Annotated in this window: 45 protein-coding genes and 2 pseudogenes; 24 read left to right on the top strand and 23 right to left on the bottom strand. The window is 72.3% G+C overall.

All coding sequences use genetic code 11. The features are described from left to right. The 10 genes from ACWCWD_RS35330 to ACWCWD_RS35285 form a co-directional block, all read right to left on the bottom strand. Positions 1 to 497: ABC transporter ATP-binding protein (locus tag ACWCWD_RS35330; protein WP_450779475.1), on the bottom strand; the 497-nt coding region annotated here is incomplete at its 3' end. A 112-nt stretch (positions 498 to 609) separates the two neighbouring features. Continuing rightward, a complete protein-coding gene (locus tag ACWCWD_RS35325) occupies positions 610 to 1,452 on the bottom strand; it encodes a DUF4097 family beta strand repeat-containing protein (protein ID WP_450779473.1) in 843 nt (280 codons plus the stop codon). Between the two features lie 112 nt (positions 1,453 to 1,564). Further along, positions 1,565 to 2,077: a hypothetical protein gene (locus ACWCWD_RS35320; RefSeq protein ID WP_450779471.1), complete on the bottom strand. Its 513-nt coding sequence runs from the start codon at positions 2,075 to 2,077 to the stop codon at positions 1,565 to 1,567. 217 nt (positions 2,078 to 2,294) lie between these two features. Further along, on the bottom strand, positions 2,295 to 3,386 hold the full coding sequence (locus ACWCWD_RS35315) for an ABC transporter ATP-binding protein (RefSeq protein ID WP_450779469.1): 1,092 nt from the start codon (positions 3,384 to 3,386) through the stop codon (positions 2,295 to 2,297). Beyond that, complete coding sequence (modB, locus tag ACWCWD_RS35310; RefSeq protein WP_450779467.1) at positions 3,383 to 4,270, bottom strand: molybdate ABC transporter permease subunit; 888 nt, start codon at positions 4,268 to 4,270, stop codon at positions 3,383 to 3,385. Before modB ends, ACWCWD_RS35315 begins: the two co-directional genes overlap by 4 nt. After that, positions 4,267 to 5,103 (bottom strand): molybdate ABC transporter substrate-binding protein, encoded by an 837-nt coding sequence (modA, locus tag ACWCWD_RS35305; RefSeq protein WP_450779465.1) that lies wholly within the window; start codon positions 5,101 to 5,103, stop codon positions 4,267 to 4,269. The genes modB and modA overlap by 4 nt, the downstream gene beginning before the upstream one ends. A gap of 313 nt (positions 5,104 to 5,416) precedes the next feature. Further along, complete coding sequence (locus ACWCWD_RS35300; RefSeq protein ID WP_386893488.1) at positions 5,417 to 5,815, bottom strand: TOBE domain-containing protein; 399 nt, start codon at positions 5,813 to 5,815, stop codon at positions 5,417 to 5,419. A 132-nt stretch (positions 5,816 to 5,947) separates the two neighbouring features. Beyond that, positions 5,948 to 7,012 (bottom strand): lipoate--protein ligase family protein, encoded by a 1,065-nt coding sequence (locus tag ACWCWD_RS35295; protein ID WP_450779463.1) that lies wholly within the window; start codon positions 7,010 to 7,012, stop codon positions 5,948 to 5,950. Between the two features lie 368 nt (positions 7,013 to 7,380). Further along, on the bottom strand, positions 7,381 to 8,433 hold the full coding sequence (locus ACWCWD_RS35290) for a YncE family protein (protein ID WP_450779461.1): 1,053 nt from the start codon (positions 8,431 to 8,433) through the stop codon (positions 7,381 to 7,383). A 270-nt stretch (positions 8,434 to 8,703) separates the two neighbouring features. Further along, complete coding sequence (locus tag ACWCWD_RS35285; RefSeq protein ID WP_450779459.1) at positions 8,704 to 10,536, bottom strand: hypothetical protein; 1,833 nt, start codon at positions 10,534 to 10,536, stop codon at positions 8,704 to 8,706. Between the two features lie 260 nt (positions 10,537 to 10,796). Here ACWCWD_RS35285 and fes point away from each other — a divergent pair, with 260 nt between their 5' ends. Beyond that, positions 10,797 to 12,065, top strand: coding sequence for an enterochelin esterase (gene fes, locus ACWCWD_RS35280; protein WP_450779457.1), 1,269 nt, complete (start codon positions 10,797 to 10,799; stop codon positions 12,063 to 12,065). An 84-nt stretch (positions 12,066 to 12,149) separates the two neighbouring features. On the opposite strand, the gene ACWCWD_RS35275 is transcribed toward fes, so the two are convergent. The 8 genes and pseudogenes from ACWCWD_RS35275 to ACWCWD_RS35240 all read right to left on the bottom strand — a co-directional run bounded on the left by ACWCWD_RS35275 (position 12,150) and on the right by ACWCWD_RS35240 (position 22,691). Then, positions 12,150 to 12,770, bottom strand: a complete 621-nt coding sequence (locus ACWCWD_RS35275) for a 4'-phosphopantetheinyl transferase family protein (RefSeq protein WP_450779455.1) — start codon at positions 12,768 to 12,770, stop codon at positions 12,150 to 12,152. A 139-nt stretch (positions 12,771 to 12,909) separates the two neighbouring features. Next, positions 12,910 to 16,848 (bottom strand): amino acid adenylation domain-containing protein, encoded by a 3,939-nt coding sequence (locus ACWCWD_RS35270; RefSeq protein WP_450779453.1) that lies wholly within the window; start codon positions 16,846 to 16,848, stop codon positions 12,910 to 12,912. Further along, positions 16,845 to 17,072, bottom strand: a complete 228-nt coding sequence (locus tag ACWCWD_RS35265; RefSeq protein WP_390966394.1) for a phosphopantetheine-binding protein — start codon at positions 17,070 to 17,072, stop codon at positions 16,845 to 16,847. Before ACWCWD_RS35265 ends, ACWCWD_RS35270 begins: the two co-directional genes overlap by 4 nt. A gap of 4 nt (positions 17,073 to 17,076) precedes the next feature. Further along, complete coding sequence (locus ACWCWD_RS35260; RefSeq protein WP_450779477.1) at positions 17,077 to 17,709, bottom strand: isochorismatase family protein; 633 nt, start codon at positions 17,707 to 17,709, stop codon at positions 17,077 to 17,079. A 21-nt stretch (positions 17,710 to 17,730) separates the two neighbouring features. Further along, positions 17,731 to 19,470: pseudogene (locus tag ACWCWD_RS35255) on the bottom strand ((2,3-dihydroxybenzoyl)adenylate synthase); the annotation flags it as partial. Beyond that, on the bottom strand, positions 19,467 to 20,684 hold the full coding sequence (locus ACWCWD_RS35250; RefSeq protein WP_450779451.1) for an isochorismate synthase: 1,218 nt from the start codon (positions 20,682 to 20,684) through the stop codon (positions 19,467 to 19,469). The pseudogene ACWCWD_RS35255 and the gene ACWCWD_RS35250, both read right to left, overlap by 4 nt. A 235-nt stretch (positions 20,685 to 20,919) precedes the next feature. Further along, positions 20,920 to 21,711 (bottom strand): 2,3-dihydro-2,3-dihydroxybenzoate dehydrogenase, encoded by a 792-nt coding sequence (locus ACWCWD_RS35245; RefSeq protein ID WP_450779449.1) that lies wholly within the window; start codon positions 21,709 to 21,711, stop codon positions 20,920 to 20,922. Then, a complete protein-coding gene (locus ACWCWD_RS35240) occupies positions 21,708 to 22,691 on the bottom strand; it encodes an ABC transporter substrate-binding protein (RefSeq protein WP_450779447.1) in 984 nt (327 codons plus the stop codon). Before ACWCWD_RS35240 ends, ACWCWD_RS35245 begins: the two co-directional genes overlap by 4 nt. Positions 22,692 to 23,082: 391 nt before the next feature. Here ACWCWD_RS35240 and ACWCWD_RS35235 point away from each other — a divergent pair, with 391 nt between their 5' ends. From ACWCWD_RS35235 to ACWCWD_RS35220, 4 genes are all read left to right on the top strand, one after another. After that, entirely contained in the window at positions 23,083 to 24,072 is a 990-nt protein-coding gene (locus ACWCWD_RS35235) for a FecCD family ABC transporter permease (RefSeq protein WP_450779445.1), read from the top strand. After that, entirely contained in the window at positions 24,069 to 25,142 is a 1,074-nt protein-coding gene (locus ACWCWD_RS35230; protein ID WP_450779443.1) for a FecCD family ABC transporter permease, read from the top strand. Before ACWCWD_RS35235 ends, ACWCWD_RS35230 begins: the two co-directional genes overlap by 4 nt. Then, on the top strand, positions 25,139 to 26,029 hold the full coding sequence (locus tag ACWCWD_RS35225) for an ABC transporter ATP-binding protein (RefSeq protein WP_450779441.1): 891 nt from the start codon (positions 25,139 to 25,141) through the stop codon (positions 26,027 to 26,029). Before ACWCWD_RS35230 ends, ACWCWD_RS35225 begins: the two co-directional genes overlap by 4 nt. Positions 26,030 to 26,152: 123 nt before the next feature. Continuing rightward, a complete protein-coding gene (locus tag ACWCWD_RS35220) occupies positions 26,153 to 26,689 on the top strand; it encodes a hypothetical protein (RefSeq protein ID WP_450779439.1) in 537 nt (178 codons plus the stop codon). Between the two features lie 70 nt (positions 26,690 to 26,759). Here ACWCWD_RS35220 and ACWCWD_RS35215 read toward each other — a convergent pair whose 3' ends face one another. Beyond that, positions 26,760 to 27,167 (bottom strand): cupin domain-containing protein, encoded by a 408-nt coding sequence (locus tag ACWCWD_RS35215; RefSeq protein WP_386893468.1) that lies wholly within the window; start codon positions 27,165 to 27,167, stop codon positions 26,760 to 26,762. Positions 27,168 to 27,353: 186 nt separating this feature from the next. On the opposite strand from ACWCWD_RS35215, the gene ACWCWD_RS35210 reads away from it, so the two are divergent. From ACWCWD_RS35210 to ACWCWD_RS35155, 12 genes are all read left to right on the top strand, one after another. Continuing rightward, positions 27,354 to 27,947 (top strand): carboxymuconolactone decarboxylase family protein, encoded by a 594-nt coding sequence (locus tag ACWCWD_RS35210; protein WP_450779436.1) that lies wholly within the window; start codon positions 27,354 to 27,356, stop codon positions 27,945 to 27,947. A 38-nt stretch (positions 27,948 to 27,985) separates the two neighbouring features. Next, the gene (locus ACWCWD_RS35205) at positions 27,986 to 29,524 is read left to right on the top strand and encodes a sugar ABC transporter ATP-binding protein (protein WP_450779435.1); all 1,539 of its coding nucleotides are present in this window, start codon (positions 27,986 to 27,988) and stop codon (positions 29,522 to 29,524) included. Beyond that, on the top strand, positions 29,521 to 30,534 hold the full coding sequence (locus ACWCWD_RS35200) for an ABC transporter permease (protein ID WP_450779433.1): 1,014 nt from the start codon (positions 29,521 to 29,523) through the stop codon (positions 30,532 to 30,534). The genes ACWCWD_RS35205 and ACWCWD_RS35200 overlap by 4 nt, the downstream gene beginning before the upstream one ends. Before the next feature lie 95 nt (positions 30,535 to 30,629). Beyond that, entirely contained in the window at positions 30,630 to 31,571 is a 942-nt protein-coding gene (locus ACWCWD_RS35195) for a sugar ABC transporter substrate-binding protein (protein ID WP_450779431.1), read from the top strand. 239 nt (positions 31,572 to 31,810) lie between these two features. Continuing rightward, the gene (locus ACWCWD_RS35190; RefSeq protein ID WP_450779429.1) at positions 31,811 to 32,716 is read left to right on the top strand and encodes a LysR family transcriptional regulator; all 906 of its coding nucleotides are present in this window, start codon (positions 31,811 to 31,813) and stop codon (positions 32,714 to 32,716) included. Positions 32,717 to 32,878: 162 nt separating this feature from the next. Then, positions 32,879 to 33,805, top strand: a complete 927-nt coding sequence (locus tag ACWCWD_RS35185) for a VOC family protein (protein WP_450779427.1) — start codon at positions 32,879 to 32,881, stop codon at positions 33,803 to 33,805. Positions 33,806 to 33,942: 137 nt separating this feature from the next. Continuing rightward, a complete protein-coding gene (locus ACWCWD_RS35180) occupies positions 33,943 to 35,391 on the top strand; it encodes an NAD-dependent succinate-semialdehyde dehydrogenase (protein ID WP_450779425.1) in 1,449 nt (482 codons plus the stop codon). Positions 35,392 to 35,397: 6 nt separating this feature from the next. Next, positions 35,398 to 36,234 carry a fumarylacetoacetate hydrolase family protein gene (locus ACWCWD_RS35175; protein WP_450779423.1) on the top strand — a complete coding sequence of 279 codons (837 nt, stop codon included), beginning with the start codon at positions 35,398 to 35,400 and terminating at the stop codon, positions 36,232 to 36,234. Next, complete coding sequence (locus ACWCWD_RS35170; RefSeq protein ID WP_327178965.1) at positions 36,231 to 36,602, top strand: VOC family protein; 372 nt, start codon at positions 36,231 to 36,233, stop codon at positions 36,600 to 36,602. The genes ACWCWD_RS35175 and ACWCWD_RS35170 overlap by 4 nt, the downstream gene beginning before the upstream one ends. A gap of 25 nt (positions 36,603 to 36,627) precedes the next feature. Further along, a complete protein-coding gene (locus ACWCWD_RS35165; protein WP_450779421.1) occupies positions 36,628 to 37,419 on the top strand; it encodes an alpha/beta fold hydrolase in 792 nt (263 codons plus the stop codon). Next, on the top strand, positions 37,416 to 37,895 hold the full coding sequence (locus ACWCWD_RS35160; RefSeq protein ID WP_450779419.1) for a GlcG/HbpS family heme-binding protein: 480 nt from the start codon (positions 37,416 to 37,418) through the stop codon (positions 37,893 to 37,895). Before ACWCWD_RS35165 ends, ACWCWD_RS35160 begins: the two co-directional genes overlap by 4 nt. A 3-nt stretch (positions 37,896 to 37,898) precedes the next feature. Beyond that, complete coding sequence (locus tag ACWCWD_RS35155; protein WP_450779417.1) at positions 37,899 to 38,936, top strand: methionine synthase II (cobalamin-independent)-like protein; 1,038 nt, start codon at positions 37,899 to 37,901, stop codon at positions 38,934 to 38,936. 199 nt (positions 38,937 to 39,135) lie between these two features. Here the strand turns inward: ACWCWD_RS35155 and ACWCWD_RS35150 are convergent, their stop codons facing one another. Further along, entirely contained in the window at positions 39,136 to 39,423 is a 288-nt protein-coding gene (locus tag ACWCWD_RS35150) for a putative quinol monooxygenase (protein WP_450779415.1), read from the bottom strand. 238 nt (positions 39,424 to 39,661) lie between these two features. On the opposite strand from ACWCWD_RS35150, the gene ACWCWD_RS35145 reads away from it, so the two are divergent. The 6 genes from ACWCWD_RS35145 to ACWCWD_RS35120 all read left to right on the top strand — a co-directional run bounded on the left by ACWCWD_RS35145 (position 39,662) and on the right by ACWCWD_RS35120 (position 47,036). Further along, entirely contained in the window at positions 39,662 to 41,101 is a 1,440-nt protein-coding gene (locus tag ACWCWD_RS35145) for an aldehyde dehydrogenase family protein (protein ID WP_450779413.1), read from the top strand. Between the two features lie 73 nt (positions 41,102 to 41,174). Then, entirely contained in the window at positions 41,175 to 42,374 is a 1,200-nt protein-coding gene (lhgO, locus tag ACWCWD_RS35140) for an L-2-hydroxyglutarate oxidase (RefSeq protein WP_450779411.1), read from the top strand. A gap of 110 nt (positions 42,375 to 42,484) precedes the next feature. Then, entirely contained in the window at positions 42,485 to 43,345 is an 861-nt protein-coding gene (locus tag ACWCWD_RS35135; protein WP_450779409.1) for an amidohydrolase family protein, read from the top strand. Between the two features lie 13 nt (positions 43,346 to 43,358). After that, positions 43,359 to 45,077: a thiamine pyrophosphate-dependent enzyme gene (locus ACWCWD_RS35130; protein WP_450779407.1), complete on the top strand. Its 1,719-nt coding sequence runs from the start codon at positions 43,359 to 43,361 to the stop codon at positions 45,075 to 45,077. 19 nt (positions 45,078 to 45,096) lie between these two features. Then, a complete protein-coding gene (locus tag ACWCWD_RS35125; protein WP_450779405.1) occupies positions 45,097 to 46,194 on the top strand; it encodes an Ldh family oxidoreductase in 1,098 nt (365 codons plus the stop codon). Between the two features lie 257 nt (positions 46,195 to 46,451). Continuing rightward, positions 46,452 to 47,036, top strand: coding sequence for a hypothetical protein (locus ACWCWD_RS35120; protein ID WP_450779403.1), 585 nt, complete (start codon positions 46,452 to 46,454; stop codon positions 47,034 to 47,036). 60 nt (positions 47,037 to 47,096) lie between these two features. On the opposite strand, the gene ACWCWD_RS35115 is transcribed toward ACWCWD_RS35120, so the two are convergent. Next, the gene (locus tag ACWCWD_RS35115) at positions 47,097 to 47,231 is read right to left on the bottom strand and encodes a hypothetical protein (RefSeq protein WP_450779401.1); all 135 of its coding nucleotides are present in this window, start codon (positions 47,229 to 47,231) and stop codon (positions 47,097 to 47,099) included. Then, positions 47,228 to 47,791 carry a TetR/AcrR family transcriptional regulator gene (locus tag ACWCWD_RS35110; protein ID WP_450779399.1) on the bottom strand — a complete coding sequence of 188 codons (564 nt, stop codon included), beginning with the start codon at positions 47,789 to 47,791 and terminating at the stop codon, positions 47,228 to 47,230. Before ACWCWD_RS35110 ends, ACWCWD_RS35115 begins: the two co-directional genes overlap by 4 nt. Before the next feature lie 125 nt (positions 47,792 to 47,916). On the opposite strand from ACWCWD_RS35110, the gene ACWCWD_RS35105 reads away from it, so the two are divergent. After that, positions 47,917 to 48,849 (top strand): SDR family oxidoreductase, encoded by a 933-nt coding sequence (locus ACWCWD_RS35105; protein ID WP_450779397.1) that lies wholly within the window; start codon positions 47,917 to 47,919, stop codon positions 48,847 to 48,849. Positions 48,850 to 48,981: 132 nt separating this feature from the next. Here the strand turns inward: ACWCWD_RS35105 and ACWCWD_RS35100 are convergent. Further along, positions 48,982 to 49,137, bottom strand: a pseudogene (locus ACWCWD_RS35100) (electron transfer flavoprotein subunit alpha/FixB family protein); the annotation flags it as partial.

Raw genomic sequence — 49,137 nt, 5'->3', positions numbered from 1 at the left:
GTCATGGCGATGTCGAGGCGGCGCTTCATGCCGCCGGAGTAGGTGGAGGCGGGCTTCTTCGCCGCTTCGGTGAGGTCGAACCGTTCCAGCAGTTCGGCGGCGACCCGCTTGCCCTCCGCCTTGGGCAGGTGGTGGAGGTCGGCGATGAGGAGCATGTTCTCCTCGCCGGTGATCAGTCCGTCGACCGCGGAGAACTGGCCGGTGACGCCGATCGCTGCCCGTACCTTCTGGGGGGCGGCGGCCAGGTCGTGGCCCGCGACCTGGACCTGTCCGGCCTCGGCGGTGATGAGGGTGGACAGGATCTTGACGACGGTGGTCTTGCCGGCACCGTTCGGGCCGAGGAGCGCGAAGACGGACCCGGCCGGAATGCGCAGGTCGATGCCGTCGAGGACGGTCTTGTCGCCGTAGGACTTGCGCAGACCGACGGCGGTCACGGCGATCGGCGGCGGGGTGCCGTCGCCGGCGCCATTAGTCGTGGGCATGACAGAAAATGGCATGGAGCTCTCCCCTGTGAGGGCTGACGCGGTGGAGGGGCGGGCGGTGCGGCGTTCGGGTACTCGGGTGTCCAGGTGCTGCGGGTACTCGGGCCGTTCCGGGCGGTGCGGTGGTTCAGGCCCGGGCGCGGCGGATGTCGATGTTGCCCCAGTTGGTGCGGGCACGGACGCTGACGGTCTCCTCGGTCTGCTCCGGCGCCTCGGACGCGGTGAGGGTATTGCGCACGTGGCCCCGGTTGGAGCTGACGTCGAGCCAGGCGGCGGTGCCCTCACGGATGCCGATCTCGATGAGGCCGTTGGAGGTCTCCACTTGCACGGTGCCGCGTGCGACATCGGCGATACGGAGATTGCCGTGGGTGGCGGTGCCCGTCACGGACGCCTCGGCGTGCGCGATGTCGATGGTGCCGTGAGCGCCGCTCACCCGCAGTTCGCCGGTCACGGTGCCGACGTTCGTGGAACCGTGCGAGTTCTTCAGTACGGCGGGGCCCTCGATGATCCCGACACGCATGTTGCCGGTGCTGGTGGTGATCTCGGCCTGGCCCTCGACCCGCTCCACGGTGATCGCACCGTGCGAGGCGGTCAGCCGGAGCGGACCGGTCGTGTCGAGACGGACATCGCCGGCGGAGGTCTTCACCCGCACCTCGCCGAGCCGGCCCTCGCCGAGCACCTGCGTTCCGGTGCCCGTCACGTCGAGGCGCGAGCCCGTGGGCAGTTCCACCGTCACGTCGACGGTGCCGGAGCGCCCGACCAGGTTCGCCTTGGGCGTCCGGACGGTCAGGGTGCCGCTCGCGAACGTGACCTGGGTCTGGTCGGCCGCCCGCACGTCCATGTCGCGCTTCGGGTCGCGGGGGCGTACCTCGACGACGGTGTCCGTGCGGTCGCCCGCCGTGAACCGGATGGAGCCGGTGTACACCTGGGCGATGGCCGAGATCGGTTCGTGGGTGTCGAACGTAGGCATGGCTGTCCCGTCCTCATGGGTCGTCAGGTCGTCCCCGCTGGTGGGGCGCGGTGTGGGTGGGTGCGTGCGTGTACGTGTACGGGCGCGGGGCGCCCGGGTGTCGCGGGCGTCGCTAGCGGACCCAGCCCGTGAAGCTCTGGCCGAGGACCTGGGTCTTCTCGGTCGTGCGCGGCCGGCCTCCGCCGTCGACCGCGGCCGACACGGCTCGTACCAGCCACGCGTTGACCGACAGGCCCTCGCGGTTCGCGGCCTCCTCGGCGCGCGTCTTGAGGTGGGCCGGCAGGCGAAGGTTGACCCGGGCGGTGCCGCCGTCGTCCGCGTCCGAGGGTGCCTGCGGTGCGGGCGGCTCGACGGGTGCGGCCGGCTCCGGTGGAGTGACGGCGGGCGGCCGGGTGACCACGAAGTCGGGGTCGATTCCCCGCAGCCGTACGTCGACCGAGCCCGGAGCGAGCTCGTGGGTGACCTCGTCCATCGCGGCGGAGAGCGCGTTGAGCAGGGTCAGGCGGGTCGCCGACTCCAGGGGAGCGGTGAGCCTCTCGGCCAGCTCGCGGGCTTCGTCGCCGCCGGCCTCGGCGGCGACCGCGAGCTCACGGCGGAGGTTGTCGACATACGGAGTGAGGTCCATGACGCCATGATGGCACCACCATGGCGCCATGTGCAAGCGGCATGGCGCCAGGAGGGTGGTGTTCTCCGGGGCTACTGCTCTGGCCTGCGTGAACGGATCGCTGTAGGTCCTGGATCGGAGGGGTATCGGGTGGGCGTGTGGTGGGGGTTGGTGCCTGGTGGTGCCACATGGCGCCATCTGGTGCCAGATGGCGCCACGTGATGCCATGCGGCGAACCTCAGGCCGGATACGCGTGGGTCTGCGCGGCCTTGACCGTGGCCCAGACGGTGGCGCCCGGGTGCAGGTCGAGTTCGGCGGCGGCGACCGTGGTGAGGTCTGCGGCGAGGGGGAGCTCGCCCGCGAGGTCCGCGCGGATCTGGTCGCCGTGCGTCTCCAGCCCGTCGACCTCGCACCGCCACAGGTTGCGGGCGCTGGAGCCGGTGGGGCGATCCCGGTACAGGGTGACCGCGTTCGGGGGGAAGGCGACGAACACCGGTCCGCTGAGGTCCTCGGTGGTGGTGATCGCCGGCCCGGTGCCGAGCCGGACGGTGTGCCCCTCGGCCTGCCCCCGGTAGAGGTTGAGCCCGACGAGCTGCGCGATGTAGTCGGTACGAGGGCGGCGGGCGATGTCCGACGGTGCGCCCTCCTGCACGACCCGGCCGTGCTCGATCACGACCAGCCGGTCGGCGAGGACCATCGCGTCCAGCGGATCATGCGTGACCAGCACCGCGACCGCCTCGAACTCGGCCAGATGGCGCCGGAGCTGGGACCGTACGTCGAGACGGGTACGGGCGTCGAGCGCGGCCAGCGGCTCGTCGAGCAGCAACAGCCGGGGGCGGGTGGCGAGGGCGCGGGCGAGCGCGACGCGCTGCGCCTGGCCGCCGGAGAGCCGACGCGGCTTCGCTCCGGCCCGGTCGGTCAGCCCCATGCGGTCCAGCCACTCGGCGGCCTGGGCCCGCGCCTCGGACTTGGCGACGCCACGGCAGCGCGGCCCGAAGGCCACGTTGTCCAGGGCCGACAGATGAGGGAAGAGCAGATAGTCCTGGAAGACGACTCCGACCGGACGGGACTCCGGCGGTGTGCCGGTCAACGCGGCCCCGTCCAGCCGCAGATGGCCCTCGGAGAGCGGGGTGAGGCCCGCGAGCGCGCGCAGCGCCGTGGTCTTCCCGGCGCCGTTCGGCCCCAGCAGGGCGACGACCTCGCCGGGGCGGGCGCTCAGCTCCACGTCCAGGCGGAAGGCGCCCCGGTCCACGACGAGCCGGGCGTCGAGCCCCTCGGCCGGCGCAGGGGAGTCCGGAGCGTCGGAAGCGGAGGCGGGCGTAGCCGTCATGACGCCGTCATCCAGCGGTCGCGCAGCCCCGCCAGCACGGCGATCGACACCGCCAGCAGCACCAGGCTCAACGCGATGGCGGCCTCCGGGTCGTCCTGCAGGGCGAGGTAGACGGCCAGCGGCATGGTCTGCGTACGGCCGGGGAAGTTGCCCGCGAAGGTGATCGTCGCCCCGAACTCGCCCAGCGCGCGGGCCCAGGCCAGTACGGCACCCGCCGCGATGCCCGGCGCGATCAGCGGCAGGGTGACCCGCCGGAACGCCGTGAAGCGCGAGGCACCCAAGGTGGTGGCCGCCTCCTCGTACCGCGGGTCGGCGGCCCGCAACGTGCCCTCCACGCTGATGACGAGGAACGGCATGGCCACGAACGCCTCGGCCACGATCACCCCCGCCGTGGTGAACGGCAGCGTGATGCCGAACCAGGAGTCCAGCCACCGCCCCACCACACCGTTGCGGCCGAGCGCCAGCAGCAGCGCCACACCGCCCACCACCGGCGGCAGCACCAACGGCAGCGTCACCAGGGCCCGTACGAACCCGCGCCCGGGGAAGTCGGTGCGTGCCAGCACCCAGGCGAGGGGCACGCCCAGCACCAGACTCACCGCGGTGGCGGCGGTGGCCGAGACGAGCGACAGCTGGAGCGCCTGCCAGACCTCCGTACTCGACAGCTGCTCCGGCATGCTCCGCCAGGGGGCCCGCACGAGCAGGGCGACCATCGGCAGCAGCAGGAACACCAGGCCGAGCAGGGCGGGCAACAGCAGCGGCAGCGGAACCCGGCTGCGCCGACCCGTACCACCGCGTCGGCCCGTGTCGCGGTCCCGGACGCGGCGAAGCCGTGACCGGCCCACCGAAGGGCCCGTCACGGCGTCGGACGCGGTGCGCCGCTTCACGGCTTGATGAACCCCGCCCCGGTCAGCACCTGCTGGCCCTCGGCGGACCGCACCAACTCGATGAACGCCTTCGCCGCTTCGGCGTTGGGGGCGTTCTTCAGCAGCGTGATCGGGTAGTCGTTGATGGCGTCGGCGGACTCGGGGAACTCCACGCCCTCCACCTTGTCACCCGCGGCCTTCACGTCGGTCTTGTAGACCACGGCCGCGTCGGCTTCCTTGAGCTCCACCTTGGTGAGCGCGCTCTTCACGTCCTGCTCGTAACTGACGGGGGTGAGCTTGAGCCCGGCGGCGTCCAGCGCCTTCTGCGCGGCGGCACCGCAGGGCACCGTCTTGTCGCAGAGCACGACCTTCAGACCGGAGTCCGTGAGGTCCTTGAGGGTGGCGACCTTGTCCGGGTTGCCGGGCAGGGTCGCGATCTCCAGCTGGTTGCGCACGAACGTGGCGGGCGTGCCCACCGCGTCCTTCGCGTCGGTGACGATGGCCATCGTCTTGGCGCTGGCGGCGGCGAAGACGTCGGCCGGAGCGCCACCGGTGATCCCGGCGGCCAGGCTGTCGCTGCCCCCGAAGTTGAAGGTGACCTTCGTCCCCGGATGGGCCTTCTCGAACGTGGCGCCCAGGGCCGTGAAGCTCTCCTTGAGCGACGCGGCGGCGAACACGGTCACCGTGCCGGAGAGCTTCGGCGTGGCGGCGTCGGCCGACGCGGAAGCCGAGGCGGTGGCGGTGTCGGACGACGAGTCGTCGGAGGAGGAGCAGGCGCTCAGCGCCAGCAGCGCGGCGACTCCCACACCCGTCCACTGCAGGGTCCTACGGGTCCGGCGCGCGGAACGGGTCATCACGGGGTCTGCTCCTCTGGTCCTCCGGAGGAGCCGGACGACTCCTCCGCGGTGGTCTTTCGGTGACCGCCGTCGGTCGGGCACGGTCGGCCGGAGCACACCGGCGGCCGGTGCGGCTCCGGTGCCGGGACCGATCATACTGGCGCAGATGCCAGGGGGAAGACCCCAATTACCTGGCAATAGCCGTGATGCGGATGCTTCGGGTGGGGCATATGCGGTTCCGGCCTGTCCCGCGCGCAGGCCTGTTTTCGGACATGCTTCAGCCCCCGGGAGACCACGTGGTCCCGGGGCGGATGTGCGGGGGCTACTCGGATCAGACGCGGTCGATGTGCACGTTGGTCGACTTCACGCGGGCGGTGGCCTCCATGCCGACCTCCAGGCCCAGCTCCTCCACCGCCTCGCGCGTCAGCAGGGAGACCAGCCGGTGCGGCCCGGCCTGGATCTCGACCTGCGCGGCGACATCACCGAGCTTCACCGCCGTGACGATGCCCGCGAAGGCGTTGCGGACGGAGGTGTACGGAACCTCGTCCTCGCCCCCGCCCGCGCTCCCGGCGACCTCGACGGAGAAGGCCGCCAGATCCCCGCCGTCGATGAGCCGGCGCCCACTCTTGTCACGGTGCGTGGCCACCCGGCCGGCGTCGGCCCACCGTCGTGCGGTGTCCGGGCTCACGCCCAGAAGGCGGGCCGCCTGGCCGATCGTGTAGGACTGCATGGGCGTCACCGTAGGTTCCCGTTCCCCGTGGACGCAAGCGCGGACGTCGTCGCCGGATACCGCGCGGCGCCGCAGGTCGGGCGGGCCGCGGCGGCGCCGGGCGGCATCGGGCGGGACTCCGGGAGCCCGCGACTACGGCACGCGGGCGGTCCACTCGTCGCCGCTGTACTTGGTGGCGGCCAGCTCCTCCGCGCGCGCGAGTTCGTCCGCCGTGACGCGGCCGTCGGTGAGCCCGTAACGGTTACGGAATGAGTCGACCATGCGTTCGATGACCGTCTCGCGCGGCAGCCCGGTCTGACGCCGGAGCGGATCGACCCGCTTCTTGGCCGACTTCGTGCCCTTGTCGGACATCTTCTCCTTGCCGATGCGGAGCACTTCGAGCATCTTGTCCGCGTCGATGTCGTAGCTCATGGTGACGTGGTGCAGCACCGCTCCGGGACCGCCCTTCGGCCCGGTCACCCGCTTCTGGGCGGCGCCCGCGATCTTCCCGACCTCGGTCGCGATGTCGTTGAGCGGCTGGTACCAGGCCTTGATGCCCATGTCGCCGAGGGCCGCCAGGACCCAGTCGTCGAGATACGCGTACGAGTCCGCGAACGAGAGTCCCGAGACGAGCGAGGCAGGCACGGACAAGGAGTACGTGATGGTGTTCCCCGCCTCCACGAACATGGCCCCGCCCCCGGAGATCCGGCGCACCACCCGTACGCCGTGGCGGGCCGCGCCCTCCGGGTCGACCTCGTTCCGCAGCGACTGGAAGCTGCCGATGATCACCGCCGGGGCGCCCCACTCCCAGACGCGGAGCGTCGGGGCACGGCGCCCGGCGGCCACCTCCTCCGTGAGTACCTCGTCGAGCGCCATGTGGAGTTCGGGGGACTGGGGACCCTCGTGGATGAACTGCCAGTCGTAGTCGGTCCAGTCCGTGGCGTGGGCGAGCGCACGCCGCACCGCCACCGCGATGCCCTCGGTGGTGATCCCGTACATCACCGTGCCCTCGGGCAGAGCCGCCTCCACGCGGGCGGCCAGTCCGGCAGCCTCGGTGTCGGCGGGCGCTCCTTCCAGCGCGGCATCCACGGCGGTGATGGCCTCGTCGGGCTCCAGGAAGAAGTCCCCGGCGACCCGTACGTCGCGCAGGGCACCCGCTTCGACCTCCAGGTCCACGACGACCAGCTTGCCGCCGGGCACCTTGTACTCACCATGCACGGCTTCGCTCCCCTCGGTGCGCGACGTGGTCCGTGAGCCCGTTGCTCCGAAGTCCCCCGAAAGCGCGCACATGTTCCGTATCGCACCTTAATGCTCGCTCGCGGCGGGCGGCCTCGCGGCTTCGCGGGGGCGGGCCCTGTCCGGTGTGTGAGGGGCGGCCGGCCTGCTCGCGGCCGGCGGTCGTCGACGCCCACGCGTGAGTGCCGCCCCGTGCATGTCGGCCGTGCGTGTCGGCCGACGACGGCCGACGGCCCGCTCCCTCCGCCGGAGCGGTAGGGCGCGGGCCGTCGGCCGTTCGGTCGTCGGTCGTCGTCGGCCGTCGCGGGTCCCGGCCTTGCGGCGTACGTGGCCGGTGCCGGGACCGGGGGTCAGTGGCCCAGGACGATGCGGTGGATCAGGTCCTTGCCGTCGGTGCCCGAGCCGGACTTGTCCACGACGTACGCGACACCGTCCGCGACCGTGACGTGGTTCGGGTTGGCGCCCGTGGCGAGGGTCTCGACGACGGCGCCCTTCTTCGGGTCGACGACCGTCACGTTCGCGTCGGTGCGGTTGACGACCAGCATGCGGCCCGACTTCTTGTCGGTGGCGACGGCCAGCGGGCCGTTGCCGGTGGTGACGGTCGACGTGACGGCGCCCTTCTTCAGGTCGATGACCGAGAGAGTGCCGGCGGTCTGGTTCGCGGTGTACGCGGTCTTGCCGCTGGCCGACAGGGCGACCGAGATCGCGCCGTCGCCCGCCGGGATGAAGCGCGGCGCCTTGTGCGGGGCGACCTCGATGAGGCGGTCGTTGTTCATGTCGGCCGTGTAGACGGTGCCGGTCTTCTCGTTCAGGGTGAGGCCGGTCGGGCTCGAACCCTCGATGGTGACCCGGCCCTTCTCCTTGAGGGTCTTGGAGTCGAACGCGACGAGGCTCGCGCCGGCGAAGCTGCTCGCCCACACCGTGTTGTGCTTCTCGTCCACGACGATGTCGCGGCCGTGCGCGACGTCCGGCAGGGTGGCGAGGTGCGCGCCGGTCTTCTGGCTGTAGACCGAGACCGTGTTGCTGCGGGTGTTGGTCGTCCACACGGTGTTGTGCTCGTCGTCCACCGCGACACCGTAGACGGCCTCGACCGCGCCGGTCGCCGCGTCCGTGACCGGCGGCACGATGGTCTTCTCGACCTTCAGGGTGCGCGGGTCCACCTTCAGCAGGCTGGAGTTGGTGACCGGCGGGCGGCCCACGGCGGTGGTCGTCCACAGCACGTGGTTCCGCTCGGAGTACGAGGACTGGTACAGGCCCGTCGCCAGCGAGGCGGACGTGACGGTGGAGGCGGATCCGCCCTTGTGGCCCGTGGCACTGGCGGTCGCCGTGCCGGCCAGAGCCAGCGAACCGCCGACGGCGAGAACGATGGCGGTGCTGATGGAGCGGCGGGTAACAGACGTCATGCTGCGTCAATCTCCTTGACTGGTGCACCTCTTGTGGCGAGGTGTTGTTCATGAGGTTAGCTTAGCCTTACCTAAGTTAGGCGCGTTTCGGGGTGTGGTGCATCACAGTTCTCGACGGTGATGAACCTCTGGGGCGTGAAATGCGTCGCGGGGCGCCGCGCGCGGTGAGGCGCACAACGCCCCGCTGGGGCACAGGGGTTGTTCAGGTTCGTTGCCATGCCCCTGTGGGGCCGCACTCCTGTGAGGCCGGTGGTCCTGTGTGACGAACCGTCAGGCGGCGTCGGGCTGCTGTGGCTTGCGACGGCGCAGGATGAAGGTCGTGGCCCCCGCTGCTCCGGCGGCACCGCCGACGGCCGCTGCTCCGGCCGCCCAGGCGATCGTCGCGTACGAGACCCCGGTGCCGACGCTCTGGACCGAGGCGGCGTTGACCGTCGCGTCGGTGGTGGACGCCGTTTCAGGGGAAGAGGGAGAGGACGACGAGGCGGCCGCGGTGGCATCGGCGGCCAGCACGGTGAAGTCGACCTTGAGTGTCGTGGAGGGGTTCGGGGCGAGGAAGCGCAGCCAGTGCGCACCGGGCGTCACCTCGGCCGGGATCTCCACGTCTCCTTCGAACGATCCCCCGGCGTCGACGTCCCACTGGCCGAGGATGGCGTCGTCGTCGAGCTTGATGGTGACGACCTGCGAGGCCGGGAAGTTCACGACCTTGAAGTGCAGTTTCCCGCCCGGCTGGACCTCGCTGGCGGTGATCTCCGCCTTCGCCCCGCTCGCGTTGACGGCGCTGGCGGGTGCCCCCGTGGCGGCGGGGATCGCCGCGGCCGAGCCGCCCGCGGCGGTGGTGCCGGTGCCCGACGTCGCGCTCGTCCCGCCCGTACCGCCGGCGGCGGCCGAGGCGTCCGAGCCGGAAGTGACGGTGAAGCCGGCCTTCGTGCTGGTGGACGGGTTGGGGGCGAGGAAGCGCAGCCAGTGCGCGCCCTTGGTCGCGGTCGCGGGGACGGTGACCGTACCCGAGAACGTGCCGTCCGCCGCGATGCCGTCGGGCCACTGCCCGATGATCTCGTCGTCGTCGAATTTCACGGTGATCTGCTGCCCGGCGGGGTAACCCGTCAGCCGGAAGGACACCTTGCCGCCCGCGGCGACGCTCGAACCGGCGGTGATGGTGGCGGACGTGGCGGACGTGGTGGTACCTCCGGTGGATGAGCCGCTGGTGGACGTACCTCCGGAGCTGCCGCCGGTGCTGCTCCCGGAACTTCCGCCGGTGCTGGTGCCGCCGGTGCTCGTGCCGCCGGTCGAGCCGCCTCCGGTGCTGCCGCTGCTGGAACCGCCGGTGCTGGAACCGCCGCTGCTCGAACCGCCCGTGGAGGACGAGGAAGTGACGGTGAAGTCGGCCTTCAAGCTGGTGGAGGGCCCCGGGGCGAGGATGCGCAGCCAGTGCGCGCCCTTGGTCGCGGTCGCGGGGACGGTGACCGTACCCGAGAACGTGCCGTCCGCCTTCACCGCGCCGGTCCACTGCTTGAGGATCGTCTGGTCGTCGAGCTTGACCGTGATGTCCTGGCCCTGGACGAAGCCGGACAGCGCGAAGGAGACAGTGCCGCCCGCAGCGACCTTGGTGGTGCCGAGCTGGATCTTCGGGGTGGCCGGCTCGGGCGTGGCAGTGGCCGCGGTGACGGTGAGTCCGGCGCTCTTGACGCTGGTCTGGGGGGCGAGGAGGCGGAGCCAGTGGCTGGTGCCGGGGGCGGTGTCGGCGGGGATGGTGACGGTGCCGGAGACGCTGCCGTCGGAGCCGCTGGTGAACTGGGCGAGGAGTGCGGCGTCGTCGAGCTTGACGCTGACCTTGCTGTCCGCCGGGAAGCCCGTCGCGGTGAACGACACCTCTCCACCCGGCTTTGCCGAAGTCGATCCGAGGGTGACGGCGGGGGCCGACGCTTCGTCAGGCGCCGATGCCACCGTTCCGGTCGCCCCCGAGTCGCTCGCCTCGGCGAGCGGCATCGACAGCACGCCGAGGCCCAGGGTTGCCCCGGCGGTGAGCGCGGCCACCCGCGCCACCCGGCCCCGGGGGCCGCGCAACGGCGATATGGAGGTACGGAGAGGTCTGTCTGCGCTCATGGCGTGCTCCTGGCAGGCAAGGAAAGGCAGGAAAAAGTGCATGGGGGAGATGTGGCGTCCACGGGCCGGTACGGCAGGGTGTCGCCAACGTGTAGTTAGGTTAGCCTAACCAATCCTGGAGGTTTGTGGAGGCCTCCGGTGGGTGGGGGTGGACCTGCAATGGAAGAGGTGGGCTCGCGGCGGAAGGGGTGGCCCGCGGCGGTCGGGGGTAGCGAGATAAGGTCAGCCTTACTTGTTGTCGTTCTTCGGAGTTCGCCCGCATGTTCGCGTCCGCACCGCCCGAAGGGGCTCCCCTCCATCCGCCCAGGACGGCCCGCCCCGACGCGGTTCCGACGCTCGCGGCGCCCGGCGCCGAACTGCCGGGGCCAGAAGGGGTCGAGGAGTTCTGGGAGCGGGTGCGCGAGCGAGGGACGCCGCTGATCGCCCCCGATCCGCAGGGCAGCCCCGAACACGCGGCCGTCACCTTCCTCTGGCGCGGCACGGAAGCGACCCGGGCGGTCCAGGTGATGCCCAACAAGCTCGGCGACCCGCGCGCCCCCGAGGGCAACCTGATGGAGCGCCACCCCGGCACGGACATCTGGCACTGGACGCTCCGGCTGCGCCGCGACTGGCGCGGCACCTACGACTTCCACGTGGACGAGGGCGAGGGCCCCGGGCCCGAAGGCCCCGGCTACTGGCAGTGGCTGCGGACACGACGCCACTTCGATCCCTTCAACTCCCGTCGCCTGCCCCGTCGCTGGGGTGGCGAAGCGGTGTCCTGGGCGGAGATCGGCGAACTCCGGTCCGCCTCGGACTGGGAGCCTCGCCCAGGTACGCCCCGGGGCACGGTGACCGAGCACAGCGTGCCCAGCGAGCACCTGGGGGAGGAGCGCCGGGTCTGGCTGTACGAACCGCCCGCCCCGGCCGACGGCTCGACTCCGCCGGCCGGACTCCCCGTACTGGTCGTGCTGGACGGCGAGCACTGGCAGCCGGAGCTGGGGCTGGCGAACCTGCTCGACAACCTCCTCGCGGACGGCCGGATACCGCCGATGGCCGCGATCCTGGTGGACTCCGTCGACTCGGGTTCCCGTTGGCGGGACCTCGCCTGCCGGCCCGCACACGCGGCCTTCCTAGCCGATGAGTTGCTCCCGTGGGCCGCGCGGAGGCTGCCGCTCACGGACGACCCGGCGCGCACCGTGATCGCCGGGCAGAGCCTGGGCGGCCTGTCCGCGACCTACACCGCGCTGACGGCCCCGCACCGCTTCGGCAACGCCCTGGTCCAGTCGGCCTCCTACTGGTGGCCGAACGGGCCGGAACCGGAGTGGCTCACCGGCCGGATCGCCGCCGCCCCGCGCCGCCCGGTGCGGTTCCGGCTCTCCTTCGGTGAGCAGGAGTGGGTGGCGCTGCCCGCCGCACGGCGGCTGCGTGACACCCTCGAAGAGGCCGGATACGACTACCACTACCGCGAGTTCAACGGCGGCCACGACTACCTGTGGTGGCGTACGGAGATGGCGGACGGGCTGACCGGGCTGCTGGGACCCGGAGCCTGACCCGTACGGCCGGCCCGGCCGCCGGGCCCCGGCCCGTGGTCACCGGCCCGTGGTCACCGGCGGCCGGAGCGTGGTGCGTACCGCTTACTCCGCCACCGCGCACGCCGCGAAGAATCCGGCCGGTGCCCCGACGTCGGCGAGGGCCCAGCCGGCCGGAGGCGCGGCCGGGGAGAGTCCCGTACCCAGATAAGCGCCCCCCAGCGCCTCGCCGGAGAGCCCCTCGCCGGTGCCCTTGAGGTACGCCTCCTTGCGGGTCCAGCACCGGGCGAAGGCGGCCGGCCGCTCCGCCGCCGCCATGCCCGCCAACTCCGCCTGCTCGGCGGGGTGCAGGGACCTCGCGACCTCCGCGGCCGTCCGCGCCGACGGCGGCCGCTCGACGTCCACCCCGACCGGCCGGGCGGCCAGCGCCACCACCGCCAGGCCGTCCGTGTGCGACAGCGAGAAGTGCACCCGCTCACCGGCGGGCCCCTCGACCGCCGGCCTGCCGTGGAGGGCGCCGCACCCCGGGCACGCCAGCCGGACCAACGTCACCCGGGCGGGCGGGAGTTCCAGCACTCCGCCCAGCAGCACGCGCAACGCCGTGTGCGAGGCCGTGTACATGGCCCGGTCCTCCGGGCGCCGGAACGCCGCGGCCCGCCGCCGCTCCTCCTCGTCGAGAACGACCGGAAGGGAGGAGACCGAGGCGTCCGGGCCCCAGGGGCGCACGGACCACAGCAACGGGCCCCCGCCGTCCAGCGCCGACGGCCCCGGAGGCCGGTCTCCCGGCGTCCAGGGCCGCGCCGTTGCCGGCGTACTCACCACCGGGCGGACGCGCGCGCGGGGACGGACGAGTGGGTCGGGTCGGTCATCCGTCGAGCTCCTTCAGCCGGGCCGCGAGGACGGTCGCGACGGTGTCGAGATTATCGCCCTGGAGGAGCCGCGCGTGGGTGCAGTCGAGATCGTGGTTGACGATCTCGCCCGTCACATGGGCGCGCCAGGCCTCCCGGGTGAGCCAGTCCTCCGCCCTCGGTGCGGCGGCCGTGAAGAACAGCACGTCGCCCCGGAAGGTGTCGTGCCGGTGCTCGCGCATCAGCCGCGCGTGGTGCGGCACGATGTCGACGATCCTGGACAGGGTGCGGTCGCTGAGACCGGCGAGCGGGCTGCCCGCCCTGCGCAGGGTGGCCAGGACGTCGTCACGGGTCTGTTCGTCCGTGCGCTCGAAGCCGGCCATCCGCAGCACCGCCGTGAGCGCGTCGCCCTCCTCGGGGGCCGGGCGCGCGCGCCACATCTCGGACGGGAACGCGTCGAGCAGCGCGAGGAGTTCGACCTCCTCGCCCGCTTCCTGGAGCAGCACCGCCACGGCCTGCGCGAGGACACCGCCCACCGACCAGCCAACCAGCCGGTACGGCCCGTGGGGCTGGACGGCACGCAGCCGCTCGGCGTAGTCGACGGCCTGGTCGCGCAGCGTCGGCGCCAAGGGCTCGTCGTCGGCCAGCCCGCGCACCTGGACGGCGTAGAGCGGCTGTCCGGCGCCGAGGCGGGCCGAGAGGCCCGCGTAGCACCAGGCGATGCCGCCCGCCGGGTGGAACGCGAAGACCGGGGGCCGGCCGCTGCCACCGCGCAGCGGCAGCAGGACGTCCAGCGCGTCGTCGGCGCCCGCACCCGGGCCCGCGAGACGGGCCGCCAGGGCGGCCGGGGTCGGCGTCTCGAAGAGCGAGCCGATCGTCAGCTCCGTCGCGCACTCCTCCCGTACCCGCGCCACCAGCTTCATCGCGAGCAGCGAGGTGCCGCCGAGATCGAAGAACGCGTCGTCGGGACCGGCCCCCTCGACGCCGAGGACGTCGGCGAAGAGCCGGGTCAGCTTCTCCTCCAGCGCCCCGGACGGGCGCCGGTCCCCCCTGCCGCCGGTGAACACCGGTGCGGGCAGGGCGCGACGGTCCAGCTTGCCCGCCGGGCTCAGCGGGAACGCCGCGAGGACGACCACCGCCGCCGGGACCATGTGGTCCGGCAGTACGCGCGTCAGCGCGGCCCGCACCTCGGCCGGGTCCGCCTGCCCCTGGACGTAACCCACGAGGCGCTGTTCGCCGTCGTCCTCGCGAACCAGGGCGCAGGCGCCCTCCACACCGGGCTGCGCGGACAGGGCCGCCTCGATCTCGCCGAGTTCGATGCGCTGGCCGCGCAGCTTCACCTGGTGGTCGGTGCGCCCGAGGTACTCGACCTCACCCTCCGCCGTCCACCGCGCCAGGTCACCCGTCCGGTACATGCGGCTCCCGGCCGGGCCGAAGGGGTCGGCCACGAAACGGGCCGCCGTCAGCTCGGGGCGGTCCAGATAGCCGTCGGCCAACTGCCGCCCAGCGAGGCAGAGTTCCCCGGGAACTCCGGGCGGGCAGAGCTGGAGCGCCGCGTCCAGCACGTACAGCCGGGTGTTCCACACCGGGCGCCCGATCGGCACCGGTCCGTTGCCCTCGGCAACACAGGTGTGATGGGTGACGTCGACGGCCGCCTCGGTCGGGCCGTACAGGTTGTGCAGCCCGGCGCCCGGCAGCGTCCGCGCGAAGAGGTTCGCGGTCTCGCGGGCCAGCGCCTCGCCGCTGCAGAACACCCGGGTGACTCCGGTGCACCGTGCGGCCTCCGGCTCTGCGAGGAAGACCTGGAGCATGGACGGCACGAAGTGCAGGGTGGTGACGGCCTGTTCGCGGACGAGGCGGGCCAGATACGTCGGATCGCGGTGTCCGCCGGGCTCCGCCACGACGAGGGTCGCACCCTCGCGCAGCGGCCAGAAGAACTCCCACACCGACACGTCGAACGAGGACGGGGTCTTCTGCAGCACCCGGTCCTCGGCGGTCAGCCGGTAGGTGTCCTGCATCCACCGCAGCCGGTTGTCGATCGCGCCGTGCGGGACGACGACCCCCTTGGGGCGGCCGGTGGAGCCCGAGGTGTAGATGACGTACGCCGGGTGGGCAGGCGTGAGGGGGCGGCACAGGTCGGTCGGCAGTCGGTCCGAGACGTCGAGGCCCGCCAGCACGACGAGCGGGGTGGCGCCGCCGTCCGGCAGTCTGCTCGCCCGGTCGGTCACCACGCAGACCGGCGCCGCGTCCTGCAGCATGTCCAGCAGGCGCTGCTCCGGATAGTCCGGGTCGAGCGGCAGATAGGCCGCGCCCGTCTTCAGGATCGCCAGCAGCGTCACGATCAGCTCGACGGACCGGGGGACCGAGAGGGCCACCACCGTGTCCGGGCGGGCGCCGAGGGTCCGCAGATGCCGGGCCAGCCGGTTGGCGCGGGCGTTCAGCTCCGCGTACGTGAGCGACTCCTCGCCGTACACCAGAGCCGTCGCCGCGGGCGTCCTGCGGGCCTGCGCCTCGATGGGCCCGATCAGGTTCGTCGCCGGGAGCGCACGCTCCGTACGGTTGAACTCCCCGAGGATCAAGGACACTTCGCCCGGAGTGGCGATGGTGTGCGTGGCGAGCGGCAGACGTGGGTCCGCCTCGGCGAGCCGCGCGACGAGACCGGTGAACCGGTCCTGGTGGGCCGCGAGGTCGCCTTCCGTGTAGAGGGCCGGGTTGGCGTCGTAGTCGACGAGCAGGCCCCGGCCGTCGGCCCGGTCGTAGATGTTGACCGTGAGGTCCTCGACCTGGCCCGCCGAGAGGTTGCGGGCCCGCACCGGCGCGCCCGCGAAGCGCACGTCGTAGTCGAAGGGCATGACGTTCACCAGCGGGCCGACCAGGGCGCGGCTCTCGCCGAGCAGGCCGAGATCGCGGCGGATGTCCTCGTAGCGGTAGCGCTGATGGCGGCGCACCGTACGGATGCCCAGGACGACCTGGCGCACCAGCTGTGCGAAGTCGGCCTCGGGGGAGACCTCCAGGCGCAGCGGCAGGACGTTCATGACCATGCCCGGCACCCGCAGGGCGACCGAACCCATGCGGCCCATCATGGGCAGCCCGAGCACGACGTCCGAGCGGCCGGTGGCCCGGGAGGCGTAGACGGCCTGGGCGGCGATCAGCACTTCCGGCCAGGTAGCCCGCAGCCGGGACGCCAACTCCCGTACCCTCTCGGTTGTTTCCTCCGGGAGTGAGACCGTGCGACGCAGTGAGGTCCGGGAGGGCAGCGCGCCCCGCCCCGCGAGCTGGGGAGCCTCGGGCCGGTCGGCGAACGCCTCGCTCCAGTGCGCCCGGTCGGCCGGGTGGGCCTCGGAGGCGCGGTACTCGGCGTCCTGCGCGACGAGTTCGGCCAGCGGCCGGAACGGCGTGGGGACGGGTGCCTCACCGGCGGCCAGCGCGCTGTAGACCTCGGCGGTGCGGCGTACGAGCAGGGAGTAGCCGAAACCGTCCATGGCGAGGTGGTGGATGCGCTGGTACCACAGCCACCGCTCCTCGCCCACGCGGAAGAGTGCGTGCCCGAACACCGGGCCCCGGGTCAGGTCGCAGGGGCGGGCGAGATCCTCCCGCATCCACACCCCGGCGGCCTCGTCCGGGTCCTTCTCCGTGCGCAAGTCCGCCCTGTGAAGAGGGAGTTCGACGGCACTGCGTACCAGCTGCCGGGGCCCCTCGGGGGAGTCCTCCACCCGGATGCGCAGCGCGTCGGCCTCGGAGACCACCTGCGCCAGCGCGGCGGCGAAGTGCCCCGGGTCGACAGGGCCGGCGATCTCGACGCACTCCGCGGTGTTGAGTGCCGGGCTCAGCGGGTCGAGGGCCTGGGCGTACCACATGCCCGACTGGGCGGCGGTCAGCGGCAGTACGGTGTCCGGGACTTCCGCGGCCGAGGCTTCGGTGTCCGGGGCGTCGAGGGTCGTCGCCGGGGCGCTCATGAGGCCCCCAGCAGCGGCAACCACGCCTCCACGGCGGGCTGTTCGGCGAGATCCGCGAAGGCGGCCTCCACACCGTGCTCGCGGCGCCAACGCTCCAGCAACGCCATGATGCGCACCGAGTCCAGCCCGTAGTCGACGAGGTTCTCGTCGACCGGGATGTCCTCGGGGTCCTCGCCGAGGGAGTCGGCGATGTCGGCGCGGATCAGCTCAAGGGTGAGGGACATCGGCTCAGACCTCCTGGAAGAGAGCGTCGGCGGTGGTCACCACGGCACAGCGGCCGGCCGCGTACCGCAGCGCCATGTCGTGGTCCTCCCGGGAGAAGTCGGCGACCGCGTCGGCGACGACGAACGCCTGGATGTCGCGCTGCCACGCGTCCGCGGCGCTCATCAGCACGCCGATGTGCGCGTACACGCCGACGACGATCAGCTGGTCGCGGCCCTGCTCCGGCATGAGCGCGCCCAGTTCGGTACGGACGAAGGCGCTGTACTTCCACTTGGTGACGGTGTGCTCGCCCTCGACGGGCGCCACCTCCTCCGGCCCGGAGAGGGCCGCCGGGTCGTCCGCCACCCCGGGCCCCCAGAAGTCGAGTTGGAGACCGCGCTCCTCGGGGGTCTGGCCGCCGCGCTGCGCCGAGTGCACCACCGGCACGCCCAGGTCGCGGCACTCCTTGAGCACCCGGGCCGTGTTGTCCAGCATGCCGGTCAACGGCTGCTCGCCGGCCGGGAACGCCTTCAGGAAGTGGTTCTGCAGGTCGTGGACGAGCAGCACCGCACGGGACGGATCGACCGTCCACGCCACCCGGTTGGCGGGCAGTTCCTCCGCCGTGGGCAGCGGATACGGGGCGATGGCGGGCAGTGCCATGGGAGCGGGCCTTTCCTCGTGGTGCCGAGCCGGGGCGGCGGACCGCAGGCTCTTCTTGCTGATCTTGCCGATCCCCGTCTGCGGGAACACGTCGACGAACTCGACCAGATCGGGGACCTTGTACGCGGCGATGCCGCGCTCGCGGACGAACCGCTTGATCTCGACGGACTTCAGCGGTCCGGCGCCCTCGCGGAGGATGACGTAGGCGAGGGAGCGTTCGCCGAGGTACGCGTCGGGGACGGCGACGACCGAGACGTCGTGGACGGCGGGGTGGGCGAGGACGATGTTCTCGACCTCCTCGGGGGCGATCTTCTCGCCGCCCCGGTTGATCTGGTCCTTCGCCCGGCCCTCGACCACGAGGTGGCCGGAGGGGGTGCGGCGCACGATGTCGCCGGTCCGGTAGAAGCCGTCCTCGGTGAAGGCCCGCGCGTTGTGGTCGGGGGCCCGCCAGTAGCCGCGGATCGTGTACGGCCCCCGGGTGAGCAGATGGCCGAACTCGCCCTCGGGGACGTCCTCGTCGGCGTCGTCCACGATGCGGACCTCGTCGTCGGCCGAGATCGGGCGGCCCTGGGTGGTGACGATCGTCTCCTCGTCGTCGTCCAGCCGCGTGTAGTTGACCAGCCCCTCGGCCATGCCGAAGACCTGCATCAACTGGCAGCCCAGCGCCGGGCCGAGGCGCCGGGCCGCCTCCTCGCTGTACTTGGCGCCGCCGACCAGGACCAGCTCCAGGCTCGACAGGTCCTCCTTCGCCGCCGGGGCCGCGTCCGTCCAGACCAGCGCGAGCGGGGGCACCATGCCGGTCATGGTGATCCGCTCCTGCTCGACGAGCGGGAAGGCCGTCGCCGGGTCGGGCCGGGGGCTCAGTACGACGGTGCCGCCCGCATACAGCACGCCCTGCCAACCGGGCGAACTCATGGGGAAGTTGTGCGCGGCCGGCAGGACCACGAGGAACCTGGTCCCCTCGTCGACCCCGCAGATCTCGTTGGACCCCCACAGCGAGTAGATGTAGTCGTCGTGGGTGCGGGGGATCAGCTTGGAGACGCCGGTGGTCCCGCCGGAGAGCTGGAGGAAGGCCAGTTCGTGCGAGCGGGGACCCTCGATCGGGCCGGTCGGCTCGATCGGCACGTCGGCGAGCGCGGTGTGCTCGCCCGGATCGCCCACCACGAAGACCTCACGCAGGGTGGGCGTCAACCTCTGCACGTGGGAGGCGAGTTCGCGGTGGTCGTAGCCCGCGTGGCGGTCGGGTACGACGTACGCCACGGCCTCGGAGAACGCGCAGAAGTGCTCGATCTCGGTCTCCCGGTGCGCCGGAAGGGCGTACACGGGGAGCGCGCCGATCCGGAAGAGCGCGAAGACGACCTCGATGAACTCGCCGATGTTCGGGAGCTGGAGGACGACCCGGTCGCCCTTGGTGATCCCCCGGGCGGCGAACCCGGCGGCCAGCCGGTCGGCGCTCTCGTCGAGTTCGCGGTACGTCCAGGTGCGGCGGACCGGCGCCGGGTCGACCAGTGCCGTCCGGTCGGGGTGCGCGGTGGCGCGTTCGCGCAGGAAGTCGCCGAAGGTCTCGCCGCGCCAGTACCCGGCGGCGCGGTAGCGCGCGGCGAACTCGGCGGGCCAGGACGGCGCGTCCGGGCTTCCGGGGGCGAGCGGGTGGTGCTCGGGCGCGAGCGCGTCCGGGCTTCCGGGGGTGAGCGGGTGGTGCTCGGGCGCGAGCGCGTCCGGGCTTCCCGGGGCGAGCGGGTGGTGCTCGGTGGCGGTCACAGCTGGGCTCCCACGACGTTCAGGAAGGTACGGAACTTCGCCCCGGTCTCGGCGGTCTCCGCCTCGGGCGAGGAGTCGGCCACCACGCCGGCCCCGGCGAACAGGCGCAGCGAGCGGCCCTCGGCCTCGGCACAGCGGATGGTGACGACCCACTCGCCGTCGCCGTCCGCGTCCTGCCACCCGACCATGCCGGTGTAGGCGCCCCGGTCGAACGGCTCGGACTCGGCGATGACCGCGCGGGCGGCCGGGGTGGGCGTACCGCACACGGCCGGGGTCGGATGCAGGGCGGCGGCGAGCCGCAGCGCGGTGGTGTCCGGGTCGGCGAGGTCGCCGGTGAGCGTCGTCGACAGGTGCCACATGGTGGCGGTCCGTACGAGGGTGGGGCGCTCGGGCACGTCGAGGCGGGTGCAGAACGGGGCGAGGGCCTCGCGCACGGCGGCCACCACCACCGCGTGCTCGTGCAGGTCCTTGGGGGACTCCAGCAGCGCGGCGGCCCGGCGGACGTCCTCGGCCAGGTCGGAGCTGCGCGGCGCGGAACCGGCCAGCGGGTTGGCGACGAGCCGCCCCTCCTGGCGGGCGACCAGCAGCTCGGGGCTCGCCCCGATCAGGGTGCGGCCGGGTCCGGTGGGCACCGCGAAGGTATAGCCGCCGGGGTCGCGGCGGGCGAGCCGGCTCAGCATCGCGGGCAGGTCCGGCTCGGCGGGGGCGGTGAGCTCCAGGGTGCGGGCCAGCACCACCTTGGCGAACTCCCCGGCACGCATGCGGCGTACGGCGGAGGCGACGGCCTCGGCGTACTCGGCGGCGGCCGGGACCTCGCGCACCTGCCACGAGCCGCCGTCCTCGGCGGCGGGGGCGGGCAGGGCCACCAGCGGGTCCCGGCGCAGCGCGGGCGCCCACTCGACGGACTCGGGGATCACCAGCGCGGCGGGGGCGTCCGCGTCGAAGGGTATGGAGCCGACGACGACGGGCGCGGGGTTCCCGGCCCGCCGCTGGGCGTGCAGGGCGCCGCGTACGCGCTCCTCCACCGGGTCCGTACCGTGCGGCACTTCGGCGAGCACCCCGCGGCCGAGCAGGGTGCGTGTCGGCGAGGCCACGAAGCGGTCGGTGCCGGGCCGGTAGGCGTCGAGCAGCGCGGTCGCCGTACCGGGGACGACGTGGTCGGGGTGGGTGAGGGCGGGGGCGACGGAGGGGGATTCGTGCACGGAAGTGGACATGGGTGTCTCCTGCGGTGGAGGGCTCCCGCCGCGGTCGGCGGCGGGGCGGTGAGACAGGGGGACGGGCGCGGGATGGGCGCGGACGGGCGCGGAGATCGGGGGCAGGCCCGGGGCGGGGCCGGCTGGTCAGGCCCGGAGACCGGCGGCCACGCGGAGACCGTGGTCAGGCCCGGAGACCGGCGGCCACTCGGAGACCGGGTCAGGCCCGGAGACCGGCGGCCACTCGGAGACCGGGTCAGGCCCGGAGGGTGGCGCCGCCGTCGACGTACAGGTCCTGCATGGTGATGTGGCGGGCGCGGTCGGACAGCAGGAACGTCACGGCGTCGGCGATGTCGGCGGGGTCCGCGATGCGGCCCAGTGGAATGCCCGTCCGGTACGCGGCGAGGTCGCCCGCGACGACGCGGTCCGCCGCGGCGGTCACGTCGGCCGGGTCCAGATCGGCCCACATGGCGCGCTGCATGTCGGTCATGGTCGAGCCGGGGCAGACGCTGTTGCAGCGGACACCGTGGGCGGCCATCTCCAGGCCGAGACACTTGGTGAACATCGCCGAGGCCGCCTTGGACGCCGCGTACGCGGCCATGCCGGCGCGCGGGATGCCCGCCGCGTTGGAGGCGACGGTGACGATGCCGCCCCGGCCGCGCGCGGCCATCCGCCGGGCGGCGGAACGCGAGACGTGGAACACCCCGTCGACGTTGACGGCGAAGGTGGCCGCCCAGTGCGCGTCGGTGGTGTCGAGGACGTCGGCGTTGCGCAGCACACCGGCCACGTTGACCGCGAACTCCAGTGGACCGAGAGCCTGTTCGGCCTCCTCGACCGCAGCCTCGACGGCCTCGGCGTCTGTGACGTCGAGCGGGCGGGCGACCACCCGCGAGCCGTACTTCCGCGCGAGGGACTCGATGCCGTCGGTGGCGACGTCGGTGGCGACCACCCGGGCGCCGCGCTCGACGAGCGCGGTGACGACGGCCTCGCCGATGCCCCGTCCGGCGCCCGTGACGAGCGCGAGCCTTCCGTCGAACTCGGTGCTCACTTGACCATGGCCTTCCGGAGGTCGGCCAGGACGTTCACGGCCGCCTCCGCGCCGCCGAGGCTCGTCCACATCGAGCCGTCGATCTCGGTCACATGACCGGCCTTGACGGCGCCGAGCTGCTGGTACGCCGGCTTCGCGGAGAGCTGGTCGACCACGCCGGAGGTGCCGGTCGAGGTCAGGGTGCCGATGAAGAGCCAGTCACCGTCGATCTCGGCGAGGTTCTCGTCGCTGATCGGCGTGGAGTGGCCCTCGCCCTTCTCGGCCTGGATGCCCGGCCGGGTGAAGCCGAGGTCGTTCAGCACGTCGCTGACGAACACGCCCTGCTGCATGACGGCGGAGCCCTGCGGGGAGTAGCGGGCGACGGAGACCTTGGCTCCGGCCTCCGGCCCGAGGTCGCTCTTGAGGGCGGCGACCTTCTTGTCGTAGTCGGCGAGGAAGGCGTCGGCCTCGTTGGCCTTGCCGAGCACCTCACCGGTGAGCGACAGGGACTTCTTCCAGTCCTTGTCGTCGCCGATGGTGACCAGCGTGGGCGCGATCTTCCGTAGCTGCGCCAGTACCTGAGCGTCCGTCATCTGACCGGCGAGGATCACGTCGGGGTCTGCCTGGACGACCTTCTCGATGTCCGGGCCGGTGACCGCGCCCACCACCGGGATGCCCTCGGCCTTCCCGGTCAGGTACGCGGGGGCGCCCTTCTGGCCGCGCCCCGCCGTGAGGCCCACCGGCTTCACGCCGAGGGTGAGCGAGGAGTCGAGGTCCATCTCGCTCAGGACCACGACCCGCGAGGGGTCGGAGGGGACGGTCACCTCGGTGCCGGCCGCGTCGGTGACCGTCGTTGTGCTCTTCTTGCCGGAACCACCTGACGCAGCACCCGAGTCCGAGGAGCCGCAGGCGGTCGCCGTGAGCGCGCAGATGCCGAGGACGGCGACCGCGGCCAGCGGGCGGACGGTGCGGCGGGGGGTGGGGGACTGGTTCGGCGTCATGGCCGGAAACCTCCGTAGGAAGGGTGGAGCGGGCTGGTGCTTGATGTCCCGTCATGGGGGACGGGCCGCGTGCGGGCACGGCGAACCCCGGCCGGATCGGCGTGGGGGGGCCCGGCCCGGTCATCGGTACTTAGGTTAGGCTAACCATATGTTCATTGCGCAAGAGGGCCCTCCAGGGAGGGTGAAAACCCGGACATCCAGGGCCTTTCGCGGGAAACGGACCGGCGTGGGGAGCGGAGAGCCGCACCCGGCCCCTGCCGCCGGAGCGGAGACCGGGGACCCGTGTCCGTCCGGGCGGACCGCCGCCAGGGTGGAGGCCGGGGACCCGCGTCCGTCCAGGTGGACCGCCGGAGCGGAGGCCGGGGGGCGTCATCCGGCCAGGTGGGCCGCCGTGGCCCTCGTCGCCCTGCTCGGCCTGGTCCTCGCCTCCCTGCTGACCGGCACGGGCTCCACCCCGCCCGCCCGGGCCTGGGAGTACCTCTGGGGCGACCCGTCCGCCCGTGCCGACGCCCAACTGCGCCTCGCCGTCATGGATGTACGCCTCCCGCGCACCCTCGCCGCGATCCTGGTGGGCCTCTGCCTCGGCTCCGCGGGCTGCCTCCTCCAGGCCGCCACCCGCAACCCCCTCGCGGAGACCGGACTGCTCGGCGTCAACTCCGGCGCCGCGTTCGCCGTCGTCCTCGGACTCACCTTCTTCCACGCCGAATCGTCCGGTGCCCTGCTGGTCTGGGCGCTGCTCGGCGGCATGGCGGCGAGCGCGGTCGTCCTCCTGCTCGCCGCCTCCGGGCGGGCCGCGGGCTCACCGCTGCGCCTGGTGCTCGCCGGTGCCGCGCTCAGCGCCACCTTCCACGGCCTCACCTCCTACGTCCTGCTGGGCACCCAGTCCACCTTCGACACCTACCGCTACTGGACCATCGGCTCGCTCGCCGGCGTCGAGACCGGTCAACTGGTGCCTCTCGTACCGCTGGTGGCGCTCGGCCTGCTCACCGCGGGCTGCTGCGTCCGGCCGCTCGCCGCCCTCGGCCTCGGCGACGACGGAGCCCGCTCGCTCGGCCATCACCCCGGGCGCATCCGTATCGTTGTGGCCGTCGCCGTGTCGCTGCTCGCCGGGTGCGCGGTCGCGGTCGCGGGGCCCATCGCCTTCCTCGGGCTGCTCGCGCCCTATGCCGCGCGCGCCCTGGCCGGCCCGTCCACGGGCGCCCAACTCGTGCTCTCCGCGCTGATCGCCGCCGATGTCATGATCCTCGCCGACATCCTCGCCCGGATCGTCATCCGCCCCTGGGAGACCCCGGTCAGCGTGCTCCTCGCCTTCGTCGGCGGCCCCCTGCTCGTCTGGATCGCCCGCTCGTCCCGCCTCTCCACCGCCGGGGCCGCCGCGTGAACGCCGAGCGGAAACCGGCCCCGCCGGACCTCACCCCGCCCGACTCCACCGTGCTGCGCACCGGCGGCCTCTCCTGGCTCTTCCCGCGCCGCAGCGCCCTCGTCGCGGCGCTCCTCGTCCCCGTCCTCGCCCTGCTCGTCGCGCTCGCCGTGCTGGCCAGCTCCTCCGGCATGAGTCCGGCGCGGACCCTCTCCGGGCTGCTGGGCACCGGCGACGCGGGCACCGTGATGGTCGTCCGGGAATTCCGGCTGCCCCGCGTTCTCGTCGGCATCATGGTCGGCGCCGCGCTCGGCATCTCCGGCTGCCTCACCCAGACCCTCGCCGGAAACCGGCTCGCCACCCCGGACCTGGTGGGCGTCAACGAAGGGGCCACGGCGGCGGTCGTCGCCGCGGCCGCCGGTACGTCCACCGGCATGGTCGGCATGTGGTGGCTCGGCCCGGTCGGCGCCGTCGCCGCCGCCGCGCTCGTCGTGCTGTGCGCGGGCGGGGCCGGTAGCGCCGGCTACCGCGTCCTGGTCACCGGCATCGGCGTCTCCACCTTCGTCGGGGCCGTCAGCGACCTCGTGATGTCCCGCCAGAACGACAACTCCGCCGGAGGGGTGTTCCTCTGGGCCGTCGGCAGCCTCAACGGCCGTGACTGGGCGGCCGGTACGCCCCTGTCGATCGCCCTCTGCTTCCTCGTCCCGCTCGCGCTCGCGGCCGGACACCGGCTGCAACTGCTGCGCTTCGACGACGACATGGCGGCCACGCTCGGTGTCGACCTGCGCCGGGTACGCGCCGCCGCGCTCGCCCTGGCCGTCCTGCTCGCCGGGGTCGCCGTCGGCGTCGGCGGACCGGTCGCCTTCATCGCGCTGGGCGCCCCCATCCTCGCGCAGCGGCTGGCCGGACCCACCCGGGTACCGGTCCTCGGCGCGGGCCTGGCCGGAGCCGCCCTCGTCACCGCGGCCGACGCGCTCGCCCGCGTCGCCGCCCCCGTCGAACTCCCCGTAGGCGTCGTCACCAGCGTCCTCGGCGGGCCCTTCCTCCTCTGGGTCCTCTTCCGCTCGGACCGCCCGGAAGCAAAGGCATGAGCATCCCCCGAATGAACACCTCCAGTACGAGCACCCCCAGCGCGAAGACCCCCAGCGCGAGCACCTCCACGAAGAACGCGCCCAGTGGCCTGGAAGTCCGCGGGCTCCACGTCGCGTACCCCGGCCGCGCCGTCGTCAAGGACGCGGGGTTCACCGTGCCCGCCGGCCAGGTCGCCTCGATCGTCGGCCCCAACGGCTGTGGCAAATCGACCCTGTTGAGAGCCGTCGCCCGGCTCCACCAGCCGGAGTCCGGTACGGTCCACGCCGGTGGCGTGGACATCTGGACGCTCGGCCGCCGCCCGGCCGCCCGCCGCGTCGCCCTGCTGCCCCAGTCGCCCCGCGCCCCCGAGGCGGTGACCGTCGCGGGGCTCGTACGGTACGGCCGCCACCCCCACCAGGGCCTGCTGCGGCAGTGGTCGCGCGAGGACGAGAACGCGGTGCGCGAGGCGCTGGAGGCCACCGGCACCACCGACCTGGCCGGTGAGCGGCTCGACCGGCTCTCCGGCGGCCAGCGCCAGCGCTGCTGGCTGGCCATGGTGCTCGCCCAGCAGACCCCTGTCGTCCTGCTCGACGAACCCACCAGCGCCCTCGACCTGGGGCACGTCGTGGAGGTCCTGGAACTCGTCCGCGAGGTCGCGCGTGCCGGCCGTACGGTCGTCATGGTCCAGCACGACCTGGCCGCCGCAGCCCGCTACTCCGACCTGCTCGTCGCGATGAAGGACGGCGGCGTCGTGGCCCAGGGAAACCCGCGTACCACCGTGACCGCCTCCCTGGTCCGGGAGTTGTACGGGGTGGAGGCCGACGTCCTTCGGGCACCGGTGGACGAATCGCCCGTCGTCGTCGCCCGGGCGCGCACGGTGGTGACGGAAGGAGCCACCGCCGGGTGAAGGTCTCCGAACCCGTGGGCCGCGTCCCTCGGGCGATGTCCGGCGGATCAAGGCCGGACACCGCCGGGGCCGTCCACCGTACGGACATGCCGGCCGCGGGCCGGCCCCCCGAGGAGGACTTCTGTGTCATCGCTCTACGACCCCGAGCACGCCCCCGCCGGCGACGTGGGCGCGGCGCTCATGATGATCGACTCGCGGCTGAAGACCGTCCGCGACCGCGACGGCGAGACCGATCCCGAACAGCGGGAACTGAGCGACCAGTTCCTCGCCTCCCTGGGGCCCGACGGAGCCAGGGACGTACTGGACGGCGCGTGCACGCTGATCTACATGTTCATGACGTGGCTGCGGAAGGCCCACGAGGAGCACGAGAAGGACGTCGTCGAGTACGTGGTGCCCAACCTCGTGGCCACGATGCGCATGATGCCCATCAGCGTCCGGCCCGAGACCATTCCCACCATGGCGGGCCTGGTGATCGCGGCCGCCACCGGACTGAGCCCCAGCCTCTGGCGCAACCAGTTCGGGGAGTGGGCCCAGGTGGAGATGAACCCGCTGGAAGCCACCGCGTTCCTGCTCGCGGAGCACATCAACCGCATCACCGACGACCCCGACTTCGCCACCCGGCTGATCTCCGAGGCGCTGTCGCGCGCGGACGCGGAGTAGGAGCCGCCTCCGGGAGTACGGGCGGCCCCGGCCGGGCCGCCCCGCTCGTACGCGGCTGGACGCCTCCCGCTCAGCGCCCCATCTGGTCCTCCGCCGAGAGGTGTTCGACCGTCACCCCGGTGTCGGTGAACGTCCGCGTCACCGTCCCGGAGGTATAGACCCACAGGATGCGCAGCGGAGTGTCGCCGACATTCCGGAAGAGGTGGGGGACGGGAGAGGGGACGTACGTGGTGTCGTAGCGCTCCAAACGCGTCACGGAGCCCTCGACCACCACTTCCGCCTCTCCTTCGAGAATCGTCACGTGCTCGTCGCAGTTGTGCGAGTGCATCGGCGCCCCGGAACCGACCGGATAAACGCTCATTCCGCTGGTGATCAGATTCTCGCCGGCCGCCGAGACGGTCGTGACCAGCGGGGTCGTCACGATCGAACCTCCCCGGTCCAGCAGCGGGACGGAGGCGGCCTTGACGATGACGCTCATGCGCAAACCCTTTCGACGGCGAGAGGCGTCGTCCGACGTTATGGGAAACGGGCCCCGCCGAGAGCCCCCGGATGCGCACCTTTACCTTGCATTCCGAGAAGGGTGAGCCTCTACCAGCCGGATGTACGGTCTGCTGCCATCGCACATTTCGAGTTTGTGTCGCAGATCGAAAGGCAGGGACCGGCCATGCGCCTCCCCGTTCTCCGTACCGAAGAGATGAACGAGCACCAGCAGGAGCTCCACGCCCGCATCACCGCTCGTCGTGGCGGGGTGCGCGGACCGTTCCGGGTCTGGCTCCAGAGCCCCGAACTCTGCGAACGCGTGGAGTCCCTCGGGGCGTTCGTCCGGTTCGACTCGGACCTGCCCAAGCATCTGCGGGAGTTGACCCTCCTGATGGCCGCCCGCAACTGGGACGCCCAGTACTCCTGGAACGCCCACGTCAAGGCGGCGGTCGAGGCCGGCGTGCCGGCAGCCGCCGTGGAGGCGATCGCCGAGCGGCGCACCCCGGAGTTCGACGACGAGGCGGACACCGCCTTCTACACCTTCTGCCAGGAGGTGCTGGAGAAGCACTTCGTCTCCGACGAGACCTTCGCCGCCGCCCACCGGCACTTCGGCTCCCAGGGCCTGGTCGACGCCATCGGCTCGCTGGGCAACTTCACGATGCTCGGCATGTGCCTGAACACCTTCCAGGTGGATCTCCAGGCCGACCGCGAGCCGCCGTTCCCCGACATCCGCGGTTTCGCCCGCGTCGCCGGTGACGGGGAGCGGTCACAGCCGTGACCCCGCCCGCCGACCGACGTACCGAGGGGAGCTGTGACATGACACCCAGTACCGCGCCGCACCGCACCACCACCACCGTCGAGGCGCCCCGGGAGCCGGTGGTCCGCATCCGCGACCTCAGGAAGAGCTTCGGCGGGGCCGCCGCCCTCAAAGGGGTCTCCCTCGACATCAGGCCGGGCGAGATCCACGCCCTGATGGGGATGAACGGGGCGGGCAAGTCCACCCTCGTCCAGGTGCTGGCCGGAGTCCATCAGGCGGACGGCGGCACCGTCGAGATCGACGGGCAGCCTCAGCCGGGGCTGTCGACGCGCCAGGCCCGGCGGCTCGGCATCTCGACCGTGCCCCAGCGCCGCGAACTGGTCATGGAGCTGACCGTCGCCGAGAACATCCTCCTCGGCGACCTGCCCGCCCCCCGCGCGTTCGTCGCCTGGAAGTCGGTCCGGGAGCAGGCCCGCAAGGCCCTCGCGGACCTGGGCATCGCCATCGACGTGGAGCGGACCGCGGGCGGGCTCACCGTCGCGGAGCAGACCATGGTCGAGGTCGCCCGCGAGGTCCGGCGCGGCGGCAAGGTCCTCATCCTCGACGAGCCGACCGCCTGTCTGGGCGCCGAGGCGGCCGACCGGATCAGGGCGCTGGTACGGACCCTGCGGGACGAGGGCATGGCCGTCGTCTACATCTCCCACTACATCGACGAGGTGCTCTCCGTCGCCGACCACGTCACCGTGCTGCGGGACGGCGCGGTGGTGCACAGCGGGCCGGCCGCCGGCACCGACGCCGCCGGGCTGGTACGCGCCATGGTGGGCCGGGACGTCGTCTCCACCCGCCCCGAACGCCCCGCGCCCTCACGGGAGACCGGCCTCGCGGTCCGGGGGCTCACGCACGGCCGTACCATCGAGGACTTCGCGGTCGAGGTGCGCAAGGGCGAGATCGTGGCCGTCCTCGGCCCCGCCGGCGACGCGCAGTCCCGCCTTTTCGACCTGCTCTCCGGCCGCCGGCGACCCGACTCCGGCGAGATGAGCGTGGACGGCAGGGCGGTCCCCTTCGGCCGGATATCCCGGTCGCTCGCCAGCGGTCTGCGCTGCGTCACCGGCGACCGCAGGGCCCTCGGCCTGATCCCGGAACTCTCGCTGGACGAGAACCTGATGCTGGCCAGCGACCGCCTGGAGCGGCGCCGCCTCCAGCGCCGGTCCGCGCTCACCCGCCGGGCCGCCCCGCGGCGGGAGAGCTACGGAGTCGTCTCCCTGACCCGCAACCCGGCCGTCGGCCGCCTCTCGGGAGGCAACCAGCAGAAGGTCCTGCTGGCGAAGTGGCTGGAGACCGCGCCCGTCGCCTGCTTCCTGGAAGACCCCACCAACGGCGTCGACATCGCGGCCATCGCGGACATCCACACCCTCGTCGACGACCTCGCCGCACGCGGCGTCGCCGTGCTGCTCGCCTCCTCCTCCGCCGAGGAGGTCATGCGGCTGGCCGACCGGGTGATCGTCGTCAGCGGGGGACGGGCGGTCGCCGAACACGACGTCAACACCATCACCCGCGACCAACTCGTCGCCCTCGCCCTCGGAGGACAGCGCACGTGAGCCTCGAAGCACCCCCGGTACAGCCCCGAGCGAAGGAAGGCGCCCCGGACACCGTTTCCGGGTCACGCACCTCGCTGCGGTCCCTCTTCGGTGTCCCGCACGCGGGCCTCTTCGCGGTGTTGATCATCGTCGTGGTGTTCGCGAGCCTGGAGACGGACTCGTTCGCCACCTCGACCAACCTCATCAACATCCTCCGCCAGGTCAGCGTGTCCGCGGTGCTCGCCGCCGGTCTCACCCTGCTCATGACGGCCGGAGGCATGGACTTCTCGATGGGCAGCAACGCGGCCGTCGTCACGGCGGTGGCCGCCCAGATGCTGGCCCACGGCGAGTCCACCGCGGTGACGGTCGTCGTCTCGCTCGCGCTGGCCACCCTCATCGGCCTGGTCAACGGGCTCGTGGTCACCTACACGAACGTGGCACCGTTCGTCGCCACGCTGGCGACGGCCACCCTGCTGGACGGGGTCGCGCTGCTCGTCCTGGACGGTCTGAGCGTGTCGATCGGCACCCACCTCTCCTCGCTGGGCAACGGCAAGATCCTCGGCATCCCCTACCTGCTGATCGTGGCGGTCCTGGTGCTGGTGGCCGCCGGTCTGGTCATGAGGTTCACCGTCTTCGGCCGCGACGCGTTCGCCATCGGGGGCAACGAACACGTCGCCCGCCTCAGCGGCATCGGCGTCAACCGGAACAAGCTCCTGCTCTACGGGCTGGCCGGCACCCTCGCCGGACTCGCCGGGCTGATGCTGCTGTCCCGGCTCGGCGCGAGCAGCCCCGGAACGGGCGGCCTCACCCTGCAGCTCACCGCCGTGGCCGCCGTCGTCATCGGCGGGACCTCGCTCGCCGGCGGCAGCGGAACCGTCGTCGGCACCGCCCTCGGCGTCGTCCTGCTCGGCGTCGTCGCCAACGCCCTGAACCTGCTTCAGGTCTCCAGCTACTTCCAGCAGATCTCGGTCGGCTCGGTCCTGCTCATCGCGGCGATCGCCAACCAGCTCCACAAGAAGTCCCGCCCCTGACGTACCCGGTGACGCGGTCCGGGACCCCCGTACCGCGGCCCACCCTCCGTGCACGGCCACCGATGTCCCACGCACGCCACGAAAGGCGACACACCATGAGCCTGTCCACCCACCCGCGAAGAGTGCTGGCCACCACCGTCGTGGGAGCCGCGCTGGCTCTCAGCGGCTGCAGCGGCCAGTCCGGCCAGGGCGGCGACTCCGTCACCCTCGGCTTCGTCAACGGCGGTGACACCGAGTTCCACACCTGCCTCCAGAAGGCGGTGGAGGACACGGCCAAGAACGGCGACGCGAAGATCTACACCGCCAACTCGCACCAGAACCCCGGCACCGAACTGTCCAACATCGAGGACATGATCTCGCGCAACGTCGACGCGCTCATCGTGCAGACGGTGAACGTCGACGCGCTCAAGGGCGACATCGCCAAGGCGAAGAGCGCCAACATACCGATCTTCCTCACCTCCGTCGTCACCGACGACCCCTCCCAGATCCTCGGCGCGGTCGTCGTGGACCTGGGCGCGGTCGGCGCGCTGGACGCCGGCTGGGTCGAGAAGGACGCCGCGGGCAAGTCCGTGGAGGTCGGCGTGATCGCCGGTGCCCCCGGTGCCGCCTCCGACATGCTGGTCGCCGGATTCACCAAGGCGCTGCCCGCCACCGCGAAGGTCGTCGCGAACCAGCCGGGCATGTTCAACGCCGCCAAGGCCAAGGACGTCGCCGAGAACATGATCCAGGCGCACCCGGACCTCGCTTACGCCTTCGTTGCCAACGAGGAGATGGCGCTCGCCGCCCGTACGGCCTTCACGGCGGCCGGCAAGGACGTCAAGATCGTCACCGTCAACGGCACCGACCGGGGTCTCGAAGGGGTCGAGAAGGGCGAACTCTCCGCAACCGTGGCGAACTCGGCCATGAGCACGGGTTCCCTTGCGGTGACGAATGCGATAGGACTGCTCGACAAAAAGAAGATCAGCAAGATCGACAAGACGCCGATCCTGCTGGTCACCAAGGACAACCTGGACAAGGCTCCGCAGTACTGCCCCTGAGTCCGCGCCGGGCGACCTCCGATCGGGCGATCGGGGGCCACCGGCAGAATCCGGGCACCGGGGCCCGCGACACCGTCCGACCCACCTCGTTCCGAGACGCCCCGTTCCGGCACGCACACCCCATTCCGCGCACCCACTGAGTGATCCCGTTCCGGAGCGCCGCGCGGAGGCTCCACCCGCACAACCCGCCGCACACGGCCCGGCCACCGCCGGGGCCGTCAACGGCCGGAGGTACCACCATGGACCGTCTGCTCCTCATGCGCAGCTTCGTCACCGTCGCCAACATCGGCAGCTTCAGCGGGGCGGCCAAAGCGCTGAGCTCCTCGGGATCACTCATCTCACGCCACGTCGCGGAACTGGAACGCCAGATCGGGGTCCGCCTCGTCAACCGCACGGCCCGCTCCGTCAGCCTCACCCAGCCCGGACTCCGCTACGCGGAGTTCGCGGCGCGCATCCTCGAGGAGATCTCCGCCGAGGACTCGCACATCGCGCAGCTCCACGACCGGCCGGAGGGGTCGCTCAACATCATCTGTCCGAAGTGGATAGGCAGCCTCGATCTCGGTGACGCCATATCGGCGTTCTCCGTCGCCCATCCGAAAATCGTCGTCCGTTTCGAGCTGGGTGGAATTTCCGACCGCACCTACGATTTCCTGGACGGCGGATTCGACATCGCCTTCCACACGCGCGACTTGCGGGACTCCAGTGTTCGGCTGAAGAAAATCGCCTCACTGCCCTTCGTGCTGTGCGCCTCGGAGAAGTACCTGGAGAAGCACGGGACGCTGAGCCACCCGAACGACATCGCCGTCCACGACTGCCTGGTCCACGTCAACGATCCCGTCTGGCGCGTCGGGCACGGCCACGCGAGCACCCTGCACAAGATCCGTAACGTGGCGTTCTCGTCCAACTCCTACATCGCGCTGCAGAAGGCGGCCGTGCACGGCCGGGGGATCGCCCTGCTCCCGCAGCGGCCGGCCTACGACGACCTGCTCTCCGGCGCGCTCCGGGTGCTGCTGCCCGAACTCGCGGTGCCCGACCGGCCGTTGTACGCGATCTACGGCCCCGGCCAGGAGACTCCGCGCAAGGTGACCGTATTCCTCGAATTCCTCGCCAAGTGGTTCTCGGAGAACCCGATTCCCGCCATGTGAGGCCCGAACCCACTCGGCGGCAACCGGACGACGCGACCGTCCGCGCAAGAAATGATTGCATCATCCGAAATGCCGGGGCATTGAGGCCGTGCGTCCCGATTCCTAGGCTGACCGGGCCGGTGTCACGCGTCCAGCGTCCGCGGCCCGCGGAACGAGGAGTTCATGGGAATTCAGAGAATAGAGTCGGTCACCTACGGCATCGACGACCTCGGCACGTGCGTCCGCTTCTTCACGGACTTCGGGCTGACCCCGGTCTCACGCACCGGTACCCGCGCCACGTTCGAGACCCTGGTGGGCCAGACGCTCCACCTCGACACCGCCCCCGACCCGTCCCTGCCGCCCGCCCTGGAAGAGGGCCCCACCCTCCGCGAGGTGGTCTGGGGCGTCGACACCGAGGCGGAACTGGCGAGGCTCGTCGCCCGGGTCGCCGTCGACCGCGAAGTCACCCTCACCGGTGACGGGGTGCATCGCACCCGGGACGAGACAGGCTTCGGCCTCGGCCTCGCCCTCGCCCGCCCGAAGACGCCCGGCACGGCCGACGGACCGCGCGAGGCCAACGTCTCCGGCAGCGTGCGGCGCTGGAACACCCCGCTGGAACCGGTCGGCCAGGTCCGGCCGTTGCGCATGTGCCACGTCGCCCTCAACATCCCCAAGGCCGGCCAGGAGGAGGCCGTCGCCTTCTACCTCGACCGGCTCGGCTTCCGGGCGACCGACGTCGTCAAGCCGATGGGCACCTTCATGCAGTGCGAGGGCGACGACGACCAGCACAACTTCCTGCTCTGCCACCGCCCGGACCGGGCCGGAGTCAACCACGTCAGCTACGAGGTCCCCGGGTTCGACGACGTCATCGAGGGCGGCAACCACATGATCGCCCAGGGCTGGCAGGAAGCCCGCAGGCTCGGCCGGCACACCGTCGGCTCCAACGTCTTCCGCTTCGTCCACGCCCCCTGCGGCGGCCGTGTCGAGTACGCCGCGGACATGGACCGCGTCGACGCCTCGTACGAGACCCGCGTCCACGAGACCACCCCGCCGCACCACATCTGGACCCTGCGCACCTCCCGTGACACCGCCGGGAACCCCGCCTCCTGACAGGTCCGCGCCGCCGCATCCCGGCACGCGCGGCCTCCTGGCGCCCGCCGTCCACCGGCACCCACCGCCTCCCGGCACCCGGAACCCTGCCGCCTCCCTACACCCACCCCGCCGAGCGTGAGAGGGCACACGCACCCATGACGACCCACGACGACTACCCCGCCATCCGCATGTACATAGCGGGCGAATGGTGCGAGGGCGGGGCCGGAGCGACTGTACCGGTCGTGAACCCGGCCACCGGGACCGTGATCGGACACGTCCCGCTCGCCACCACCGCCGACCTCGACCGCGCCGCCGAAGCGGCGGCCGCCGGCTTCGCGCGCTGGCGCGACACCCCGATCGCCGAGCGCACCGCGATCCTCCACGAGGCCGCCGGCCTGCTCGTCTCCCGCGCCGACCAGGTCGGCCGCATCATGGTCCGCGAACAGGGCAAACCGCTGCGCGAAGCCGCCGGGGAGGCGAAGCGGGTCGCCGGCGCCCTGCGCTGGGACGCCGACGACGCCCGCCGCGCCTACGGCCGGATCATCCCCTCCGAGGACGGCACCCTGCTCTCCGTCCGCCGCCGTCCCATCGGCCCGGTCGCCGCCTTCACCCCGTGGAACTTCCCCGCCGGTTCCCCGATGCGGAAGATCGCCGCGGCGCTCTCGGCCGGCTGCTCCCTCGTCATCAAGGCCTCCGAGGAGACCCCCGGCACCGCCGTCGCGCTGGTCCGCTGCTTCGAGGACGCCGGGCTGCCCGCGGGCGTGCTCAACCTCGTCTTCGGCGAGCCCGCCGAGGTCTCCGCCCACCTCATCGCGCACCCCGCCATCCGGCTCGTCGCCTTCACCGGCTCGGTGCCGGTCGGCAAGCTGCTCGCCGCCGCCGCGGGGGCCGAGATGAAGCCGTCCCTCATGGAACTGGGCGGCCACGCACCGGTCATCGTGTGCGCCGACGCCGACCCGGTCACCGCCGCGCGCCGTGCCGCCGCCGCCAAGTTCGCCAACGCCGGCCAGGTCTGTACCTCGCCCAGCCGCTTCCTCGTCCACGAGAGCCTGGTCGAGGAGTTCACCGAGGAGTTCGTCCGCGCCGCCGAGGCGGTCGTCGTCGGCGACGGGCTCGACGAGGGCGTCACCATGGGCCCCCTCGCCAACGAGCGCCGGCTGCGGGCGATGGAGGCGCTCACCGCCGACGCCGTCGCCAAGGGGGCGAAGATCCGCACCGGCGGCGAACGCCTCGACCGCGCGGGCTGGTTCTTCGCCCCCACCGTCCTCACCGACGTTCCCGAGGACGCCGCGCTCATGTCCGACGAGCCCTTCGGCCCGATCGCGCCCATCGTCGCGTTCCGCGAGCTCGACGAGGCCCTGCGGATCGCCAACTCGCTGCCCTACGGCCTCGCCGCGTACGGCTTCACCCGCTCCGCCGCCACCGCCGAGCGCCTCACCCGCGAGTTCGAGGCGGGCATCCTCTCCATCAACCACTGCGGCGGATCCGTCCACGAGGCACCGTCCGGCGGGGTCAAGGCCAGCGGCTACGGGCGCGAGGGCGGCCCGGAGGGCCTGGACGCCTACCTGGTCACCAAGCGCGTCTCCCACCTGCTGACGGACTGAACCGCCATGCGATACACCCGAGTCCGGGTGGGCGGCCGGGCCGTCTGGGGCCGCGTGGAGGACGACTCCGTACGCCTGCTCTCCGACTCCCCGCTGGACGGAGACCCCACCGTCATCGGCACCATCCCGCTCGCCGAGGCCGACTGGCTGCCGCCCGTCGTCCCACCCGTCTTCTACGCCGCCGGCATGAACTACCCGCGCCACATCGAGCACGCCCGGCTGCTCGGCGACAAGGCCGGAGTCGTGCCCGAACGCCCCGAGGCCGGATACCGCGCCAACAACGCGCTGACCGGCCACGGCACGGCGATCGTGAAACCCGCCGGGGTACGCGGCCGGTTCGAGGCCGAACCGGAGCTGGTCGCGGTCGTCGGCAGGACGCTGAGGCACGCCACGTACGAGCAGGCGAGGGACGCCGTCTTCGGCTGGACCATCGGCAACGACGTCAGCGCCCGCACCTGGCAGCACGAGGACCGCACCTTCTGGCGAGCCAAGAACAGCGACACCTTCAAGCCGATGGGCCCCTGGATCGAGACCGACGTCGACGCCCTCGCGCAGACCACCACCCTGCGCGTCAACGGCGAGACCCGCGCCCTGTTCCCGACCGGCGACATGGTCTTCGACCCCTACGACTTCATGGTCGAGATCACCCGGCACATCACCATGCACCCCGGTGACGTGCTGTGGATGGGCGCCGAGTCCACCGGCCAGATCGAGGCGGGCGACACGGTCGACGTCGAGATCAGCGGCATCGGCGTCCTGTCGAACACCGTCCTGGCCGAGCCCGACCACCCCCGCGCGGACCGGAGTTCGCACCCCAACTCCCCGAAAGGCAGCACCCCGTGAGCAAGGAACCCCGCTACATCCACCACGTCAACTTCCCCACCACCGACCCCGACCGGACCGCCGAGTGGTACGCCCGGGTCTTCGGGATGAAGCGGATCATGCCGAAGTCCAACACCCGCGTGGTGCTGATGACCCGCGGCAACTTCGACCTCCACTTCACCCCGGTCGAGGACATGGACCGGATGGCGCCCTACCACTTCGCCGTCGAGGTCGACGACTGGGACGACTTCATGGAGCACCTCGCCGACCTGGGCATCCGGCACACCCGCCCCATCGAACGCCCCGAGAACCAGTCGAAGTTCTGCTACATACACGACCCCGACCACACCATGATCGAGCTGGTGTTCCACGGCAAGCGCCCCAACTGAACCGCCACGACGAGGAGACCCTTCCATGCCCTACGTCGATTCAGACGGAGCGTCCGTCTACTACGAGCGCCACGGCAGCGGCCCGGCGATCGTGTTCGTCCACGGCTCCGGCGGCCACCACGCCGCCTGGTGGCAGCAAGTCGCCGCCCTCCGCGACGGGTTCACCGTCGTCACCCTCGACCTGCGCGGATTCGGCCGGACCGAACTGTCCGCCCCGCAGACCGAGTTCGACGGCCAGGCCTTCTACGGAGACGTCGTCGCCGTACTCGACCGTGAGGACCTGACCGACGCCATGCTGGTGGGCCAGTCCATCGGCTCCGTAGCGGCCCTGCGCGCCGGCCTGGTACGCCCCGAACGCGTCGGTGCCGTCGTCCTCGGCCACTCGCTGGGCGGCATCAGCCACCCCGAGCTGACGGAACTCGCCGCGGCCGACCGCGCCGAAGCCGTCAAACTCCCCGTCATCGACCGGCTGTTGACCAAGGAGTTCCAGCAGGACCGGAAGGACCTCACCTTCCTCTTCCAGCAGATGGGAACCTTCAACACCGCCACCATGCAGGACCTGCGCAACCTCGACACCGACGGCCCCGGCCTGGACGAGATACGGGACTCGGGCGTCACCGTCGCCTTCCTCGCGGGCGAGAAGGACGCGGTACTCAGCGTCAAGACGGTCACCCGCGCCCACGAACTCGTTGCGGGCTCGCACCTGGAGATCGTCCCGGGCGCCCCGCACTCCATGTACTGGGAGACCCCGGAGCCGTACAACGCCGCCATCGCCCGGCTGCGCCGCACCCTCACCGCCCCGAAGGAAGCCGCATGAGCACCCTCACCCTCGCCGCCGCCGAAGAGATCATCGCCGAGGCCCACGAGCGGGCCCAGGCCCTCGGCAAGGCGGTGAGCGTGGCCGTGGTGGACGCCGGAGGCTTCCCCGTCGCCATCCGCCGCCCGGACGGAGCCCGCCCCCTCACCCCCGACATCGCCCGCGCCAAGGCGTACACCGCCGCCATCATGCAGCGCCCCGGGAAGATGCTGAAGAAGTGGCAGGAGAGCCAGCCGGTGTTCTTCTCCCAGCTCTCCCAGCTCCCCGGCGCCGCGATGCCCATCCTCGCCACCGAGGGGAGCGTCACCATCAAGAGGGACGGCGAGATCATCGGCGGCCTCGGCATCGCCGGCGGCACCGCCGACGAGGACCAGCTGATCGCCGACGAGACGCTCTCCGCCCTCGGCTACGAACTGGAGTTCGCCGCCTGGGGCGTCTCCGGCAAGCCCGTCACGACCGCCGGAAAGGACGCCTGAACCATGGCGGACACGTTCAACTACCGCATCGACCACCACGGCAGCCTGGTCCGGCCGCCCGCCCTGCTGGCCGCCCGCGCGGAGGCCGACGCCGAGAGCCTGCGCGAGGCCGAGCGCGCGGCCGTCAAGGAGGCCGTGGTCTTCCAGCGACGGCTGCGCTCCACCGTCGTCACCGACGGCGACCTGCCCCGCGAGGACTTCCGCAGCGCCGTCCTCGACGGCGTCACCGGATTCCGGCGTACCGGCGGGGAGCACGACGGCCTCGCCCACTGGGTGGCCGAAACCCTCCCCAAGGCCGACGGCCCGCTGGTCGCCGAGTGGGCCGGCCTGCTCGGCGAACTCACGGTCGTCGCGCCCAAGGTCGCGCTGCCCTCCCCGGCGTACCTCGCCGCCACCACCTTCGACCCGGAGCTCGCCGGTTCGGGCGGCCCCGCCTCCGCCCGCGAACTCGGCGAGGCCCTGGCGGAGATCATCCGGGCCGAGATCCGGCTGCTGGTCGCCAAGGGGGTGCGGCTGATCCAGCTCAACAACCCGCTGCTGCTCGCCCACACGGCCACCGAACCCGGTGCCGGCGGCGCGCTCTCCTTCGAGGACGCCCTCGCCGTGGAGGCCCTCGCGGTGCGGCTCGACGAGCGCCCGGAGGGCGTACGGATCGCCGTCGCGCCCGGCTGGGCCGCACCCCGCGCGGTGGACCGCGCCCGCGCCGAGCGGCTGTACGCGGCGGTCCCCGCCGACCGCTGGGTGCTGCCCCTGGACCGGGGCACCAGCGCCGAACTCGACCTGCTGCGCGCCCTCCCCGAGGACCGCGACGCCTGCCTCGGCGCGGTGGACGCGACCACCGCCGCGATGGAGGAGATCGACGCGGTGATGGCCCGCATCGACGCGGCGGCCGAGGTCAAGGAGTTGGAGGACATGGCGCTCTCGCCCTCCCGGGGCTTCGCGGACGTGGCCTCCCGCCCGCTGCTGAGCGCCGAGGACCAGCACCGCAAGCTGGTCCAGGTGGAGACCCTCGCCCGGTACTGCTGGGGCAACGAGTTCTGACCCGCGCACGGCGGCGGGGGAGCAGGAAGAGCCCACGGCGGCGGGGGCTGTCACGCGGGCGCGGGCGGGCGGACCGCTCGCCCGCGCGGCAGCCCACGGCGGCGGGGGCCGGAGAACGCCTCCGCGTCCCGGCCCCCGCCGCCGTACCCGCCCACCAACGGACTGCGGCCCCCGCCGCCGTACCCAGCCCGCGAACGGGCTACAGCACCTGAGCGAACGTCACCGCACGGTCCGTCAGCAGCGGCCGCACCGTCCTGACGATCAGCTCGTCGAAGTAGTCCGCCGCCGCGTGGGCGTCGAAGCCGGCCCGGTCGGCGTACCGCTCGTACAGCACGAACCCGCCCGGCCGGTCCACCTCCGCGTGCACCTCGTACCCGAGGTTCCCCGGCTCGGTCAGCGTGTGCGCGCGCATCTTCAGCAGCGCGGCGCGCACCGTGTCCTCGTCGGCGGGGTCACAGGCGTAGTGGGCGATCACGGCGAATGCCATGGTGCGGCCTCCTTCTTCGTCAGGGCTTTCGTGAGGGCCCTCATCAGGGCCTTCAGCGGTGCCGATTCCAGCACAGCCGACGCGCGGGGGCCCGTGCGCGGAGTGCAAGCAATGTCTGCCGCCGCGGGCCTGGTCACCCCCGCGGACTTGCTGTGTTGTCGTGACGACCACGCCGATACCTCTGTACACCGCGCGCAGCAGCCGCGGTCGGACGGGAGCAATGATCCAGATGCGCACCATGGAAACCCTTCTCGGCGGACAGTGGGTGGCGGCCGACGCGTGGCTGGAGGTCCACGACCCGTCCGACACCCGCACCCCGGTCGCCCGGGTCCCCGCACTCGGTGCCCGGGAGGTCACCCGCGCGTACGACGAGGCCGAAAAGGGGTTCGCGCTCTGGCGGCGCACCAGCCCCTTCGAGCGGGCCCGGGTGTTCCACGAGACGGCCCGGCTGCTCCGCGAGCGGGCCGACGGGATCGCCGACGCGGTGGTCACCGAGAACGGCAAGACCCTCCAGGAGGCGGGCGGCGAGGTCCAGAAGGCCGCCGACTTCTTCGAGTACTACGCCGGACTCGCCCGCACCGGTTACGGCACGCTCGTCCACGACGCCCGGCCCGGGACGCGCACCAGCTTCCACCACGAGCCCCTCGGCACCGTCCTCGCGATCACCCCGTGGAACGACCCGCTGCTCACCCCGGCCCGCAAGCTGGCCCCCGCCCTCGCCGCCGGCAACGCGGTCGTCCTCAAGCCGGCCTCCGAGACCCCGATGTCCGCGCTCCACCTGGCCCGCGCCCTGCACGACGCCGGGCTGCCCGCCGGAGTCGTCGGCGTGGTCACCGGCCGCGGCGGCTCGATCTCCGCCCCGCTGCTGGAGGACCCGCGCATCGCCGCCGTCACCTTCACCGGTTCCAACTCCGTGGGCGAGTCCATCCGCCGCTCGCTGGCCGACCGCAACGTCCGCTTCCAGGGCGAGCTGGGCGGCAAGAACGCCACCGTCGTCCTCGCCGACGCCGACCTGACGGCCGCCGTGAAGGCGGTGATCGCCGCCGGGTTCGGCCAGACCGGCCAGCGCTGCACCGCCACCAGCCGCGTCCTCGTGGAGCGGTCCGTGTACGCGGAGTTCACCGGTCTGCTGCTGGACGCCGTCGCCGCCCTGGGGCTCGGCTCCCGGGAGACCGCCACCCTCTCCGTCGGCCCGCTCGTCAGCACCGGCCAGCGCCGGAGCGTCCTCGCCGACATCGCGCGCGCGGTCCAGGAGGGCGCGACCGTCCTCGCCGGCGGCGACACCCCGAAGGACGAGGCGTACGCCCACGGCTGCTGGGTCCTGCCGACCGTTCTCGGCGACGTGACCCGCGAGATGGCCGTCTGGCGCGAGGAGGTCTTCGGCCCGGTCGTCGTCGTCCGCGCCGTCGACGGCTTCGACGAGGCCGTCGAGGAGGTCAACGACTCCGACTTCGGACTCGCCGCCGCCCTCTTCACCCGCGACCTGCGCGCCGCCCACCGCTTCGCCGACGAGGCCGACTGCGGGCAGGTCGCCGTCAACACCACGACGACCGGCTGGGACGTGCACCACCCCTTCGGCGGCTTCCGCGACTCCGGCTCGGCCTTCAAGGAGCAGGGCACCGAAGCCCTGCGCTTCTACACCCGCGTCAAGACCGTCGCCTTCCACTTCGGTTCCTGAGGCGCGGACACGCAGGCATCATCGGGTTCCACCCAGTTGCACCCAGCGTCACCAGCAAGAAAGGAGGATGCCGATGGCAGACGAAACGATCGGCATCGTCGGAGCAGGCATCGTGGGCCTGGCGACGGGCCGCGAGATCGCGCTGCGCCGCCCGGGCACCCGCGTGGTGGTCTTCGAGAAGGAACGCCAGGTCGCGGTCCACCAGACCGGACACAACTCGGGCGTGGTGCACGCCGGTATCTACTACGCCCCGGGCAGCCTCAAGGCCGACCTGTGCGTACGGGGCGTGGCCCTGCTGCGCGAGTACTGCCAGGACCGCAAGCTGCCGTACCAGGAGACCGGCAAGCTCGTCGTCGCGGTGCGCGAGGACGAACTCGGCCGCATGGAGAACCTGTACGACCGGGCCAGGAACAACCACGTGCCCGACCTGCGGAAGATCTCGAAGGACGGGATCAAGGAGATCGAGCCGCACGCCGGCGGCATCGCGGCCCTCCACTCGCCCCGCACCGCGATCACCGATTACCCGGCCGTCGCCCGCCAGTTCGCCGAGGACATCGAGGCCGCGGGCGGCCAGGTGCGGCTCGGCTTCGCGGTGGACTCGCTCACCGAGGTGACCGGCGGCATCGAGGTCGCCTCGGGCGAGGAACGCGTACGCGTCGACCGGCTGATCCTCTGCGCGGGCCTCCAGTCCGACTCCGTCGCCCGCCTGGCGCGGGACGACAGGGCGCCCAGGATCGTCCCCTTCCGGGGCGAGTACATGCTGCTCAAACCGGAGCGCGCCGGCCTCGTGCGCGGCCTGATCTACCCCGTACCCGACCCGCGTTACCCCTTCCTCGGGGTGCACTTCACCCCCCGGGTCGACGGCTCGGTGGAGGTCGGCCCCAACGCCGTCCTGGCGCTCGCCAGGGAGGGATACAGGCTCTCGGACGTCTCCGTGAAGGACCTCGCACGGCTCGCCGCCTACCCCGGCGCCTGGCGGATGGCCGCCCAGCACTGGCGGACCGGCATCAGGGAGTACCGGGGCTCGCTCTCCACGAGGGCCTTCATGAAGGACGCGGGGGCGTACGTCCCCGGCGTCGGTGCCGCCGACGTGGTCCCCGGCGGAGCCGGCGTACGCGCCCAGGCACTCGACCCGGACGGCACGCTCGTGGACGACTTCCGCATCCACCGGCTCGGCCGCGTCACCGCCGTACGCAACGCCCCCTCGCCGGCCGCCACGGCCTCCATGGCCATCGCCGAGCACATCACGAAGGCCGTGTTCGGCCCGGCGTGAGCTGCCGGTTCGCGCAACAACTGCTTGCGCTCCAGGGGTCTTAGCAAACGCTCCCACCAGCTCTAACGTCTGACGCACACCACCCCACCCCGCAACGGAAGAGGCTCCCCATGTTCGTCGTCGACACCCAGATCCACATCTGGAAGGAAGAGGCCCCGGACCGCCCCTGGGTCCCCGGAGCCCGCGAGCGCATCCGCCTCAACGGCCACCGCGAGGAAGCCTTCAGCTACGAGGAGGCGCTGGAGCTGATGGACGAGGCCGGCGTCAACCGCGCCCTCATCCTCCCCCCGTCGTGGGAGGGCAACCGCATCGACTACGCCCTCGAAGCCTGCGAGGCCCACCCGGACCGCTTCGGCATCATGGCCCGCGTCCCCCAGGACAACGAGGCCGAGGGCACGGCCATGCTGCGGGACTTCGCGCAGAACCCGCACATCAAGGGCACCCGCCTCACCTTCCACCGGCCGCAGGACCGCAACTGGATGATCGACGGCACCAACGACTGGTACTGGCCGATCGCCGAGGAGCTCCGCGTCCCCACGATGGTCCACGCGCCCATCTGGAAGCGCGAGCTCGGCCAGATCGCCGCCAAGCACCCCGAGCTGAAGATCATCATCGACCACATGGGCATCATGGCCCGCTGCGTGGACGACGCCATCGGCTACTGGGTCTCCGAGACCGCCGACCTCGCCCAGTACCCCAACATCTACGTCAAGGTCTCGGCCCTGCCCGGCTACTCCACCGAGCCCTTCCCGAACAAGAACATCGAGAAGTACGTCCGCGAGATGGTCGACAAGATGGGGCCGCAGCGCTGCTTCTACGGCACCGACATCACCCGCCTGCTCGGCCACGGCATCACCTACACCGACACCATCGAGCAGTTCACCAAGCACTGGGACTTCACCCCCGAAGAGCTCGAATGGATGATGGGGCGCGGCATCAGCGAGGTCCTCGGCTGGCCGGTCGAGGGCTGAGGGAACACCTGAGATGACGGACAGCAGCAACACGCCAGGCGTCGACGGCGGTGACGCCGTCGTCTCCGCCTTCAACGCCGTCGGCGCCGATTACCTCTTCTGCTCATCGGGGTCCGAATGGGCCCCGGTGTGGGAGTCACTGGCCCGGCGTCACCGCGACGGTGACCCGGCCCCCCACTACCTCGACCTCACCCACGAGACGGTCGCGGTCGGCATGGCCACCGGCTACGGCCTCGTCACCCGCCGCCCGCAGGGAGTCCTCCTGCACGCGGCCCCCGGCCTGCTCCAGGGCTCCATGGCGATCCACGGGGCGCTGCTCGCCGGCGTCCCCATGGTCGTCACCTCCTCGGAGTCCAGCACCTACGGCGACGGCCCCGGGCAGGACCCGGGCGGCCAGTGGTACCGCAACCTCTCGATCGTGGGTGGCCCGCACGGCGTCGCCCAGCCCTTCACGAAGTGGGCCACCGAGGCCGCCAGCGTGCACACCCTGCCCACCATGATCGCCCGGGCGGCGGAACTCTCCTGGCGGGCACCGGCAGGCCCGGCCTACCTCAACATCCCCCTGGAGATCCTCCTGGAGGAGTGGGACGGCCGGGGAGCCAAGCCGATCGTGGCGCCCGGCTCCACCCACAGCTCGCCCGAAGAGGTCGACCCCGTCGCCCAGTTGATCCGCGAGGCGAAGAACCCGGTGATCGTCACCGAGACGGCCGGCCGTGAGGCCGGCGGCTTCGAGGCGCTCCTCGCCTTCGCCGAGGCGTGGAACATCCCGGTGGTCGAACCCGACTCGGCCGTCTGCGGCAACTTCCCCCGCACCCACCCGCTGCACGCCGGCAGCGACATCGGCCCCTGGATGGACGAAGCCGACCTGATCCTCCTGGTCAACTGCCGCGTCCCCTTCTACCCGCCGAGCCGCCGCCCCTCGAAGGCGACGATCATCGTCATCGACGAGGTCCCGCAGCGCCCGCACATCGTCTACCAGGTGCTCTTCGCGGACGCCTACCTCGAAGGCAACGTCGCCAACACCCTGCGCCAACTGGTCAAGCGGGCCAAGGACTTCACCGAAGACCAACGCACCGCCGTCGCCCTGCGCCGCGCCGCGCAGGAGGAGAGGTACGCCGCCGAACAGGCGGCCGTCGCCGCCGCCGAGGCGAAGGCGGAGGAGAGCGAAGGCGTGGACCCGGTCCTGGTCGCCGCCACCCTGCGCCGGCTGCTCGACGGGACCGGCGGGATCGTCGTGGACGAGACCATCACCCACAGCCGCATAGTGAAGCGCCATCTGCGCACCTCCGCGCCCGACTCCTACTTCTACGTACAGGGCGGACTCGGGCAGGGCATCGCGGTCGCCCTGGGCGTCAAACTCGCGGCCCAGGACAAGCCGGTGGTCCTCACGGTCGGTGACGGCGCCTTCACCTACAACCCGGTGATCCAGTCGTACGACGCCGCCAGGACATACCAACTACCGCTGCTCATCGTGGTGTTCAACAATCGCGTCTACAAGTCGATGAACCTCAACCACCGCAGGTTCTACCCCGAAGGCGCCGCCGCCGAGACCGGCGAATGGCTCGGCACCGACCTGCACCGGCTGCCCAGGCTCGCCGCGTTCGCCGAGCCCTTCGGGATGCACACCGAGACGGTCGACACCACCGACGCCCTCGCGCCCGCGCTGGAGCGCGCGCTCAAGGCCGTCGCGGACGGGACCGCCGCCGTCGTCGACGTACTCGTCACCCGCTGACCCAGGAGGCACCGCCACCATGACCGACCACCCCACCACGACCGACCGGCCCGCCCCCAAGCCGGGCAAGGTCCTCGTCCCCGCCGAGGACCTGCGCACCTTCTCCGCCGCCCTCCTGGAAAAGGGCGGCCTCGACGCCGAAGCCGCCCGCACCACCGCCGACGTCTTCGTCTGGGCCGCGCTGCGCGGCGTCGAATCGCACGGCATCGCCCGCGTCCCCGCCTACCTCGACCTGCTCGCCAAGGGCGTGGCCAACGCCAAGGCCGAGCTCACCGTCGAATCGTCGACCCCGGCCGCCACGGTCATCGACGCCGACCACGCGCCCGGCCCGGTGGCCCTCACCGCCGCCGCCGTCGAAGCGGTGAGCCGGGCCCGTACGAACGGCATCGCCGCCGTCGCCGTACGCCGTACCGTCCACACCGGCGCCATCGGCTACTACGTCTCGAAGATCGCCGAACAGGGCCTCATCGGCATCGGGTTCGTCTCCGGCATGCCCAACATGGGCTACACCGGCGTCAAGGGCGCCGCCGTCGCCACCAGCCCGCTCGCCATCGCCGTACCGGCCGACGCCCACGCGCCGCTCGTCCTCGACATGGCCACCGCCACCATCGCCCTCGGCAAGATCCGCCAGGCCAGGGCGAGCGGCACCCCGCTCCCCGAAGGCGCGGCGGCCACCGCCGACGGCACCCCCACCACCGACCCCGAACAGGCCGTCATGCCACTGCCGTTGGGAGGCGCCAAGGGCTCCGGCATGTCGATCGCCTTCGAACTGCTCACCAGCGTGCTCGTCGGCGCGCCGATCTTCGCCTCCTTCCACTCGGACGACCCGAAGGGCCGCAAGCACCGCCAGAACGCGCTGCTCATCGCCCTGGACCCGGCCGCGTTCGGCGACCCGGCGGGCTTCACCGCCGCCGTCGACGCCACCTTGACCACCCTCAAGGGCCTGCCGCGCGCGGACGACGCCTCCGGCGTGTTCTACCCCGGCGAGCGGAGCGCGGCCCTGGCCGTCGAGCGCGGCGAGAAGGGCCTGCCGGTGGCCCCGAAGGTCTGGCGCGAACTCACTGAGCGCGCGGCCGAGTTCGGCGTCGTTCCGCCGGAGCCGGTGGCGGCGGGCTGAGGGAGGAGCGGGTGCCCCGTCCCGGGCTTCCGCTCCGCCGCTCCCGATCGGGCCGTGGAGGACCTCACTGTGCGGGGGGTCCTCCACGGCCTGCGTGCGGCGTCCGGCAGTGTTTCGGCGGGAGCGGTCGCAGGGGTTCCCGAATTCCGGACGTCACCAGCCGCACGCGCGCGGCCGGTGGAGTTCTCGGGCCCGTCGGACCACTCGGCCTTCTGCTCCGCTTGGTTCCCTCGCCGTTTCGACGGAGGATCTGGTGCATGGATGACGCGTTCACACTGGTCCGCCGGGCTGTCGGCCTGCTGCCCGAGGACGTCGTCACGGAGAGCGGCTGGACGGCCGAGGACGTCCGCGAGGCGATCGGGCTGCAGGAGTGGGAGATGGCGCTCGACATGTTGGACGAGATCGCGGATGCCCGTCCCGCGCCCGTCGCCTTCTGGCGGATGCTTGCGGAGGCCGCCCGGCAGATGATGCTCGACCGCAGGCGCCGGTGGTACGAATGGCGGGGCTGGGAAGCCGAGCACGGCACTTTCCGCGCCACGCTGACCCTGCTCGGTGTCGACGAGGGCGGGCGGCGGAGCGCCTTCTCGGGGGACGGGCAGCTCAGGCCCCTGTGGGACATCGGCAGCCGCACCGCGGGCGGAGTACCGGACTTGTACGTGGCAAGGCTCTGGGTGGAGTCCCGGGAGCGGCTCGGACCGGGGGAGACCGCCGGTATTCGCCTCGCCCCTCTGCGGCCCGGGGAGTGGCGGCACCTGCGACCCGGCGGGCCGGTCACCATGCACGAGGGCCGACCGGTCGTGGGCGTCGCCGAGATCGTCGAGGTTCTGCCGCCGCGCGTCTGACCGGTCTTCTTCGGCAGGGTGCGGCCGTCGGCGACGTGCCACGGTGCGGGGGCCGACGGCTCAGCGCGGTCGCGCGTCGGCAGCCGGAGCGGTGCCGCCCGGCTCCGGCTGGAAGCCGCCGCCCCGGTCGGACATCGTCATCCGGCCCGACGCCGTCATCCGGCCCGACGCCGTCATCCGGCCGGACGCGGTCATCCGTCGAGAGTCGCGAGGAAGCTCTCGGCCGCGTCCTCGACCCTGTCCCGGTCGCCGGTGGCGAGCAGGTCGAGCAGCAGGCCGCGGACCGTGGCGATCACGAGGGTGGCCCTGCGCGTCGCCACCGCCGGGTCGGTGTCCGGGCCCTGCGCGTCGCGGAGGGCGTTCATCCAGTCGGCCACGACGTGGTCCAGGAAGTCCGAGAACTGCTGCGGCGCCTGGAGCGCGCGCCCGTAGACCGCGAAGAACAGCCTGAACTCCGCGCCCTGCCGCGGGTCCGAGGCCCTTTCCCAGACCGCGCGTACGGAAGCCTCCAGGCCGGGCCGGTGGCCGACCGTGTCGCGGGTGGCCCGGAAGATGCGTTCCCGCAGCCTTCCGAGGACGGCTTGGAGCATCTGCTCCTTGGTGCCGAAGCGGTGCACCAACGTCGTGGGCGAAACCCCGAGGGCCGCGGCGACGGGCCGCCACGACAGCTCCGAGAACCCGTGCTCCACCGTGAAGTCGACCACCGCGTCGAGCAGTTCGGCCCGCCGCTCATGGTCCACGGGACGCCCCGCCATCGATGCCTCCGGGTCTCGGGTGCCGCTTGACTTTTCTAGTACGACCGTACAAAGAATGGGGGCAGACTTCAAGGGCCGCCTGCCGCGGATTCGCCCGGCGGACGCCCCCTTCCTGGAGGTTCCCCATGCGCGTTTTCGTCACCGGAGCGTCGGGCTGGGTCGGCCGCGGGCTCGTTCCCGAGCTGCTCGCCGCCGGTCACACCGTCGTCGGGCTCGCCCGCTCCGACGCAGCGGCACAAGCACTGCGAGAGGCCGGAGCCGAGGTCCGGGCGGGGACGCTCGACGACCTCGACACCCTGCGCGACGCCGCCGCCTCGTCCGACGGAGTCATCCACCTCGCGTTCAAGCACGACATCGCGTTCTCCGGCGACTACGCGGGGGCCACCGACGCAGACCGCGCCGCGATCGAGGCATTCGGGGAGGCCCTCGGCGGTACCGGAAAGCCCCTGGTGGTGGCCTCCGGCATCCTCGGTGTGCTCGGACTCCCGCCCGGGGCCGTCGCCACCGAGCGCGACGGACTGGCCGAGGAGGGGGACGGCGAGAGCCCGATCAGCGGTGGAGAAGGACGGTTGGGCAACGCCCACCGCACGCTCGCGTTCGCCGGCTCCGGTGTCCGTTCCTCCGTCGTGCGCCTCCCTCCGGCCACGCACGGCACCGGTGACAACGGCTTCGTCCCGGCCGCGATCGGCTTCGCCCGCGACAAGGGCGCCGCCGCCTACGTCGGGGACGGCGCCAACCGCTGGCCGTCCGTCCACCGCGACGACGCCGCACGGCTGTTCCGCCTCGCACTGGAGTCCGCGCCGGCCGGGTCGGTGCTGCACGCGGTCGGCGACGAGGGTGTGCCGATCCGGGAGGTGGCGGAGGTCTTCGCCGCGCACCTGGACGTGCCCGCCGTGTCCGTCACCCCGGAACAGGCAGGGGAGTACGTCGGCATGCTCGGCGGCTTCTGGGGAATCGACGGCCCCGCCTCGGCCCGGATCACCCGCGACCTGCTCGGATGGCAGCCGACCCGTCCCGGGCTGATCGCCGATCTGAAGGACGGCCACTACTTCGCCTGAACCCGGCCCACCGGAAGGGGTGTCCGGAGTCGTGGGACGGCGACGGGCCGGGGCCGTGCGGGGGTTGCCCGCGTGGTCCCGGCCCGTCGCCGTGGTGCCGTTCCCCGCGCGTCCGCCGCCGGGAAGGCGTGTTCAGCCCTTGCGGGCGTTGATCTCTTCGGTGAGCTGGGGCACGACGTCGAAGAGGTCACCCACGACACCGAAGTCGACGAGTTCGAAGATCGGGGCCTCGGCGTCCTTGTTGACCGCGACGATCGTCTTCGAGGTCTGCATGCCCGCCCGGTGCTG

It is taken from the genome of Streptomyces sp. NPDC001493, assembly GCF_053597235.1.
Note: the sequence above shows the minus strand (reverse complement) of the source record. Positions and strands in the feature narration are given on the sequence as shown.

Excerpts from the sequence above, each read along its gene's own strand:
- ACWCWD_RS35320 (WP_450779471.1), bottom strand. The coding sequence starts at position 2,077 with ATGGACCTCACTCCGTATGTCGACAACCTCCGCCGTGAGCTCGCGGTC.
- fes (WP_450779457.1), top strand. The coding sequence starts at position 10,797 with ATGTTCGCGTCCGCACCGCCCGAAGGGGCTCCCCTCCATCCGCCCAGG.
- ACWCWD_RS35325 (WP_450779473.1), bottom strand. The coding sequence starts at position 1,452 with ATGCCTACGTTCGACACCCACGAACCGATCTCGGCCATCGCCCAGGTG.
- ACWCWD_RS35160 (WP_450779419.1), top strand. The coding sequence starts at position 37,416 with ATGAGCACCCTCACCCTCGCCGCCGCCGAAGAGATCATCGCCGAGGCC.
- ACWCWD_RS35270 (WP_450779453.1), bottom strand. The coding sequence starts at position 16,848 with ATGAGCGCCCCGGCGACGACCCTCGACGCCCCGGACACCGAAGCCTCG.
- ACWCWD_RS35115 (WP_450779401.1), bottom strand. The coding sequence starts at position 47,231 with ATGACCGCGTCCGGCCGGATGACGGCGTCGGGCCGGATGACGGCGTCG.
- ACWCWD_RS35165 (WP_450779421.1), top strand. The coding sequence starts at position 36,628 with ATGCCCTACGTCGATTCAGACGGAGCGTCCGTCTACTACGAGCGCCAC.
- ACWCWD_RS35225 (WP_450779441.1), top strand. The coding sequence starts at position 25,139 with ATGAGCATCCCCCGAATGAACACCTCCAGTACGAGCACCCCCAGCGCG.
- ACWCWD_RS35180 (WP_450779425.1), top strand. The coding sequence starts at position 33,943 with ATGACGACCCACGACGACTACCCCGCCATCCGCATGTACATAGCGGGC.
- ACWCWD_RS35145 (WP_450779413.1), top strand. The coding sequence starts at position 39,662 with ATGGAAACCCTTCTCGGCGGACAGTGGGTGGCGGCCGACGCGTGGCTG.
- ACWCWD_RS35315 (WP_450779469.1), bottom strand. The coding sequence starts at position 3,386 with ATGACGGCTACGCCCGCCTCCGCTTCCGACGCTCCGGACTCCCCTGCG.
- ACWCWD_RS35185 (WP_450779427.1), top strand. The coding sequence starts at position 32,879 with ATGGGAATTCAGAGAATAGAGTCGGTCACCTACGGCATCGACGACCTC.
- ACWCWD_RS35260 (WP_450779477.1), bottom strand. The coding sequence starts at position 17,709 with ATGGCACTGCCCGCCATCGCCCCGTATCCGCTGCCCACGGCGGAGGAA.
- ACWCWD_RS35130 (WP_450779407.1), top strand. The coding sequence starts at position 43,359 with ATGACGGACAGCAGCAACACGCCAGGCGTCGACGGCGGTGACGCCGTC.
- ACWCWD_RS35300 (WP_386893488.1), bottom strand. The coding sequence starts at position 5,815 with ATGCAGTCCTACACGATCGGCCAGGCGGCCCGCCTTCTGGGCGTGAGC.
- ACWCWD_RS35120 (WP_450779403.1), top strand. The coding sequence starts at position 46,452 with ATGGATGACGCGTTCACACTGGTCCGCCGGGCTGTCGGCCTGCTGCCC.
- ACWCWD_RS35250 (WP_450779451.1), bottom strand. The coding sequence starts at position 20,684 with ATGTCCACTTCCGTGCACGAATCCCCCTCCGTCGCCCCCGCCCTCACC.
- ACWCWD_RS35135 (WP_450779409.1), top strand. The coding sequence starts at position 42,485 with ATGTTCGTCGTCGACACCCAGATCCACATCTGGAAGGAAGAGGCCCCG.
- ACWCWD_RS35190 (WP_450779429.1), top strand. The coding sequence starts at position 31,811 with ATGGACCGTCTGCTCCTCATGCGCAGCTTCGTCACCGTCGCCAACATC.
- ACWCWD_RS35265 (WP_390966394.1), bottom strand. The coding sequence starts at position 17,072 with ATGTCCCTCACCCTTGAGCTGATCCGCGCCGACATCGCCGACTCCCTC.
- ACWCWD_RS35195 (WP_450779431.1), top strand. The coding sequence starts at position 30,630 with ATGAGCCTGTCCACCCACCCGCGAAGAGTGCTGGCCACCACCGTCGTG.
- ACWCWD_RS35285 (WP_450779459.1), bottom strand. The coding sequence starts at position 10,536 with ATGAGCGCAGACAGACCTCTCCGTACCTCCATATCGCCGTTGCGCGGC.
- ACWCWD_RS35105 (WP_450779397.1), top strand. The coding sequence starts at position 47,917 with ATGCGCGTTTTCGTCACCGGAGCGTCGGGCTGGGTCGGCCGCGGGCTC.
- ACWCWD_RS35240 (WP_450779447.1), bottom strand. The coding sequence starts at position 22,691 with ATGACGCCGAACCAGTCCCCCACCCCCCGCCGCACCGTCCGCCCGCTG.
- ACWCWD_RS35110 (WP_450779399.1), bottom strand. The coding sequence starts at position 47,791 with ATGGCGGGGCGTCCCGTGGACCATGAGCGGCGGGCCGAACTGCTCGAC.
- lhgO (WP_450779411.1), top strand. The coding sequence starts at position 41,175 with ATGGCAGACGAAACGATCGGCATCGTCGGAGCAGGCATCGTGGGCCTG.
- ACWCWD_RS35125 (WP_450779405.1), top strand. The coding sequence starts at position 45,097 with ATGACCGACCACCCCACCACGACCGACCGGCCCGCCCCCAAGCCGGGC.
- ACWCWD_RS35155 (WP_450779417.1), top strand. The coding sequence starts at position 37,899 with ATGGCGGACACGTTCAACTACCGCATCGACCACCACGGCAGCCTGGTC.
- ACWCWD_RS35210 (WP_450779436.1), top strand. The coding sequence starts at position 27,354 with ATGCGCCTCCCCGTTCTCCGTACCGAAGAGATGAACGAGCACCAGCAG.
- ACWCWD_RS35175 (WP_450779423.1), top strand. The coding sequence starts at position 35,398 with ATGCGATACACCCGAGTCCGGGTGGGCGGCCGGGCCGTCTGGGGCCGC.
- ACWCWD_RS35215 (WP_386893468.1), bottom strand. The coding sequence starts at position 27,167 with ATGAGCGTCATCGTCAAGGCCGCCTCCGTCCCGCTGCTGGACCGGGGA.
- ACWCWD_RS35150 (WP_450779415.1), bottom strand. The coding sequence starts at position 39,423 with ATGGCATTCGCCGTGATCGCCCACTACGCCTGTGACCCCGCCGACGAG.
- ACWCWD_RS35290 (WP_450779461.1), bottom strand. The coding sequence starts at position 8,433 with ATGACGTCTGTTACCCGCCGCTCCATCAGCACCGCCATCGTTCTCGCC.
- modA (WP_450779465.1), bottom strand. The coding sequence starts at position 5,103 with ATGACCCGTTCCGCGCGCCGGACCCGTAGGACCCTGCAGTGGACGGGT.
- ACWCWD_RS35205 (WP_450779435.1), top strand. The coding sequence starts at position 27,986 with ATGACACCCAGTACCGCGCCGCACCGCACCACCACCACCGTCGAGGCG.